The sequence below is a fragment of the Microcystis sp. M144S2 genome (assembly GCF_020246065.1).
Taxonomy (GTDB): domain Bacteria; phylum Cyanobacteriota; class Cyanobacteriia; order Cyanobacteriales; family Microcystaceae; genus Microcystis; species Microcystis ichthyoblabe_A.
Window position 1 is genome coordinate 1 of record NZ_JADBTR010000063.1, and the last position, 57,671, is coordinate 57,671.

Sequence of the window (57,671 nt, forward strand, 5' to 3'; positions counted from 1 at the left end):
CCTTATCCTGACTTGATTTCAGTTTTTTCTTTGTCAGTAAGGGTGTCAACAAGGAATATTACAAATTGTTAACCGAGTCTTGAAAGCCTTGTGCTACAAAGGTTTGAAATGTTAAGAAAGATGTGACTAAAGGACAGCTTGATAAGGGGGGTGCCGATCCCCCCTTAGTCCCCCCTTTAATCCCCCCTTAATAAGGGGGACATCTGAAAGTTTTTAATACCTACCTACTTATCCTTTCCTAGAAGTGATAGCAAAATATCCCGGGCAGCTCTTCTGAAAATCAGAAAAATTTCTATATTTTTGCATCCGATTCTAGGTTTTCAATTAACCTTAAATCAAAAGCCTAGGGCTTAGATAGAAGCCATTCAAAGGATATTTATGAAAGCCAAAATCGCGATCGCTTGTCAGGGAGGCGGCAGTCAAACTGCTTTTACTGCCGGTGCATTAAAAGCATTATTTGACAATAAAGTACAAGATTACTTTAATATTGTCAGTCTCAGTGGTACTTCTGGAGGTGCTATCTGTGCCTTTTTCACTTGGTACGCTCTCAAAAAAGGTGATAGCGTCGTTTGGAAAAGAATGATTGATTTTTGGGAAGATAATAGCGCTCGAACTCCCCAAGAACAACTATTTAATGACTCAGCTATTAAAGCTCTAGAATTGGCCAGCAAAGGATTAATTCCCCAGTATAATCTCAGTCCTTCCTCTCCGATTACTAAAACCTTATTTTCTATAGCTACCTACGGTTTACGCAGTCGCTTTACCAACTTTGATCAGTTACTAAGAGCGCATATTGACTTTTCGGAATTAGCCACTTGGGGAGCTAAACCAGAACCCCCAGTTTTATTAATTGGGGCCTGTAATATCCTGACAGGAAAGTTAAGTAAATTTAACTCGCGCCAGGAAGCAGTTAAAATTGAACATATCCTAGCTTCTGCTTGTGTTCCTAACATTTTTCCTGCTGTCACCATTGAAACTATGGCCTACTGGGATGGACTATTTTCTGATAATCCCCCCATCCGTTCTTTAATTCGCCGTGAATTTGTCGGAGTCGAAAATATTCCCGATGAAATTTGGGTAATTAAAATTAATCCCACCTCTAGAGATAAGATACCCGTGCAATCCGATGATATTGCCGATCGCCGCAATGAATTAGAAGGCAATGTTTCCCTATTTCAAAGTCTCGATCAGATTGACTTTCTCAATCAATTATTTCTCAAAGGAGCCTTTAAAGAGGAATTTTTGCGCGAGATCGAATTAAAAGAACCATTTAAAATTCCTAAATCTTTCCCGGAAGATCCCGATCAAGATTACCATATTCCGATGATCGAAATGTCTGCGGAATTAGCCAATAGTCTCAACTATGAAAGTAAACTTGATCGCTCTCCTGCCAATATCCAGCGTCTGATTGCTGACGGGGAAAAACAGGGAAAACAATTTCTAGAACATCGACTAAAAGCTATGGGTTTAAGATAATTTTTGAGGGTTCAAAAACGGCAAAAATAAGGATTAAATGGCATAAAATCTGTCAATAGACTATTTAATTGATTATTATTTATTCTCCTGACTACTGACTACTGGCTACTGACTCCTAACCCTAACAACAATTTTTGATTTTTATAAGAGGTCTAATGATCACTGATTTTCATTGACTAATACCCGTCCAGATAGATCGTAAATCATAATATCCCATTGCCCATTTTTTGCCGCTTCAAAAGCCACTTTAGAACCATCGGCACTGATGATCGGATTGCGTACTTCCGCGAGCAGATCGGGAGCAATTTCCCTTCTCTGTTGAGTTTGTCGATCGTACAGATAAATAGCCGTTTTTCCCTGACGACTAGCAGTAAAAACGATATAACGACCATCTTCACTAATGGAAGGACTAGAAGCGATCTGATCGAGAGAATTTAGGCCAGGTAAAGACAGTAAACGGCGATCAATAGCATCAAAAAGATAGATAGCTTGGGAACCATTGCGATCGGAAGCAAAAACGAGATAGCGAGAGGCAAGATAGGGAGTTAATTCACTAGCAGCACTATTTAAACTTCTCCCCCCTCGATCGAAAGGAAAAGACAATAAACTGGGATAACCCGCACATCCAGTTAACAAACTAATTACAGCAACAAGACTAATAAAAAAATGACGTTTCACGGTTTGGGACTTTCAACGGGACTGCCATCGGCAATATCTAACTCGATATTCGGACCGCGATCAAGAACCTCCACATCCCATTGTCCCCGACGAGCGGATTCAAAGACAAGATAACGACCATCGGGACTAAGACGGGGATTTCGCAACCAACCGCGATAATTTTGACTCAATAACTCAGAGCGATCGGTAATGCGATCATATAAAGCGATGACGGGACGACCCTCAATAATCACCACATAAGCCAGATAACGCCCCGTTTGGCTTAAACTGGGGCTATCGGTAATTTCTTGACCCGTATATAATCCCCCTAGGGTCTGGTATTGTTTTGTCTGCAAATCATACAGCAGTATCTGATTACTACCGCGACGATTAGACAGCAAAGCAAGCCAACGACCATCACCACTCAGGGCAGGTTTTTCGTCATTATAGCGACTATTGAGGGTTCCTGTAGAGAAACCGGGGTTATTGAGATTACAACCGCCTATAACCCCTAAAAACAAGCAGATAAACAGGAAAAAGGGAGCTTTGGTCATCGGACCTACTCCTTAATAATCAAACCTAGTCGGATGATCATTACTCGACTCCCGTTCACTATTATCCGGTCTCTCCCAATCTTCTTGATCGCTCGTATCCCTAGGATCGATCGGTTGATAATCGACGTATTCACCTTTAAATGGCGGATCGTCCTCAATTATTGGGCGAGGACGACGTTTTTGTCCAGTGCGGGGCGGTTTACTGCTCGTTTCTTCACTAGCGGGACGACGACGGGGACGGGGACTGGTTTCTTCCCAATCATCACCGCTACGGCGCTGATCATAAACATCTCGATCGCTAGTGGGGGAACTATTGCGGGGACGACGATTAGCCGTTTTGCGACTGCTAGTATCGGCCGGCCGACGGGTGCGGGTGCTGCGGGGTTCCTCGTCCTGATAACTAGAAGTGCGGGAAGAGCGGGGCTCCTCGTAACCGCGTAAACGGGGATTATCTTCGTAACGTTCCTCTGGTTCGTAGGTGTCGAGGGGTTCCAATTCGGCCCGATATTCCCGACTCACAGGACGTTCATCCACAAAAGAGGTGCCGCGGCGGGCCTGTTCCGTGGTTAAACCCCGCAATTTTACCGTCTCGAAGGCAAAAAACACCGCTGCCCCAGTCAGCAAAAATTGTCCGAATTGCAAAATCGGATCCAGTCGCCACCCTTGAAAAAGTAAAATTAAACCGCACAGTAACCCAACGGCGGCAAAAAATATATCATGATCCCTGGAAAGTTCCGGCCGCACCGAGCGCAGGAAGTATAACCCGGCTCCGGCTACTGCCAGAAAAATTCCTAAGATACTGGCCGAATTCAGCCCAAAATTGACCATCTTTATCTCCCTTCTCGGTGCTTAAATTTAAGAATCGAGTCTTTATCTCTAGCCCTCAGCTTTCAGAAGCAATCCTGCTGTTTTTAACTCAAGGAGTCGATCTATATCCTAACCCCCAAGTCTAGCACTATATCTATCATCCTCGATTCTAACTTACTCGATCGAGCCTAGCTCACACAACTATTGTTGAGGAAGTGGGGAAGTGGGGAGACCACTTCGTGCGCGTTGCGGGGGGAAGTGGGGAAGTGGGGAGATTTTATCAGTGAACAGTGAACAGTAAACAGTGAACTGAAAACTCACATCTGATAACTGATAACTGATCACTGAAAAGGCTGAGATTTTAACAAAATCTTTAGGAATTACCCATTGACAGGATTGACAAAATGTGTGCTAGGGGTTTCGGGCATTTGAACCTGATTTCTTGATCACCTTTGAGCGATCGCTTCTGAAACGACCAATTTTCATCGATGCACATCATGGTTAATTTGTCAAGGGCGTAAGTCCTAATTTTAATAAGATCAGACAGAAATTTTTCTGTCATATCATAAAATTAACTTAACCCAGCCAAGAGGGAATTAGCATAGAATGTGAGTATAATTCAGGCTAAGCAAATAGTCTGCTTGTATCCATAGTTCATTCAATCCATAGAATAAGGTGTGAGGATTGACCCATGTCAAAACTAATCAAGAATTTAACAAAGGTAACTCCTTTAGTATTGGGTGCTTCCCTGGCCGCCGCAGGTGGTGCCGTAGCTCAAACTGTTTCCGGTACACCTCAACTCAAAGTTGATCCGGTAGCACAACAACAACTCGATCGCATTCAACGCGCCCAAAATAGTCAGCAGATTAATACGGGTGTTTATCAGGGTTCCATGTCCCAGGTGACTAGCGTTAACCAACTGCGGGACGTATCTCCCACCGCTTGGGCCTACGAGGCATTAAGAAGCCTTGTGGAGCGTTACGGTTGTATCGTTGGTTATCCCGACCGTACCTTCCGTGGTGATCGCGCCACCACTCGTTGGGAATTTGCCGCAGGTTTAAACGCTTGTTTAAACGTCATGGAACGCTTAATTCAAGATGGTGTCGCTGTACTCAGAGAAGATATCGATAAATTAAAACGTCTTGTTCAAGAATTTGAAACCGAACTAGCGGCTTTAGGGGCTAGAGTAGATAACCTGGAACAGCGGGTTTCTTTCCTGGAAAATAATCAATTTTCTACCACCACCAAACTCAGAGGTGAGGTAATTTTCAGTATCGCCGATAGCTGGGGTGGTCGAGCTTCCATTACAGAGATTGACGGTACGAGGGAGGATAATGGCAGCAATCAAGATGAAAGTCAAACAGTATTTAATAATCGGGTTCGACTCAACTTTGAAACCAGCTTCACCGGTAAAGATTTGTTGAGAACCCGTTTACAAGCGGGTAACTTTAACACCACCTTCAACCAAAGTGGTCCGACGAGAACCAACATGACCCGTCTGGCATACGATGACGGTCGTGACAACGATGTAACCATCGATGATTTGTTCTACCGCACTCCCATCGGCACTCCCTTCGGTGACATCACCGTTTGGGTTGGTGCTAACCAGTTAAACCTTGATGACGTTTTCATCACTGCTAACCCCTTCCTCGCCGATAGCGGCACGGGTGCTTTATCTCGCGGTCAACGCTACAATAACATCGTCTTCCGTGGTCCTTCTGGCATAGGTGCAGGGGTTCGATTCAATGTCGGCGATGTTTTCCAAGTTACAGGGGCTTATCTGGCCGGCAGTGGTGCCTCCAATCCTGAACCGGGTAACGGTTTGTTCAATGGTTCCTACAGTGCTGGCGCGCAGGTAGGTTTCTCCTTCATCAAATTTGCCGATATTAACTTCGTTTACGTTCACAGTTATCAAACCGCTGATGATATTGCTAATCCTCGTTCTGGTGGTTTATTCGGTCGCATCAGCAGCCCTCTGACGGAAACTCCCTTCGGTGACGTTGGTACTACTGCTAACCGTTTCGGTTTACAGGGTAGCGCTCAAGTTATCCCTGGAGTCTTAAATATAGGGGCATGGGCTGGTTATGCCGATGCCTCGGCCACAGGAGTTAATGAGGCGATCGGAGATAATAGCACTGGTATCTGGTCTTGGAACCTTAACTTCTCGGTTCTCGATCTCTTTGCCGAAGGTGCAGCCCTTTCTTTGGGAGGCGGTCAAGTACCCCGTTCCGACAAGGAAGATAGCACTTCCTACATGGTGGAAGCTCAGTATAAGTTCCCAGTCACCAAAAATATCCTGATTACCCCAGGCGTTTATGCGGTCTTCAATGCCAACAACTCACACAACAGCATTGTTGTCGGTGTCATCCGGACAACTTTCCGCTTCTAAGCTAAGTTGATTGATTAAACAATCTAAAACGGTGGGATTTATAGATCTCACCGTTTTTTTACTTTTAACTTTTCACTGGATATAACCATTTATGAGAAGATGATCGGAGCGTCCCAAACGCCGCTATACTTACTTCGCCTATTTAGTTGCTTATCTATGCACTCTCCGTCTTTCCCCCGTCGCACTAAAATTGTGGCCACGATTGGCCCAGCCTCGCAAAATAAGGAAACATTACGTCAGATGATCAAGGCGGGGGCGACGACATTTAGATTAAACTTTTCCCATGGCGATCACGATTACCATCGTCACAGCATTAACCTGATCCGTCAGTTAGCCTTTGAACTCAATCAACCGATTGGCATCCTTCAGGATCTGCAGGGACCAAAAATTCGTTTAGGTAAATTTGCCTGTGGGTCGATTACCCTGAAACCGGGGGAACCCTTTATCCTTACTTCTAGGGATGTGGAATGTAATCAGGAAATAAGTTCCATTAGCTATCCCTCTCTAGCCCAGGAAGTCCCAGAAGGTTCGAGAATTCTCCTTGATGATGGTAAAGTCGAAATGCGGGTGGAATCAGTGGATCGTCTGAAAGGTGATCTTTCCTGTCGCGTGGTGGTTGGGGGTGTCTTATCCAGTAATAAAGGGGTAAATTTTCCCAACGTTTATCTGTCGGTAAAAGCTCTAACCGATAAGGACAAAAAAGATTTAATGTTCGGACTGCTGTGGGATGTGGATTGGATCGCCCTCAGTTTTGTGCGTAATCCCCAAGATATTCTCGAAATTAAAGAATTAATCGCCAGTGCGGGTAAATCTATCCCCGTGATCGCTAAAATTGAAAAACACGAAGCGATCGAGGAAATGGAGGCAATTTTATCCCTCTGTGATGGTGTGATGGTGGCCAGGGGAGATTTAGGAGTAGAATTACCAGCCGAAGACGTGCCAATCCTGCAAAAACGCCTGATTAATACTGCTAATCAGCTAGGCATCCCGATTATTACCGCCACTCAAATGCTTGACAGTATGGCCAGTAATCCTCGTCCCACCCGTGCCGAGGTTTCGGACGTGGCTAATGCGATTTTAGATGGCACTGATGCGGTCATGCTTTCCAATGAAACGGCTGTGGGTCATTATCCCATCGAAGCAGTGGCAACCATGGCCCGCATTGCCGAAAGGATCGAACGGGAACAGATCAATAGTGCCGCTCGCTCTAACAATAAACAATCGATTCCTAACGCTATTTCCTCGGCAGTTAGTCAAATTGCCGAACAATTGGGGGCAGCGGCAATTATTACCCTGACAAAAACCGGCTCTACTGCCCGTAACGTCTCCCGATTTCGCCCCAAAACCCCGATTTTAGCCGTTACTCCCCATCGAGAAGTGGCACAGCAGTTACAGCTAGTTTGGGGCGTAAAACCGATGTTATTGCTCGATTTACCCTCCACCAGCCAAACTTTTCAAGTGGCGATGAATCTCGCCCAGGAAAATAACCTCCTCGCAGATGGTGATTTAGTGGTGATGACGGCGGGAACTCTGCAAGGGGTGGCTGGTTCCACGGATTTAATTAAGGTGGAAGTGGTAAAATCCCTTTTGGGCAAAGGTACGGGTATCGGCCAGGGTGTGGCTAGTGGCCGGGCGCGAGTGGCCCATAATGCCCGAGAAGTGGGTAGTTTTAGTAGTGGGGAGATTTTAGTCGTTCCCACCACCAGCGCCGAATATGTGGATATGATGCGGAAAGCTGGCGGAATTATCACCGAGGATACCGCGATGAATAATCACGCCGCTACTATCGGTTTAAAATTGGGTATTCCTGTTATTGTCGGGGTTAAAAATGCCACGAAAATTATCCGCGAAGGGGTGATCATTAGTCTCGATGCTCAACGGGGTTTGATTTATTCTGGTATTGGCAAGGGTGCGGCGACTATGAAAAACTGAGTCAGGAGTCAGTTTTTTCCCAGTTAGGAGACAGGAGACAGGAGGCAGCTTTTATTTATTATCCCCACTTCCCCACTTCCCCATACCCCACACCCCAACACACTAAAACCCCACACCCCACACCCATTTTCACTTGTCTATGAGCGATTCTTACTCTCCTCCCGTCGATAATCCAGCCTATACTGTTGAACAAGCGATCGCTAATATCCAGCAAAGAGAAGACCTAGGAGCGCGTTATTATGCCGCTTGGTGGTTGGGTAGATTTCGTGTTCGTCAACCGGAGGCGATTTCGGCGTTAATTGCCGCTTTAGAGGACGAAAGCGATCGCACTCCCGATGGCGGTTATCCCCTGCGACGCAATGCCGCCAGCGCTTTAGGGAAATTAGATGATCTCAGTTGTCTTCCCGCTTTGATTGCCTGTCTCGACTGCGAAGATTATTATGTGCGCGAATCGGCTGCCCAGGCATTGGAAATGCTTCAGGATCGAAGCGCGATCGCACCTTTAAAGAAACTATTAGAGGGTGGCATCGAAGTGGCTGTTTTAGTGGCGGGAAAACCCCATTTAGTCCAACCCTACGAAGCGATTATCGAGGCCTTGGGAACCCTGCAAGCGACGGAAGCGATTCCCCTCATCGAACCGTTTTTAAAGCATTTCGTCGAAAAAGTGCGTTATGCGGCTGCTCGCGCCCTCTATCAACTCACGACTAACCCCCACTATGGCGATATTCTGATTAATGCCTTGCAAGGGGAAGAATTACAGCTGCGCCGTTCTGCTTTAATGGATTTGGGCGCTACGGGTTATCTGCCGGCTGCTCCTGCGATCGCTAATACTTTGGCGGAAAATAGTCTGAAACTGGTTGCTCTCAAGGAACTTTTAGAAAACCATCTAAAAACTAATTCTAGGGGCGAAAATATCTCGGAAATTCTCACTTTAATGGATAGTTTATTGTAATCAATAATTGGTTAGTTTTTATCTAAATTCAAACTCATAAAATCCAGAGGTTTTATGCTAATTCAAACTGATTATGCTGGCTGGCTAAACGAAACAATCACTCTGTTAAAACAAAAAAACTTTGATAAAGTTGACTGGGAAAACTTGATCGAGGAGATAGAAAGTTTGGGCAGAAGTCAAAAACGTGAACTCCGCAACCGGTTAACCACCATCTTAGAACACTGCCTCAAACTCTGCTATACTGACTACGTTGAGGATTATCGAGGTTGGCAAGAAACTATCGGGCGCAGTCAACGGGAACTAGAAGAACTTTTGACCGATTGTCCTAGTTTAAAAACCTACTGGGAGCAAGTATTTTTAGATTGCTATGCCACGGCTTTAAAAAGCTTGCGAGATAACCCCGATTATCAATCCTTTAACTTTCCCAATGATTGTCCTTTTCCCCAAGAAATTAGTCAGATTTTACAGAAAAAAGTTTGGCGATAAAATTATCTTTAAAAGTTTGTTGGTGGGGTTAGGAGATAGGAGTTAGCAGTCAGTAGCCGGTCGTCAGGAGTCGGGAGACAGGAGATTATTTTATTTATTCTCCCCACACCCCACACCCGTTCGGCTGAGCTCACGGCCGAAGCCCACACCCCACACCCCACTCCCCCACTTCCCCACACCCCCACACCCCACACCCCAACCCCTCATCCCCTCCAATGATAACCAATGCTTCCCACCGTTGAGACTTTAATTATTGCCGTCGAAAAAGCCGACTCAGCTAATGAGTTACTAACAGCCGTGGAAAACTTAGCCGCCGCCAAAAGTGAAGCGGCAATACCCACCCTCACCGATGTGCTGAGATATAATAACCCCGGTGCCTCCGTGGCAGCAGTGGATGGTTTAATCGCCATCGGCAAAGCGGCGGTTCCCTATTTACTGGCCAACCTAGACGGTTATAATTATGGGGCGAGAGCTTGGGCAACCCGCGCCCTAGCAGGAATTGGCGATGTGCGAGGATTGGACTTATTGCTTGAGGCGGCGGTGAGTGATTTTTCCTTTAGCGTGCGGCGAGGGGCGGCTAGAGGCTTAGGAAATATAATTTGGTCTGATTTGGAGGAAAGTCGGGTTTCTGAGGCTCATAAGGCTGTTTTTACGGCACTGGAGAAACTTTCGCAAGGGGATGCAGAGTGGGTGGTTAGATATGCGGCGATCGTCGGATTGGAGGGGTTAGGAACTGCGGCGGCGGCATTTCGCGGGGCGATTCGGGAACTTTTAGGACAGATTCGGGAGACGGAAGCGGAAATAGTGGTAAGATTGCGCGCCGATCAAGCTCTGGAACACTTACAATAAGCCTAAGTCGAAAGTAGAAAAACTTATTTCTCTACAGGGAGAAACAATTACACTAACATTCTATGAAATATTGGCAGGAAATTTTAGCGATCGCTCAACGAATTTTAGTAGAATTAATCCGGCGCGGGCGTAGCTTAATCCTCTGGGGCATTTTCCCGATCCTTGTCCTGCTCTTAAATGGCTATATTATGGCAGAAAAAGGCAAAATTGAGCTTGACGAGGCGATGGCTCTGGCTACTCCTCCCACCCTCGTCGGGGCGGCACTTTTCTTTAGTTGTTTGGGGGGAACCGTGGCGACGGTAGTGGCAGAAAGGGAGCAACAAACGATTAAACGGTTATTTTTATCGCCTTTAAGCGGTGTTTCCTATTTTATCGGCATTTTTCTCGCCCATTGTGCGATTGCCGCCTGTCAGACAGTTTTAGTTTATTCTATTGCTAAACAGTATGGAGCCACTTTTAAAGGCTCAATTCCTCTAGAATTATTAATTATTTTTCTTAGTATCACCGCCTATGTGGGTTTAGGATTTATCCTCGGTACTCAACTGGCGAAAAGAACAGAAGATGTTAATGCTTTGGTGGGAACTTTTGGGGTTCCTTTATTAATTTTAGGCGGCGTTTTTCTCCCAACTGCTTTATTCCCCGACAATATTCTATCTCTGGCTAAATATAACCCGATCTACCACATGAATGAAGCTTTAATTGCTGTTTGGGCAAAGGGCGAAAATCTACAAGATATTAACTCTCATTTTCGCTTTCTCTGTCTTTTTGCTCTAGCTATGGTAGCAGGTGGTTGGCTTACCTATCGACAAATGTTAAACCTTGAACGCCGACTGTAAATCAGTTATCAGTTATCAGTTAGAAAAGGCAAGAGTATTCATTAATTTGTCTTCCCATATCTTCCACTCCCTAATCCTGTCCCCTGACTCCTGACTATCCTTGTTACTTTATTAAAAATGCTGACTATTAATAATATCAAAAAAAATTACGGAAGACGCTTAGTATTAGATCAATTAAACTTTCATATTGAAGCGGGGGAAATTTACGGTTTACTCGGTCCCAATGGTGCGGGAAAAACCACCACTATTAACTTAATTTGTAATTTATTAAAACCCTCATCGGGAGAAATTACCTTTAATTATTTGCCAATTTCCAGAGTTACTAAAGAATTAATTGGGGTTGCCCCGCAAGAAAATTTGTTGTACAAATCCCTTACTTGTGAGGAAAATCTCAACTTTTTTGCTCAGATTTATGGACTCGATCGCCACCAGCGTCGTCATCGGATTAAAACCAGTTTATCCGCAGTAAATTTGCTTGATCGCGCCCGTAGTCCAGTGGAAACTTTAAGCGGTGGAATGCAGCGCCGGATGAATATTGCCGTGGCTATTGTTCATCAGCCAAAATTATTAATTCTCGATGAACCAACCACCGGTTTAGACATCGAATCTCGCTATGAAATTTGGGATTTAATCGGAGAATTACGGCGACAGGGAATGACAATTTTATTAACTACCCACCTCCTCGATGAAGCACAGCGTCTCTGTCAACGTATCGGGATTTTAAAACAAGGTCGTATTATTGCCGAAGGTAATTTAAATCAGCTGCGTCAGCATATTCCTGCGAAAGAAATTATTATCATGGATACCCAGGATCAAGAAGCGGCAATAAATCGAGGTAAACAATTAGGATTTACTCCCAAATTTTACGGAAAAGATTTAGCTTTTTGGTTACATGAACATCTAGAATTAAGCGAGATTATTCAGGCATTCGATGGCATTAATATTGATTCTCTCGCCCGTCAGACGGTACAGTTAGAACATATTTATATGGAAATTATGAATCAATTTTAACCCCATTTTTGAAAATTCAGGTTGATGATCGGCATTTTTTTTCAGTAATTGGCCTCAATTAAGATAAATCGCCGTTTTTTTTACCGTCATGATCATCTATAATTTTTGGATAGGTTCTATTAATTGGAGACAGAATCAATAATGAAATTAAACTCTATCACTGGGTTATTGAGTCTATCGGCGGTATTATTAAGCTCACAGCTACCGGCAGCGGCGCAAAATTGTCGGCCACTTTCTTTATTGGGGGGTGAGGGTAGTGAAATTACCAAAACCGTCTCGCAACCCACTATTCCGGGGCCTTTCGGTGTCACGATAACTCGTAATAATTGGAATACCGATTGGGCAGTTCCGGGGGGTAGAAGTTTTCAGAGGTTTATCGTTACGGTTTCTGTTCCTAGGGCTGCCTCCTTTGATATTCGGCTGTTTCTCAAGTATAGCGATCAAACTAATGAGGAATTTTTTAATACTAATGGAGTACGAATCGAACCCGATAAACCCTTAACAATTACTGCCACAGTACGCGCAAATGATCAACCTTTTCTAGTCAATCTTTTTGTCAATGGTATTCAGCACATTGGTAATACCTACACCGCTTCTGTTGTCGGTTGTGAACGATAAAATATATAGGGTGTGCTGAACAAGTTTTTTCTGGGGGCAGGGTGTGGGGTTTTAAGCTAAGAGGCATTTTAATCGCCTATCCGATTAGCTGAATCTCTCCCAATCCCTTTACTGTTGCCTCTTGTTTCATCTCAACAGGCAATTTCACAATGCACGGGCAGCCCCGGACTTTACTCTCTACCCCGATTGACCTTCAGTGGGAAAATTAGATCAATGCACAATTAAGGATTTTTGTCAAGAAAATAATATTAAACTTATTATTGATGTCTGCCATGCCCACGCCCAAATTATCTGGCAATTAGCGATTAATTGCGCTACCCTAACTAATATCCCCCCATTTGCCTCGATTTAGAACTGGCTTTTATCTGTCCCCACCTCAATCATCGATTTTTTTCCAGAATCTTATGTCTGAAACTATCACTCCCGCCATTAGCGATCGCATCTGTAAACACATGAATAAAGATCACGGTGATGCCGTGCTTTTCTACGCTCAAGTTTACGGCAATATTACCGATGCAGAAACCGCTCAAATGCTCTCCATCGATCCCGAAGGCATGGATTTAGCCATAGAAAAATTAGGGGAGAGTCAAACAATTAGAATACCTTTTGAGCGCACCCTAGAATCAGCCAAGGATGCCCATAATATTCTGGTTGAGATGCTAAAAGTTAATCAAACCACCCCTTGACAAAGCTCGATTTTGCGCCATAAATCTAACAACCTTGTTGGATAAAACTTTTAGACTTTTTCGCCATTAAAAAGTGTCAGCCATGGGGGTAATCCGGGGGAAATTGAGCTACTTTTTCCCTGAAAATATGTAAAACCCCACACCCTACCCCCCGGAAAAACTTTTTCAGCAGACCCTAGTTATAGCTTGAATTGCTTTTCTATCAAAGACACGATCCAACTTCTGGGTAAAAAACGGGGCAGATTGACGATAATTTTATTAGCCAATTTACCGGCTACCACGTTGGGGCGTTTGTTTGCCAAGGCAGTTAAAGCCTCTTGTACCACCACTTCCGCCGAATCTAACCGGCCGTTTTTGCCCATAAAGGCACTGGGAAATCGGGCCACCTCAAAAAAATTCGATTCCGTCGGACCGGGGCAAAGAGCGAGGATTTCAACGCCTTTGTCCTTATTTTCTGCCCAGAGAGACTCGCTAAAACTGAGGACAAAGGCTTTTGTCGCCGCATAAACGGAAAGATAGGGGAGCGGTTGAAACCCAGCAATGGAAGCAACATTGATAATTGCCCCCCCAGCACCAGCAAGCATCGGACGGAGAAAATAGTGGCTTAATTCCACCAATACCAGATTATTTAACTGGATCATTTCTAACTGTCGGGCTAAATCCTGCTCGCTAAAAGCACCATAACCACCAAAACCGGCATTATTTACCAGTAAATCAACGTTGATTCCTTTTTGGTTCACCGTATCATATACTAGCTTTCCCGCCCCAGCAACGGTCAGATCTTGGACGATAACCGTCACTTTTACCCCGTATTGTTCCTCTAATTCCGCCGCTAATTGTTCTAGTTTATTCCTAGATCTAGCGACTAAAATTAGCTCCATTTGCCGTTGGGCAAGTTGACGGGCAAAGACGACACCGATACCAGTGGAAGCACCGGTAATGAGGGCTGTTTTCATAGAAGATCAATCAAAAATAGCTTTTTTGCTGGAATTGTACCACAATTACCCTTCCATTTACAGTTCTTAACTTGGCGGGGAAGGCATTTTTTCAACTCAGAATATATGTTAGGCTAGAAATAGAACAAAGGTCGAGGGAGGTGCAGAAATGACAGTTATAAGCTTCACTGATCAAGATATTGCCAAGTATACCGCCGCTGATATGGCTTCTTTAGCCGAACGACTAGAAAAAGATGAGTATAGTAACCCCTTCGAGGCTTTGCGGGATTGGCATCTGTTGCGGGCGATCGCTTTTCAAAGGCAGGAATTAGCCGAACCTTATCTTTATCTGTTGGATGTAGAAGCCTACGATGAGGCTTAAAGTGGCTTAGTTAAATAAAACTTAACACAAATTACCCGGTGTGTGAGACTAGCACACCGATAATTTTTGTTTATAATATTCTCCGGCTGAAAAAAGCCCCTAGCTTTTTGCCCCTTATTTCCCTACTATCAATAACAAAGTATTTTTAGGCGATCGACTAAATTATGGGCAAACAATACAACGTTTATGGGATCGGTAACGCGCTTGTCGATATGGAATTTCAAGTCTCCCCTGAATTACTGCAAGAATTAGGCATCGATAAAGGAGTGATGACGCTGGTGGACGAAAATCGTCAAACCCAGTTGATGGAAAAATTGGCTCTTGATTGTAAACGCAGCGGTGGCGGATCGGCGGCGAATACCCTAGTAGCGATCGCTCAGTTGGGAGGTAGAGGTTTCTATTCCTGTAAAGTGGGTAATGACGAATTAGGTAAGTTTTATCTGCAAGATCTGCGGGCCTGTGGTTTGCATACCAATGAACACGGCGGCGAAAAAGAGGTGGGAATCACGGGAAAATGTCTAGTTTTTGTGACTCCCGATGCCGATCGCACCATGAATACTTTTCTCGGCATCACCGGGGAAATTTCCGAACGGGAATTAGTCCCTTCAGCGATCGTTAATGCCGATTATCTCTATCTCGAAGGTTATCTCGTCACCTCTCCCACTGCCAAAGCTGCCGCTATTAAAGGGCGAGAAATTGCTCAGGCGGCTGGAGTCAAAACCGCTTTATCCCTGTCGGATCCCAATATGGCGATCTTCTTCCGGGAGGGATTACTGGAAATGATCGGAACGGGGTTAGATTTCGTTTTCGCTAATGAGTCGGAAGCTTTGACTATTTCCGGCAGCGAGGAAATCGAGTCAGCGATCGCCTATTTTAAAACCATTGCCAAAGGATTCGCTATCACCCGGGGTGCCAGTGGTTCTTTGATCTATGATGGCGAAAATCTCCTGGAAATTGACTCCCATCCCGTACAGGCGATCGATACCGTCGGCGCGGGGGATATGTACGCAGGTGCGTTTCTCTACGGCATTACCCACGGTATGGGTTACAAAGGGGCGGGAAATCTCGCTTCTCTAGCGGCTGCCCGGGTAGTTTCTACTTTTGGGGCGCGTTTACAAACCGAGGAAATTCAATCCCTGCGCGATTTGATCGTTTTGGGATAGGTTTTGTCAGTGATCAGCTTTTAGTCAGTAGTCAGGTTTTTTCTCCCTGCTCCCTGCTCATAGTCTTAACGAGTAATTTAGATAGGGTTTGCTGAATAAATTTGAAATGTAGGCAAAGTAAGGGTTTTGGGGCTTTTCTCGCGAAACAGGTGCAAGATTTTGAGAGAATCGTCGTTCAAAACCTTGCGTCTTCATCGGCCCGCGTCCTGTAGGGGCGAAGCATTCGGACAATAACCTATCGGTGAAAACGTAGATTTTCTATCCGAATGCTTCGCCCGTACTTATTGAGCAAACCCTAGATAGTCATACTAAATCCTGTTTAAAAGGTATGGAAGAGTGGGAAGAAGGGAGCGGGTTTTTCAAGTTGGATTGGGGGTTAATCATGCTATTAAAAACCGATTCAGTATAACGGTAAAGTTAGACCGTCTTCACCGATAACTTTGGCTGAGTCATAGCGCCTCAATTGTAACGCGCCCACCTTCCACTGCCTCAATCTGAAGTTTAAAGCCATACAAAAGACCCATCCCCACACATCATACGGGCTTTCTCTGGCTGCGACTGCCAAAACGGAAGACGGCTCTATGTCCAATCCGAATCAGCCAAGGTTGAGCATCAGGGACACGCTCATAGAGATGATCGGTAGCAGTAATCGTATCGTCGGCAAGCTCAAACGCTCCAGTTTCGATGTTGATCGCCACAATTCTCCCCTGATTTCCCTCCTCCACTTGAGAACGTACCTGAGATTCATAAATCTCATTACCACGTCGAGCGAATTCTTCTTTGCTGTAGCGGGGTTGACGAACTGTCATTGGCTTGACCCTGGGGCAACTTTTGCCCTCTATTTTAACCTAAACATCGGGAATCTTCGCTAACATTCCCCAACTGGTCCCACAAGAGCGGCATCGCACTTAAACCCACAGCTTTAATCAATGGACATGGTGCGTTCCCCAAAATCGATCGCTGGAGCAGTAGAAGTTGCATTAGGGAACGCATTCTACAAGATCGGCGATCGCACTAAAGGGCTTTGCTACTCGATAAGTCTTTGGGTCAGTCCGCTGCACTAACTTGTTCGACTGCGCTTCAGACAAGAAGATGTTATGCAGACAAAGCTAGGTAAGCTAAGAATAGACCAATAAGAAACACTACAAGGGGTAATATAACCCAGAAAAAATGAGTGCCAGCGAATTTTCTCACCAGATCAAATCCCATGACTTGATTATTCAATTTATCAGCCTCATCTCTCAGTATTTTGATGCCAATTCCATCGTCAGTTGGGAAAAACATCTTATCTAACTGATCCCTAATTTTTGATGAACGCAACCTATGACGATTGTATCGTTCGGTATAGGATACTGAAAACAATGCTCCAAGAAAGCCTAAAAGGGCAATAATGAGTGACAAAGGTAGATCTGATCGATCAATTTTGTCGTTAAACGTAACCAGTGTAATTAGTGCTGATGAGATCAGCATTACGTAGTTGTTTATATTTGATCGTAATGTCTCAGCGTGTCTGGCATGATTTCGGTATTCCTGGTATAAGCCCCATAAAAGGTCTTTCTGGATTTCCTTGCGATCATCAACATTAATTGATCCACTCATTGAGATGCTCCTCAAACTTCAATCCATACCAAGTGTTATTTGTTTTAAGCAATTTTGTATTGCTGATCGCGCTAGTGAAATAGAAGTCTAAGCAGTCGAACGCTCATCATCACCCGCCTGTAGGGGGCCAAGCCGATGACCAGTTCTATTTCGCAGGGTCGGGTGCATGAAGATGTTAGACACTAGATATTGCCAAAAACCTTGTTTAACTAAATCTCTGACAATTAGGCTCATTCTAGCGATGATTCCTATGTCTGACCGCACCCCTTGACAAAAACTTACAATTATTAGACCTTTAGCGATCGCTATCGGGAGATAGTTGTTTTTTGTTACAGCAGTGGGGAGAAGGGATCGGGTTTTTCAAGTTGGATTGGGAGTTAATCATGCTATTAAAAACCGATTCAGTATAAAGACCCCGTTATGCCGTGTCCCTATAGATAGACTTCAACGGCTCTAGCATTCGGCGCGTCACGGAATGAAAATGCGTCTTGCGCCTTGATAATCTTCAATATTAAGGGACTTGCGCTTTGATAATGTACCATTTAGGGCTGGTCTTATTCTTCTAGAGAGCGATTTTCTGGCTGGGATATTATTCCCACGCAAGTCCCTAACTACTGGTTTAAGGTAAATCCGTCGCCCCCATCAAAAAGCGATCGCATTCCCTGGCGGCCCCGCGACCTTCATTAATCGCCCAAACCACCAAACTTTGACCACGACGACAATCTCCCGCTGCAAAGACTTTCGGTAAGCTAGTGGCAAATTGACCATGTTCGGCCTTGATATTGCTGCGGCCATCCTTTTCTAGTCCCAAATCATCGAGTAAAGGCTGTTCTGGTCCCAAAAATCCCATGGCCAATAGAACCAATTGCGTCGGGATGAATTTTTCGGTTCCTGCCACCGGTTGGGGGATAAACTGCCCTTTTTCGTTGCGTTGCCATTCCACCTGTACCGTGTGAATCCCTGTGACGTTACCCTCGCTATCCCCCTCGAATTTAGTCGCTGTGGTGGTATAAACCCGGGGGTCATCGCCAAAACGCGCGGCTGCTTCCTCTTGTCCATAGTCCAGACGGTAGATTTTTGGCCATTCGGGCCAGGGATTATCGGCGGCCCGTTCCCGGGGCGGTTGCGGCATAATCTCTAATTGGGTGACGCTACGGCAGTTATGACGCAGGGAAGTCCCCACACAGTCGGTTCCCGTGTCGCCACCGCCGATAATTACTACGTCTTTACCCGCAGCCGAGATAAAATCCTCCCCGGTCTGTCCGTCTAGTAGTGCTTTTGTATTAGCAGTGAGAAATTCCATGGCGAAGTGAATGCCCTTTAATTGGCGACCTTCGATGTTCAAATCCCGGGGTTTGGTAGCTCCGGTACAGATAACTACGGCATCATATTCGTTTAATAGGTCTTGGCTGCTGATATCCTTGCCCACTTCCGTGTTACAGACCATTTTTACCCCTTCCTGTTCGAGCATCTGAAGACGACGCAGAACCACTTCTTCTTTATCTAACTTCATGTTGGGGATGCCGTACATCAACAGGCCTCCGGGTCGGTCGGCCCGTTCGTAAACTGTCACCCAGTGACCGGCTTTATTTAACTGGTCGGCGGCTGCTAATCCAGCAGGTCCAGAACCGATCACGGCCACTTTTTTGCCGGTACGGATTGCGGGGGGATTAGCAGTAATCCAACCGGATTCCCAACCTTTGTCGATAATCGAACATTCAATATTTTTGATCGTAACGGGGGGATTATGAATGCCGAGAACGCAGGAACCCTCACAGGGAGCGGGGCAGACTCTACCGGTAAATTCGGGGAAATTATTGGTTTTATGGAGGCGATCGAGGGCTTCTCGCCACAATCCTCGATAGATTAAATCATTCCATTCGGGAATCAGGTTATTAATCGGGCAACCACTGGCCATGCCACTAATTAGGGTTCCCGTGTGACAAAATGGTGTACCACAATCCATACAACGGGCGGCCTGATTGCGGAGTTTATCTTCTGGCATGGGAAGATGAAACTCATCCCAATTATGAAGGCGATCGAGGGGGGTAAGTTCGGAAGGAAGTTCACGCAGGAATTCGATAAAGCCAGTCGGTTTGCCCATAGTCTTTTTTATCTCTGTCGTTTATTCCCTATCTTCCTTCAGGGTTCGATCGATCCCCGCAACTTTACCGATTTCTTTAATCTTATCGGCAACTCAGTGGACTAACAGGCGGTAATTTTGACAAATTCGGGAATTAACTAGGGTCTGCTGAATAAATCTAAAAACCTTGCTGGATAAGACTTTTAGCCTTTTTTGAAATCCAAAAGTACCAGATATGGGAGTGATCAGGGGGAAATTCAGCTACTTTTTCCCTGAAAATTAGGTAATTGACCCCCTCAAAATCGGTAAAACCCCACACCCCACACCCTACACCCTACACCCTGCCCCTAGGAAAAACTTTTTCAGCAGACCCTAACTATTGAGTTAAAAACAGGCTATTTCAAGAGGAAGGGGGCAATTCTAACGGGATAGCCCCGATTATTCCCTTACGAAAATCATTGAGTAACTGCATGGCTGCCCTTTCTTTATCTTCTTGATATTTGAGATTGGCCAATTTTTCGATAAAATCTTCCCCGGTCATGTCTAGAGTATTCAACCCATAACGAGATTGTAAAAGACCTTCATAGTGTAATTCTATTAATAAATCGACAAAAGCCGCCGCTATCCTTTGGTTATCATAACCAGCATCCCCAATATCCTCACAGATAGCTAATTTCACCGCATCCCTTTGATTATCTAAACGGGAAGGGATCACCCCTGGCGCGTCTAATAATTCCAAGGTGTCGGAAATTCGTACCCATTGTAATTGTCGCGTTACTCCGGCCCTGCGGGCGCTGGCAACGACTTTTCGCCCTAATAAACGGTTAATCAGGGCAGATTTACCCACATTGGGAAACCCAATCACCACGGCGCGCACTGGACGGGGTAACATTCCTCTTAGTTGGCGTTTTTGGTTAATTTCATCGCCAATTTTTTCCGCCGCTTTGATAATTGCTTTAACTCTTTCTCCCTGTTTAGCGTTAGTAAAATAGACGGTTTCTCCTTGACTTTTAAACCATGTTACCCATTGTTGCTGGGCAGATTCGGGAATCATATCGAGACGATTTAAGATTAACAAGCGCGGTTTATTGCCAATCCAATCGTCCACCTGGGGATGATGGGAGGCTAAAGGAATGCGAGCATCGCGCACTTCTAGGACCACATCCACGAGTTTAAGATGTTCCTTGAGTTTTCTTTCCGCTTTGGCAATATGACCGGGATACCATTGAATTAACGACATGGGAGATGGGAGTATAAAATTAAATCTTATCAGAAATAGTCCCTAGATAGCTAAGTAGGTAGGTTTTAAAAATTGTCAGATTCCCCCTTATTAAGCTATCCATTAGTTACATCTTTCTTAACATAAAATTTGACAAAAAGAAAAAAGTGTGCCTGATGGCTCAAGGGAGTTCTATGGCCGAACTAATTTGATCAGATAGTTTGCAAGTCTGGCTGATATCATCTAACCTTCGCGGTTCCAAGCAAATAGTTTCAACGCTGATCTCACGGCCGAAGCCTGAGAGAAGCCGAGGGGTCGCCTTTTCTACCTAAAAAAACCCAAGAGAAGCAATTATTAAGTCTAAACTGGTTGTGTCTTGAACTGCCAAAACTATTGGATGTTCTTTGATTCTTTCTACTGTACTTTTAGCTTGGGCGGCAATTAGATCTGAGGGGTGAAAATAGGGTGAATTCCAAAAGTCGGATGTGGCACTGGCGGCGGCTAGATTTCCCGAGGCTTGTGGCACACTTATACTAGGTTGGCTGGCGAAGTTTTCCACGATACTGATTAATCCTTTCTTTCTTCTCGTGTCCCCTAGATCTGCATACTGTAATTCTTGGGCTGCCCATTTCTCCATTTTTTTGCTCACCTCGACCTTGATACTAAATCCGTTGAGTATAGGCTACATATCAAGACAGGCAAAAGGCAAGGGGCAAGAGGCAACAGGAAGAATAAATAATCAGTCTTTAACAACTGGATTTGGTATGATTCCTTCTTTCAAAACTATGCCTATCAATCGTTTCCCTTTTTTTTATTTTCTTATCTTTTTGTTAAGAAAAATCTGACTAATCGATAGCTTAATAAGGGGGGTTTGACAATTTTTAACACCTAACTACTTATTTTCTGCCTCTTGCCTGACTGGGAGTCGCAAGTCTAAGCTAAGGATAGCCGGCCAACCCGTACCGACCACCGGATAACTGATAGAATGAATGATTCTCACGCTAATTCTCCTGATCAATCCTCAGAAGAGACAATAGATGAAACCAATTGGGTAGATCTGGGGGAAGAGGAGAAACCCTTAGATAAACCCACTGCCAAACCTATGCAACCATCTCCTCTCAAGTCTATCGCTACCCTGATCACGGTGGAGACGGCTTTTTTGGCCAGTGCTACCAGTTTAATCTGGTTAATTGATTATTATTTTCCCCTCGGACCGTTATTAAGGGTTTTCTTCCCGATTCCTATCGCTTTAGCCTATTTACGTTGGGGCGCTCGTTGTGCTTGGATGACAGCATTAGTTTCTAGTTTACTTTTGTCGGTGTTAATGGGACCGACTCGCAGTATCGTCTTTTTGATTCCCCACGGCCTGATGGGGTTACAATTGGGGCTATGCTGGCGCCGGGGTGCGCGCTGGGAATTTTCTATCTTGACTGGGGGACTGTTGGGGGCTTTTGGTTTATTCTTTCGTTTTTGGCTGTTTTCAATTCTTTTAGGCGAAAATCTCTGGTTATATGTGATTACCCAAGCGACTAATTTTATTGATTGGATTTTCACCCAGTTAGGGATTCTCGCTAAACCGACGCTGCTGCAAGTGCAATCGTTAGCAGTTGTGGGTATATTTGTCAATAGTTTATTATACTTATTTGCCGTGCATTTAGTGGCGTTATTAGTTCTTGATCGCCTCGGTAATCCGATTCCTCGTCCGCCCAAATGGGTACAGGTCATACTAGATTATGAGTAATTATTTAGGGACTTGCGCTTTGATAATCTACCTTTTGGGCGAACGCAGTTCGCCCCTACATTGTGGACAAAATCCGTTACTGTAGGGGCGCAATGCTTGCGCCCTCCGAGCGTTCAGGTTTGCTGATCACTCTAAGTAGGGGGAGAGCCTTCGAGCGCCTCCGCAGCTAAGGGACTTGCGCTTTGATAATATGCCATCTGGCCGGTCTGATTCTTCTACAGAGCGATTTTCTGGCTGGGATATTATTCCCACGCAAGTCCCTTAGTGCTTTATGGTCAGTATCTCCAGTCAACTGTTAATCGATCATTTTTCCCCGATTATCGTCTTGTCAGAGAGTGACCGAGTGAGTTATAGTCGTCTATAAGACTCGATTAAAGCATTTCTTAAAAGAATCGTGGTTTTTGGAAAATCGAAAAGTGCGCTATTTTCCCTTCCACAGAAACCTGTTGCCGAGGGGAGTAACTCAAAAACTCCTTTTTTCCTAGATTCTGATAGACAGAACCGGCGGAAACGGATAAAAAATGCTGTTATCGAGCAAGACTCAGGGATTAATTGAAAATCTCGTCTCCTGGCTGTGCTTGTCCAATTGTGGGTCAAGCCGGCACTTGCCAAACAGACTTAACAACTGAAACCAAGACTCAGTTCCCACGTCTGGGGGGCAGATGAATATCAAGATGAGGCTTTAACGATGCGGACTCATCTTCTTAGAACTTTCTTAACAAGACCAGATTTCCGGAAGTAGCCTCAAAGCATAGACAAATAGCCCATGGTCCGTCGCTTTTGAAACCGAAAGATTGAGGAAATTGAATGCCAAAACAAATAATCATAGCCGAACAACACCATATAGCGGCTGTTTTTTGGGAAGATCAAATTCAGGAATTAGTTGTAGCCACAGGTAATCAGCAGGTGGCCGACATCTATCTAGGATTAGTAGAAAACGTCATTCCTGGGATAGATGCAGCCTTCGTCAATATTGGCGATGCGGAACGCAATGGCTTTATCCATGTCACCGACCTAGGCCCCTTAAGACTGAAAAAAACCGCCGGTGCTATCACGGAATTACTGGCCCCCCAGCAAAAAGTGCTGGTACAGGTAATGAAAGAACCCACCGGCAATAAAGGACCGCGACTAACGGGAAATGTCACTCTCCCCGGTCGTTATCTGGTATTGATGCCCAATGGTCGTGGGGTGAATCTTTCCCGTCGCATCCGCAGTGAAGACGAGCGCTCCCGTTTACGAGCCTTAGCGATTTTGGTCAAACCAGCGGGGATGGGGTTGCTGGTACGCACCGAGGCCGAAGGCAAAGCGGAAGAGGCGATTATCGAGGATTTGGAATTTCTGCAAAAACAGTGGGAGAGCATCCAACAGATGGCCGTCAGCACCCGGGCCCCGGCCTTGCTGAACCGCGATGATGACTTTATTCAAAGGGTTTTGCGGGATATGTACAGTGCCGATGTCAATCGCATTGTTGTGGATAACCCGATGGCGGTAAAACGAGTTAAACAGCAATTGACGAACTGGGGCGGCGGCAAAGCTCTCGAAGGGGTTTATATCGACTCCCATCGGGAAACCCAGCCAATTCTCGACTATTTCCGGGTTAACGCCGCCATTCGCGAGGCCCTGAAACCCCGGGTTGATTTACCCTCCGGCGGCTACATTATCATCGAACCGACGGAAGCTTTAACGGTAATTGATGTTAACTCTGGTTCCTTTACCCGTTCGGCCACGGCCCGGGAAACCGTACTCTGGACTAATAGCGAGGCCGCCACAGAAATCGCTCGACAACTGCGCTTGAGAAATATCGGCGGTGTGGTGGTGGTGGACTTCATCGATATGGATTCCCGTCGCGACCAGTTGAAACTGTTGGAATTGTTTAATAAGTCCCTGAAAAGCGATAAAGCCCGGCCCCAGATTGCCCAATTATCGGAATTGGGGTTAGTGGAATTAACTCGTAAGCGTCAGGGGAAAAACATTTATGAATTATTCGGCAAAACCTGTGACCATTGCGGCGGACTAGGCCATTTAGCCCATCTACCCGGAGAAGGCAACGCCATCGCCCTAGAAACCCCCACCCTTAGCCGCGCGGAAAAAGAAACCCTTGTCGTTGCCCCGATTAATACAAAAGTTCTACCAGATAAGAGCGCTCCTAGCGTTGCCGCTGCCGAACCCTATCTAGAAGTTTTCTCCGAATTTGAGGCCGAAGAAAACGCCCAAGAGATAGATCTTTCCTTCCATCCCAACTATCAAGAACAGGTTAATAATTCTCGTCGTCGCCGTCGTCGTCGTCCCTCGGAACTGTTACTCAAAGAGGAACGGAGCGAAAAAGCCTCTACTAACGGTGTTAACAACGAAATCGAGCCAGAATCAGAACCCCAACGCCTTGAGGAAAAACGAGAACGCCCCGCCCGTCTCTCGAAACGAGGAGAAGATGCCAGCACCGCCAAAAATATCCCCGTCGCCGAACGGGAAAGGGTTTCCGTGGAAATGACCCCGGTAGAACAGGAAGTTTATTCTTTAATGGGCATTTCTCCCCTGATTTTGGTGGATAAGGAGTTTAAAGACCCGAAATCGGTGATTGTTTCCGTGAAACTGCCAGGGGAAAGAGAAGCGGAAAACCCAGAAACGCCTGCTGCCACTCCTGAAATATCCTTGACTCCTACCCTAGAAGCCGAGGACACAGCCGCCACCGCCCCAGTAGAGGCGACGGAAGCTGGCGAGGAAGCCGAAAATCGTCCCTTAGTGCGCCGTCGTCGTCGTCCCACCACTAGCGAAGTTAGTCAGGAAATCAACCAAGAAGCTAGTGCGCCAGTGACTTTTACGCCCGAACCGATTGCGCCCGAAACTCCAGTTTTTCTCGGCGAAGTCATTCCTTTAGAAACTCCGGTGAGCGCCGAGGTGAAGGAGGAGCCACAAGTAGAGGCCGAAACCACGGTGCTGCGTCGTCGTCGCCGTCGTTCCTCCGCCACTGCCGATGAGTCATGAGCGCAGAACCCTTAATTGCTGGTGTCGATGAAGTGGGGCGCGGGGCTTTATTTGGCCCCGTGGTGGCGGCCGTAGTGGTCACTGTCCCCTCTGGTTTTCCGCAGCTGTGGGAGTTGGGGGTGAAGGATAGTAAGCAACTTAGCCCCCAAAAACGGCAAAAATTGAGCCAGCAAATACAACGGGATTTTGTTTGTCGCATCGGTTATGCTACGGTGAAAGAGATCGATCGCTTGAATATTCTTCATGCCTCCCTACTGGCAATGAGCAGAGCTATCGGGAAATTACCTCTTTCCCCCAGTCTCTGTTTGATCGATGGCAAGCACATTATTAAAGATTTGTCAATCCCCCAAAAGGCGGTAATTCAGGGAGACCAACAATCGCCAGTAATTGCGGCGGCTAGTATCGTGGCCAAAGTCTGGCGCGATGACTTAATTGCTCGTTGGCACGGACGCTATCCCGATTATGGACTCCCTCGTCACAAGGGTTATGGCACTGCTCAACACCTAGAAGCGATTGGCAACCATGGACTTACTTCTCAGCACCGGCTCTCTTTTAGTCCCTGTCAACAAATCCGCGTCAGTCCCCACTCAAGGGCAGAGTGGGGTGGGGATGGCGATTGAGGGGTTTACTCACTGATAACTGATGCCAGGGCCTGACGGGCAATTTTTGTGACGTAGAGGGTGACGGCAACAGTAGCGATAAAACCGATAAGACGAATAGTCCATGATAAAACTGGGTTAGTGGCTGGTGCCGAGGTCCCGATAGTGGCAAGACTGCCCGCTAAAGAGCCAATATAGACATACATTATCGTCCCCGGAATCATGCCCGCGCAACCTAGTAGATAATCTTTCAGAGAAACCCCGGTGACACCATAGGCATAATTGAGCAGAGTAAAGGGAAATATGGGAGATAAACGGGTTAAAAGCACTATTTTTAGGCCTTCTTTCCCCACAGCTTCATCGATAGCTTGAAATTTATTATTACCTTGAATTTTTTCCGCCACCCAACCCCTAGCCAGATAACGTCCCACCAGAAAAGCGGCAGTAGCGCCGATATTCGCCCCGATAAAGACGTAAAAAGAGCCTAAAACCACGCCAAAAACCACACCAGCCCCTAAAGTCAGGATTGAACCTGGAAAAAAGGCCACAGTAGCTAGAATATAGATAATTATAAACGCGATCGCTCCCACGGCTCCCAAACTATCCACCCAAGTTAAGGCATTAAAAAGAATAGTTTGAGGATTAAAACCGGTGGAGGCACTGGATTCGAGGGCAAAAGCAGGGGGAGTAGTCAGGAAAAAAACAAGGCTAAATGTAGTTAATAACAGTAAATGCCTGATAATCACAGTTTTTCCTAAGGGCAAAAACTTGGAAATAATCATAAAAAGTCCCTATAAGGAATGAAAAAAAAGAGATTGAACCATAGAAGCGAATTAAATAGAACTGGGGCTATTCTACCCCGATTATCATTGTTTAGACCAGAAAGCCAATCCTGAAAATTCCCAGAAAATCCCTCTCTCTCCTGGAAGATAAGACAAGCAACAGCCCGGTAATTTTTGCTGTTTACTTGATAAGCTAGGACGCATCTTAACCGCCTATCCTTAGATTAGCTGAATCTCCCCTAATCCCTTTACTGTTGCCTCTTGCCTCTTGCCTGTTGCCTCTTGCCTCATCTCAATAAGCAATTTAAATGCGCGGGCAGCTTATTACACCTTGCCGTCTCTGGGTAAAAAATGTCACAATTAGAAATAATTAGCATTGGATATAGCAATCAATCTATGAAAATCCTCCCCGAAGTCAAAGTCCCCACCTTCGTGCAAATGGCACAATGGATCATTAATCCCGTAGCTTTTATGGAAAATTCCGCCCGCAAGCATGGCGATATTTTTAGCACAAAAGTGGGTTTAACTGTAGATAATTTTATCTTTGTCAGTAGTCCTTCAGCCCTACAACAGGTTTTAACTAATGACCGTAAAAAATTTTCGGCACCGGGGGAAGCCAATCGGATTATTGCCCCGATTATTGGTGATTATTCCGTCGTCATGTTAGACGGAGATATCCACAAAAAACGTCGTCAGCTTTTATTGCCACCTTTTCACGGGGAAAGAATGCGTTTCTACGGCGATTTAATCCGGGATATTACCCTAAGAGTAATGGCAGAATTGCCACAAAATCAACCTTTTAAGGCCCGTTCAGCGACCACAGCAATCGCTTTACAAGTAATTATGGAGGCAGTTTTTGGAATTAGTCAAGGGGAACGTTATCAAACCTTGAAAAAAATTCTGGCTGAAATGCTCGATATTTTTAACTCTCCGGTGATGGTTTCTTTGTTATTTTTCCCAATTTTGCAGGCTGATTTGGGTGCTTGGAGTCCCTGGGGAAAATACCAGCGTTACCAAGCAAAAATTGATGATATTGTCTACACAGAAATTGCCGAAAGAAAAGCTAATCCTAACCCCAATCGTAGCGATATTTTATCACTACTGATGTCGGCCCGGGATGAAGAAGGCAACCCGATGAGCGATAAGGAATTGCGCGATGAATTAATGACCTTATTATTCGCAGGTCATGAAACCACAGCCACTGCTATGTCTTGGGCGCTCTACTGGACTCATCGCTATCCAGAAATTAAAGAAAAAATTCTCCAAGAAATAGCCACTTTAGGAGATAATCCTAACCCCATTGATATAACTAGATTACCCTATCTTTCGGCGGTTTGTTCGGAAACTTTACGCATTCATCCCGTGGGAATGTTAACTTTTCCGCGAGTAGTGGAAGAACCGGTAGAACTAGATGGTTATCCTTTAGAAAAAGGGACAATTCTTATGGGTTGTATTTATCTAGCTCACCACCGTGAGCAAACTTTCCCCGATTCCCATACTTTTAAACCAGAACGCTTTTTAGAAAAACAATTCACCCCCTACGAATATATGCCTTTTGGTGGTGGGGCGCGTCGTTGTATCGGGGAAGTTTTAGCTATCTACGAGATGAAAATCGCTATCGCCACAATTTTGGCCAATTATCAGTTAACTCTAGTTAATAATACCCCCGAAAAACCCAGTCGCCGCGGTGTCACCCTTGCTCCCTCGCGAGGAGTTCCCATGGTCTTAAAAGGACGACGGGAACCTCTGGTGACTGCCCCGATGCTCGCCGAAATTTCTTAAAAAAACTGACAAACTATTGTACAATCAGAGTTGTGGTATCCCATATCATAACTCTGCTTTTTTGTCAATAAAATTGGGGATAATTATGGTCTTAATTCGTTTAGCTAAATCCTGGCAAATTTCCGAAAATGAAGTTACTTCCGAAAGTGTTTATTTTAACCGTCGTCGCTTTTTACAGGGGTTAATCGGGACAGGAATTGCGGGGAGTTCCCTATTATTAACTGCTTGTGGTAAATCCTCCTCCTCGGAAGCTTTAGAAAAAAGTTTGCAATTACCTAAAATTGAAGGGTTCAGCAAAAATCCGCAGTTTTTAACGGTAAATCGCCCCATAGCTGCCGAAACTGTAGCGGGGAGATATAACAATTTTTATGAGTTCGGAGGGGGGAAAAATATCTGGTTAAAAGCGCAGAAACTACCGACGAATCCCTGGATGGTAGAAGTGGGAGGATTGGTAAAAAATCCCCAGACTTATGATATAGACACTATTAAAAAAACCTTTCCTCTCGAAGAAAGAATCTATCGTTTTCGTTGTGTGGAAGCTTGGTCAATGGTGTTACCTTGGCTAGGTTTTCCCATGAGTGCTTTAATTGCGGCAGTGGAACCAAAACCGGAAGCAAAATTCGTCCGTTTTACCTCCTTTTATGAACCGGAAATTACCCAGGGGCCAGGATTACATTTAGGAGCCTTACCCTGGCCCTATGCAGAAGGTTTAAGAATTGAAGAAATGGCCAACGAATTAGCTTTCTTTGCTGTGGGAATTTTCGGACATGATTTACCAAAACAACACGGCGCACCCTTGCGAATGGTTATTCCTTGGAAATACGGTTTTAAAGGGGCAAAATCGATAGTAAAAATTGAATTTACCGCCAAACAACCCGCCACCTACTGGAACACAATTGACGCTCACGAATACGATTTTGAGGCTAATGTCAACCCCAGTAAACCCCATCCCCGTTGGTCGCAAGCAACGGAGAAATTTATCGGCAGTAGAAGTGATTTATCTTGGGAAATTATCGAAACTCTGCCCTATAATGGCTACGGTGAATATGTGGCTAGTTTGTATAGTTGATTTTGATGATTACCCTCGTTTTATTCAGTTTAACTAAGTATCTATGGACAATAAAACTCTGTACGAACAAGACTTTTATCTCTGGATTAGAACTACTATTAATCAACTGCAAGCCAGACAGTTTGAGCGGGTAGATTTAGAGAATTTACTGGAGGAGTTAGCAAGTATGGGAAGGAGTGAAAAACGCAAAATTGAAAATCTTTTGATTCAATTGCTGGTACATTTGCTGAAATTAACCTACTGGACAGGAGAAAAATCTAGAAATGAGGGTCACTGGAAAGGGGAAATTATCAACTTTCGCAGACAAATAATCGAAGAAATTAAAGATAGCCCTAGTTTGAAACCCTATATTCTGGAAATCTTTGAGGAATGCTATCAATTTGCTAGAAAAGAGGCTCAAGTTAGAACTCAATTACCTCTTGATACTTTCCCCCCTATTCCCATTGGTTCCCTTGAACAAATTCTCGATGAAGATTGGTTTCCTACTAATGACCACGAGTAATATATAGAGGTAAATTATGGATAATAAAACCATGTACGAAGAAGACTTTTATCTCTGGATTAGAACTACTATTAATCAACTGCAAGCCAGACAGTTTGAGCGGGTAGATTTAGAGAATTTACTGGAGGAATTAGCAAGTATGGGAAGGAGTGAAAAGCGCACAATTAAAAGTCTGTTAACCCGATTATTAGAACATTTACTTAAGCTCAAATATTGGGCGGCAGAAAGAGAGAGAAACGAAGGTCACTGGAAGGGAGAGATTAGAACTTTTCGTCTCGATATATTAGATGAACTTAAAGATAGTCCTAGTCTGAAACCCTATCTTTTAGAAATTTTCGATGAATGTTATCTTTCGGCCCGAAAAAATGCCAGTGATCGCTCTCAATTACCCCTCGATACTTTCCCCGCTATTCCCATTGGTTCCCTTGAACAAATTCTCGATGAAGATTGGTTTCCTGCGGGCGATAATCTGGAAATATAGCCATCAGTTAGACTGCTCCATACTGCTGTAACAAAAAACAACTATCCCCCGATAGCGATCGCTAAAAGTCGAATAATTGTCAGTTTTTGTCAAGGGGCGCGGTCAGATCGAAGAATCATTGCTAGAATGAGCCTAATTGTCAGGAATTTAGTTAAACAAGGTTTTTGGCAATATGCTAATCTGGCTAACACGCTTTTGGGCGTGATATAGGGAAAAGTTCTGGCAATCGCGCCTAAATAGAGTGTTATACAGAAAGTTTCCGCATATTGTTACTTTCAAGAGTGTTATACGGAAAGTTTCTGTATAATCTCTAGTTATGCGGCTTGGGTTATGGGTAATGGAAGTAAGTCTTGTTCATTATTGGGGAAATCTATTACTATTAGGTAATGTGTCAAAATTCCTGTAATTGAGTTATGCAAAATCTTTATACCCTAATTGACAGTAATACCTCTCATCCGCATTACGGGCGGTTACTACAGCATCGCGATCATAGTGACCCTAGTATTTTTCATTACTCAGTACAACTCAATGATTTGGAGTCTCTAGCGTGGGAGCCTGTTCAGGCTGGGAGTGAAAAGGACACTGGGCGAATAGCAGTTTGGTCTATCGATTGGAATCACTTTCAACCTGATCAATCACGTTGTTTGGAGAGAGCGCAGATTAATAAGGCTTTGCACGTCTCTGTGAAAGAATTTCACGAAAAATGGCATTATGAGCTGTATCGCTTCAATTGTGAACATTGGGCACGGCTAGTATCAACAGGAGATTGTAGATGCTACCAAATCGCCGAGTTCAAAAAGTTGGAACAAATTCCTGTTTTAGGTTTTTTTATTGTGGGGGTTGCTGGGGCGGTAACGGGCGCGTGGGAGCATAACGGATATGCTCAGGAAGTAATTGAAAAGGCTTGTATGAAGCTTGGTTGCAGAATATCCGAAATAGACAATCCAAGTCATTCAGATATTACTCTATCTCATCATAATGCTAGTTTGGAAGTAGCTCAGGAGCCAATTACATTAAATTTAATTAATGAAGTTCAAAATGAACTAGATGAATTAGACTTAGCTTTTTTAGGAAGCTTAGCGTCTTATTTTGAGAAAATGCCTGATGATATCCGTCAGTATCATCGAGATCATCATGCTTCAAAAGAAGAAGCATATGTAATAGCAAATTATTACAATAAGACTGCTAAAGTTATCAGAAGTGTTCGGACATTAGAAGACTTAAATGAATTATTAAAACTCTTGGAAAACCTTAAGAAAAAGATTAGTCGATACCAGCATAATGAAGATAAATATCGATGGTCTACATGTTTAGATAAAGAAGTGCTGACAAAGCTAAAGAAATTTATTGATACCCTCTAGAATTATTTTAGAGAGTTTGTGCCGCAGCATAACACTTCGTTGGAGCGGAACGGAAGCTTACGTGATCGGTTATGATTGAAAGTGCGATCGCCGATCTTGTAGGGTGCGTTCCCTAATGTGACTCCCACTGCTCCAGCGATCGATTTTGGGGAACGCACCATGCCCATTGATTGAAGCTGTGGTCTAAATTTGATCGCCGATCTTGTAGTACGGGGCCTGGTGATACTGAATTGCCAGATATTGGAGTTCACTACTGGCTAGATGCAGGAACGAGGCTGAAATACATTTTGAAAGTCTGGGTTGAGGATTAAAGAGCTTGCGAATTAGTAGTCAGGGTGGGCGTTTGCTCACCTTACTTTTTCATGCGGTAATATGGAATGAGATGGTGAAAGACTGAGACTATAGCTATGACGCTCGCATCAAATAAACAAACCGCTATCATTCGTACAGAGCGAGGACTGACAATCGCAGGAACCCGCATCACCCTCTACGATGTGATGGATTATGTGACTGCTCAATATCCACCTAAGTTCATTCAGGGATTATTTGATCTGACGGAAGAGCAAATTAACGCTGCCCTGGCTTATATTGAGGCTCATCGTGCGGATGTAGAAGCTGAGTACCAGCAAGTTCTCAAAGAAGCTGAAGAACTCCGACAATATTATGAAGAGCAAAATCGTGAGCGAGTTGCCCGTATTGCTGCGCAACCACCTAAGCCAGGCTCCGAGGCTGCTTGGGAAAAGCTTCGAGTGGCTAAGGCAAAGCGTGAGTCGAAAGTATGATTTTTTTGATTGATCACAATCTCAAAGGTCATGCCTTGGTTTTCTTTGGTGCGATCGCAACTCAGGGCTGGCTTGATATCGTCCCGATGCAGTTCGTCACCTTTGCAGAGATGGATTTGTCGATCAACAGTGATGACAGGACGGTTTGGCGACTTGCTCAAGAGAATCAGATGATTTTGCTTACCGCTAATCGCAGTATGGAAGGGAAAGATTCCCTAGAGCAGGTCCTGCGTGAAGAAAATACCTCAGAGTCATTGCCTGTGATCACCGTTAGCAATGCTGATCGGCTTTTGAATGATTCCGAATATCGAGGTCGGTGTGTTGAAAGTCTTGTTGAAATCGTGCTTGATATTGATACCTATCGAGGTGCAAGACGCATTTTTATTCCGTGACGCGCCGAATGCTAGAGCCGTTGAAGTCTATCTGTAGGGACACGGCATAACGGGGTCTTTATACTAAATCGGTTTTTAATAGCATGATTAACTGCCAATCCAACTTGAAAAACCCGCTCCCTTCTCCCCACTGCTGTGACAAAAAACAACTATCTCCCGATAGCGATCGCTAAAGGTCTAATAATTATAAATTTTTGTCAAGGGGTGCGGTCAGACAGAGGAATCATCGCTAGAATAAGCCTAATTGTCAGAAATTTAGTTAAACAAGGTTTTTGGCAATATGCTAATCTGGCTAACAGGCTTTTGGGCGTGATATAGGGAAAAGTTCTGGCGATTGCGCCTAAATGGAGTGATATACGGAAAGTTTCCACATATTGTTACTTTCAAGAGTGTTATACGGAAAGTTGACCTATAATATGTAGTTGGGCTGCTTCGTTTTTTGGTTGTGGCTGTCCTTGAAGGTGATTTGTTAGAATCACAAAGTTTTCGTTATTGAGATTTTTTATGCAATCCGGTCTCCGCAGTGGAAAGCTTACAAAATGGAAAGATGAGCGTGGATTTGGTTTTATTCAACCCGTTGATGGGAGTCAGGAAGTTTTTTTGCATATTTCTGAAATTAAAGATGCAACCCGTCGTCCACAAGAAAACGACACGATTTATTACCACTGCATAGTTGACTCAGATGGCAAAGTTCGAGCTTACAACGCATTTATTCTGGGAGCAAGAAACAAGTCAGAACCTTCAAGTAGTCGAACTAAACCCTCTGATGCCATCATTTCAAGCTTTCCGATAGTTGAGTTAGTTCTGTTGTCGCTTCTGCCTTTGTTTGGAGCTATTCGTTTTACATGGACGACACGCAATCCCATTCCACTGATTCTTTATCCCGTAATGAGCTTAGTGACTTACGCTCTATACGCAGATGATAAATCTCGTGCTAAACGAAAGGATTGGCGAACTTCTGAACAAACGCTACATCTGTGTGAACTTGCAGGTGGATGGTTGGGCGGGTTTATTGCCCAGCGAATATTGCGCCATAAAGGTCAGAAAAAGTCTTATCAAGTCACTTTTTGGGCGATCGTGATCATTCATTATGTTGTATGGCTGTTTTGGCTGTTTTCGGGAGGAACGCTATGACGTATTGCGATTCTAAAAGCAGCAGTGCGATGCCGAAGGCACTGCGTAGCAGTACGCCAATCTTGTAGGGTGCGTTCCCTAATGTGACTCCCACTGCTCCAGCGATCGATTTTGGGGAACGCACCATGCCCATGGATTGAAGCTGTGGGTTTAAGTGCGGTGTGGGCTAATCTGGCTAACACGCTTTTGGGCGTGATATAAAGATAGTATGGGTGATGGTTTATCTGATGACAAAGAATGGATATGTGGGGGATGTCTTTCAGGCATTGCTTACGGCGTTGTCAGATCAGAATATGAAGAATGAATTGCGACACAACGAGAGCCTTACTGTTAAAGCGTTTTCAAGTCTGCTCTGATGCGCCATCATCTTCAAACTTGACAACGCCTGGCAAGCATTCAAGCCTGGATGTCTGTCATAGATTTAGAAATTTGGTATCAAGGGGGGAATTCTGGTTTTTTCCTATTTTGTCAAGACCTCGGTAGTTAGGGTATTTTCCGAAAAATAGGGCAGTTTTCAGGCTACCCTAACCAGAAAATTAATCGCCAAAATGGGAGATAATCGCGTCGGCAAATTCGGAACATTTCAGGGGAGGATTAACGGGGGGTTCCATCAGACGCGCTAAATCGTAGGTAACTTGTCGATTAGCGATCGCCGCCGCAATGCCTTTTTTAATCAAATCGGCCGCTTCTTGCCATCCCATGTATTCCAACATCATCACCCCGGAAAGAATCACCGAACCGGGGTTAATTCGGTCTAAACCGGCGTGTTTAGGGGCTGTGCCGTGGGTTGCCTCAAAAATAGCGCAAGTATCGCCAATATTCGCCCCGGGTCCCATCCCTAAACCACCGACGATCGCCGCTGCTGCGTCGGAGAGATAATCGCCATTCAGGTTCATAGTAGCGAGGATCGAGTATTCATCGGGACGGGTTTGGATCTGTTGGAAGATACTATCGGCAATGCGATCGTTAACCATAATTTTATCTTTCCATTGCCCATTGCCGTGGGTTTCCCAGATAGCATCGAGAACACTGGTCACTTCTTGGCAGATTTTGGCTTTTTTCTCGTCCGTAAGGGCATCATAACCCGGTTCTACCATGCGGGCGTTATCTTCGATGGTCAGATCAGGGTTTTTCTCCTTATTACTCAGGATCCATGATTCCATCTCGGTAACGCACACATCCCGGAATTCACTCTTAGCTAATTCATAACCCCAATCCCGGAACGCCCCTTCCGTATATTTCATAATGTTACCCTTGTGGACGAGAGTAACTTGATTTTTCGGTTTCGGTAAAGTCAGCGCTCGTTCGATCGCCCGGCGGACTAATCTTTGGGAACCCGTCTTACTAATCGGTTTGATCCCGATACCCGCGTCGAGGGGAATTTGTTTTTTACCGTGTTCGGGAGTGGCGGGAATTAGTTCCGTGTTGAGATAATTAATCAGTTTATCGGCGATTTCCGTGCCTTGTTTCCATTCGATGCCGAGATATATATCCTCGGTATTTTCCCGATAGACGATGACATCGAGTTTTTCCGGGGTTTTATGGGGGGAAGGGGTTCCCGCATAGTAACGACAGGGGCGAACACAGGCATAAAGGTCAAAAATTTGCCGCAAAGCCACATTCAGGGAACGAATGCCGCCACCGATGGGAGTGGTCAAGGGACCTTTGATGGCTATACCATATTCTTTAATCGCTGTCAATGTATCTTGGGGTAGATATTGATAAGTCCCGTAGATTTCGCAAGCTTCATCACCAGCATAGACTTTAAACCAATGGATTTTCCTTTGACCACCGTAGGCTGTGGCGATCGCTGCATCGATAACTTTTGCGGTTGCGGGCCAGATATCGCCCCCCGTACCGTCACCGCGAATGAAGGGAATGATGGGATCGTCGGGAACTAGAGGTTTTCCGTCAGAAAAAGTAATTTTCGAGCCTGTTGTCGGTGGGGTAATTTTTTCGTAGCTGACAGTCATGGGCTTCCAGAAACAGTATTTATCTATACGTTGGCAGTCTAGCGCCGTCAATATCTATACTCAGGCATTTTGGCTAATTTCTTAAAGATTCCCTTGCTGGCATCAACTTCGTACCTCACCATTAAGATAACTGCCATAGTTAAGACTCTTTTAAGCTGCCCGCGTATTTAGATTGCTTGTTGAGATGAGGCAAGAGACTTCGCAGGAATTTGATGACACTTTACCTAAAATTGGGCTTTTCTAGGTTCTGTGTGAGCATGGTATAATGGTGACACAGAACAGGAGGTGGGTTATGTGGATAAATTTTGATCAACTCCTCGATTTACCGAATGTAACAGGGGTCAATTATCAAAAAACTGCTCAGACAATTTTCTTAAAGCTCGCTCTTTTAAATGAAACAATTGAATGTCCGAATTGCCATCAAATATATATACTACAAGAGCCGAAACCCCTTATCCATTAATGGATACACTCATTAACTTTTCTTAATGTACCCGTGGAATGGTAGTCATGTATATAATACGAGTCTCAACTTAGTTGGGGTTTAACAACCTTTCTAGATTTTGTTCACAGTTCTCTTTATGGGAGAGCATATTTAATTTTTCAGAAAGATGTAAAGCTCGTTGCCAGTGATTAATAGCTGATTTAAGATCATGGGTTTTTTCTTCAAATTCGGCCAAAATAATTAAAGTCTCTAGTTCTACATATCGTTCTCCAATATCGAGGGCAATATCTAAAGCTTGATTAAGATATTGATAGGCTAGATCATCCTTTCGAGTGATACTATAAATTTCTCCTAATCCAGCGCAAGCATGGGCAACACCTGCCACATCTGAAATAGCTAAAGCTCTTTTCTTTTGTTGTTTAAAGTATTTTTCAGACTCCTGAAAATTTGCTTGTTGCCAATAAATTGCGGCTAAATTTCCCAAAGAAAAAATAATTCCTGCTTCATCGGTTATTTGCTCAGATAAATCAAGACTTCTTTGAGTATAATCGATAGCTGTATTCAAATCATTGATTCGCCGGTGTGCTTCTCCTAAATTTCGTAAAGCCGTTGCTTGATAAATAAGATTTTTAATTTTTTCTGCCCATTTTAAGTATTTTTCTAAACAAGGAATAGTCTGGTCAATTTTTCCCTGATAAACATAACAATTACCCAGATTTGAATGGGCAACATTAATAATCTCAAATTTTTCGTCACAATCGGGAATAATCTCGGCTAGATTTAAAACTTCATTCAGTCCTATTTCAGCGCTTAAATATTCCCCTTTTATTCCATCAATTGTGGCTATATTTCCTTTTCCTCTTGCTTTCCAAAGAGGATTATTTAATTGCTCGGCTAAGGATAAGAGTTTCTCCGCATAATTTTTTGCTTGGTCAAATTGTCCTAATTCTCGATACATATAACCGAGTTCACTTAAACAGATAAAATCGGTTTCATTGTCAAGATTTCCTAATAATTCTTTACACAGTTTTATGCCATCTTCATACCGTCCCCAGATGCGTAATTGTTTGTGCAAAGGTAAAGAAGTTGGATCATGAATTTCTAAGGGTAAAGAAAATAAAGATTTAGCTTCTTTGTACCAACCTAATCGACATAGACAGAGAAATGCTTCCACATAACGACTTGCCCGTTCTTGAATAGAGAGCTGCTGTCCCATTTTATCCTTAATATGGCGTTCATAACCAATTAAATGCCAGATAAATGCGCCAAAATGTGCTTTTTCAAAATGACTTCCTGTCGCCCCTAAAATTTCCCCTTTTTGTTTGACTTGAGCGAGTTCTCCAAAAACAGTAAAATCGATACTTGTGAGACGTTCTTTGACTCTTAATTGAGGAGATTGAAAATCATTCATGATTTGGTTTCCCTTCTTGTCTTTGGGTAGATACTAGACGCTTGAAAGCAACATTGCGAATTAAGCTGTGCTGTTTGATATGTGGTTCATATCCCAGTTGTTTTTGAGTTTCTACTAAATAACGGTTAAACAAGGTAAAAAGAGCTAAGTCTAAATCTTGTTCCTCGTATTCTGAAAATAATTGAAGATTTTCAAACCACGCATTTTTAAATTCAAAAGATGAATAAGTGGAGCAATAGATAAGCAATAAATAAGCAGTTTCAAAAGTTTTTTCAAGTCGCTCTATTGTTCTTTCGACTTCCTCCTCTAGCAGTTGTTTTCGTAATTGTTTGGTCATTAAGTTAACTTTGTAATAATCATCAGGATTGGCTTTTTGAGCTTCATCAATCATTTCTCTTAATCGTCGAAATCGGGATTTATTCTCGTCATAATAAGTGCCGATATTTCCATTCAGTCTATCAATAATATCACCGGAAATTAAGCGGATAGCGAGAGGATGTCCCTCATAAAGTTTTCCGATCTCTTTAAGGTAAGCAAGGTTACGTCCATGAAGAATTAATTCGACTTCTGCTTGTTGAAATAAACGTTCAAATAACTGTAAACTTTCCTGATCCTCTAATCCCATTAATGGCTGAATATGCCAATATTGATCTTGACTAAAAGTTTCAAAATCTTCAGGCTTATCCTGCGAAGTTATCACAATTCGAGTCTGACAATTTTCGGCTTCTAATATCTTTTGAAAAAAGACTCGCCAGAGGGGGTCTTTAAAGCGATTACTGCCATCTTGTTGTTCTCCTTGTAAAAGATTTTCCATTGAATCAAACCAAATCAATCGACGATTATTGCTCAGATGATTAACCAGTTGAGTTAATAATTGTTCTGGGTTTTTTGCTTGTTTTGCCGTAACAGGTTCATCGCCACGATTGAGTAAATCAATAGCTGTGCTGATAAAGTTTTGTGCTTCTGATTGCGACTGTTGATCCTCCCGTTGATTAAACCCATCAAAATCAATAGGCAGTTCAGGAGGAAACCCTTCTTGACACAAAGCTAAGGCTAATTTGTAGGCGAGGGCAGTTTTTCCAATACCTGTTATTCCCGTAATTACGACAATGCGACAATCGCCTCTTAGTTTTTCCAGTAAATCACTTTGAAGAGACTCTCGCCCCACCCAAATAGGCTCGATATCTTGAGTCAGTTTTTGCAAAAGATTATCTAGATCTGCGACTTTTGAAGGGTCGATGTTCAAAGCTCGACAAAAGGCGAAAAAACCTTCCGATTGAATGGTTTTACCCCTCAAAAAATGATCTAAAGTCTCCAGTGAGCAGTTGTCGGCGTAATAAGAGTAATAAGTGTGGGCTGGGTCATTTGAAATTTCCTCCCAATTCCCATCGGGTTTGGAAAATTGACTAGCCTCGGTGCATAAGTATTTTCTAGTCCAGCCTTCTTTTTGTTTTTGCGCCCATCGGGTTTTGACTTGCTCAAGTCCCGCTACGGAGAGTTTTAACTTCATTGCTCTCTATTCAATCTACATAAGTTTATTTCTCTATTGTTGATCAATTATCCCCCGAAATTCTCATTTTTTGAAAAACTTTCTCTCAATGTGACTAAGCACATATCAGCTATTTGCTCAATTATAGGTATAGGAAGCCATTCAAGCTTTCTAATTCTTTCTAATTCCAGCTTCTTTTGCTTTTTGCGCCCAAAAATAATCGTTTTGCTTGCTTCTCCGTAGAAATCTAAGGATTTCTATCGCTTTACTCCCAATGAAGAGAGCCTCATTGCTCGTTGTCCTCTTCCTAAGGGTAGCAAAATGGCTATTTCTCAAATAATCAACCAAACCAATGGTAAACAGTTTATCTCATTATCATCTACATCGGTGCGGCTACTGTCGTCGGATGGAGCTGATGTCAATCACTTATTTAGCGGTCAAATACGAGAGCGTCACTATGAGCAACTTTCTTGTTGGCTTGATTTAAAACCAAACGAGAAAAAGGACTTAACGGCACAAACATTTGCAACGCTAAAGACCACAAATTACACCCAAAAAGATCCCCTATTCACTTTAAGGACTGTCCGAAGAATGTTACAGGATAACGGTCTTCTCTTTGTCTATGATATATCCCAAACCCCCAATATTGAGCAATATGTGAAGATTCTGTTTTCTTGTGCTGGATTTATTGTGTTAAATAACATTGGCAACTGCTGGATTCTTAGCAAAAGAGCCTTACTTTCTTTTGATGTGCCAAAGGTCAAAGGTTATCTGGTCAAGGAAGCGGAAACACCAGCAGAAATTGAATCCTATTTCTTATTTCTCAAGAATCGCTATCCTGACTCACAAAATTATCGCAAAGAAATCGACGATTTATTTACTCACCAATCGGTTATTTTTCTAGCCTATCCTGAACAGAATCCCTCTCAGGTAATCGGTGTTGCACGTTATACCTATTCTCTGCCTGAATATGGCTACTATTTGCCTTGTCAACTGGCAACATTTTGTGAAGGAAAACACACAGGAAAGCATTTGATGTTACCCAAAAATATAACAAGCATCGGAGAAAGTCTCTCTCTCTATGATGAAAAGGGAACTGGCAAAAAAGGAACAAGTTATCTTGTTTATCAGCAATTGATTCGAGCTATCTTGACTTACAAACATGATATTGCTCACACTGAAATTTCCTACACGACTTATCCAAAAGGGGACGAAACCATTGAAGCACTGTATAAAGAACGTTTTGGATTTAAGCACACTCTACACGATAATGAAAAAGTTTGCTTAAAATATGGAACATTTGCCGGTCAATGGTATCTCATTGAACTGGAGCAGTGGATGATTAAGCATCAGTACCACAACGCTGACCAGATTTTTCATAAACACAAGGAAGCGTTTGCGGTGTGAAGTCTAGCTCAATAGGTTGCCGATAAATACTAGATTTTGGGAACTTAAGGTAAATTATCCTGAAAATTGGCTATATCCTTAAGTGTCCCGAAGTCAATCTCAGCTTTAGATGTCATATTCCTTACTCTATAAGGGTTTGAGGCTATTTTAAAATTGATACCAGTTTGGGTAGATTCCCAAATTATTCTCAAGCTATACTGGCATACCAGATGCGGCCTGTTCAGCCGAAACTTAGAAATAAGTGGATGATTGGCTTTTGTTGAGTAGCTGATAGGGTAGAGTTAGCACTTTAACCAAACTAAGGTTAGGGAACAACTTACGTTGCCTTAATATAAAATACCTTTTTTATCTAGGGTAACTTTTCACTTATGTACTCATCAGAATTATTCAAAAAAACATCAAGTAAAGGAGCTTAAGATGCAATTTGACACCCCATTAGGAAAAGATGAGTCAGTTCAGAAGGAGTATGAGTTTAGCTATTCCTTGATACTTTTCTTTCTAAAATCAGGTTTTTGGTTAACTAACAAGAGACTAATCGCCAGAAAACCCAATGTTCTCCTATTTATCCCTATAGGCCAAGATGAAGTAACATATCCATTAAGAAGCATAGCAGGTATTAAAACTAGAACTGAGTTCAAGTTCTTGCCTCTATGTGTTGGCGTAATCCTTCTCTTAGTTGGTTTTAGTGCTATTAGATCATTTGGATTCCCATTACTTCTACTTGGAGTTGCCAATATCATTAGTGCTTTTCAGACCGTCATTGCTGTTGGTTCAACTGGAGGTGGAGTTGTAGCATATTCTCATGTTCCTTGGGAAGGAACAGAAGCAAAGAAAATGATTAATGAATTAAATCAACTTATTGCAGATATTTGATAAACAGTTTGTTGTTTTTTTTCTGATTATGCTAGAGGGGTTAACTGGACTGTTTTAATCCTCCCTAGCATTTAACTATCTGTTATGTAGTCTTGCGAATTTTCTGTGAATCATTGATTCTAGTTTTTAGTATTCACCAAGAATTAGTCAAGCTTAACAGTAAGTAATGTTTTCAGCAATTGACCATCTTGCGAATTGAAAATCATGAAAAAAATTAACTTCATCTTATCTATTTTTATCCTGAGTCAGCTAGGGTTTAGCTTACCACTTAAAGCTCAATCTCGCTGTCAAGCAACCATTAATTCTATTGTCAATGAAATAGAATCTAAAGGAGTTAGAAGGGTGATACTTACAAAAAGGACTGTAACTAATAGGAGAAATCCCACTAATAGAACTAATGAAATCATTTTCGCATTAAGCTCTTATAATGAAAGCTATACATCTCTTGATACAAGAAGTGATAGGATTGTTTCAAACATTATAGCTTCTGGTGTTTTAATGAAAAGTTATGCCGATAGAATCGTATCTAATTGTCAAGATATTGCCGTTGTAATTTTCGGTATTGATCAGACAGAGTCGGGACCAGAGTTTGCTATTCAATCTGATGGCAAAACTCGCCTACGGGATTGTATTCCTTCTGGTAGTAATTTAACTGCTAATTGGAATCAGACGTATTGTCATTAAGCTTCTAAAAGTCTTAATTAACCTCAAATATTTCTTTCATTAATTTAGCAAAAAATATGAAAATTACTCATTTATTTTTTATCACCTGTCTTGTCAGTTTAACCAGCTTAGTCTTACCAGTAAACGCTCAAACATGGCGTCGTCATCAAGAAAATAACTATCGTAATGTGGTAGCTATTGTTAAACCTCATCGGAGTGGATATTGTAGCAATCATTTTATTCGACAAGATGGCAGGGTTTATGACGCAAGGAAGGGGACTCGTGGAAGTTATTTAATTGTTGATCAAGTCGTCTCATTGACAGGTGTTATTAACACCAATAATAGAGGTGATAAAATTTGGCAAGTTTTCTATCAACCCTCACGCACAACCATGTGGTTACATGACTGTGATTTATCTATTCCTCAACTCGTTGATTAATTAACAATAACCCAGAGGTTTAAACATGAAAACAATTCAAAATTCAATTGCTCGTATGATTGCTAATAGAGAGAAAATTTGGCAACAATATGATCGGGCTGATTCTAATCGAAAAGACCTAAGTAAACGCTTTGCTAAATATTATAGTAATACAAGTAAAGTTACTACTATTTCCCCTTTAACTTCTCAACAATTAGCCCCTGCTGAAATTGAAGCTTGTCTCGATAAATTAGAAGAAACAGACCGTAAAATTAACCAAGAACAGTCTAATATAGAATCTCATAAAAATGAGATAAAGTCTTTAAAAATTAAGGCTCGTAACCTAATCATTGGGCTAAGTGTAGGAGGTGCTTTCTTGTTGTTTACTTTATTTGTTTTTATTAAAGGTAACTCCTCTGATGACTCTAATTCTTCTCAACTGTATCAGTTAAATACTCAAAAAAATGTTTTAAAATTATCTAAACAAGGAGAATAATGCTTATGTTTTGGCAACAACAAATTGAAGGGTTAAACCAAAAAATTGAACAAAGTAGTCAACGCATAACCGACTATTTAGGGTTTTGTGCTTCTTTGTTCAATCATGGTAAATTAAACGGCGAACAATTACCTAATTATTTTGGAAAATTTCTCCAAGATAGCTATCTATCGACTCAATCTTATTTAGAACAGCAACCATTAGAAATAATAGGAAGTTGGCAAGATTATCGTTGGGAAAATTGGAACATTAACGATAATTTATTATCCTCATTAGAGCATACAGAATTAATTCGTATTGGTCAATTAGTTGAACAAAGATCGAGTAATAACACTTTTTGTGTTCCCGAATTTGCTCCCTTTATCGGTGGGAATAAGACTATTATTATTCGCTGTAGCAATAATACCCGTAATACGGGACTAGAATTACTGCAATCTCTTGTGATTCGTACCGCTATTTTACTTCCTTATCAAATACGTTATACCTTCTGCGATCCCGTTAATAATGGGGGTGCATTTTTAATGCGTCGTTCCCTTCCTGAGGCTTTGATTAGAGAAAATAGTGGCGAAGTTTATCGAGATTTATTAGAAGTCACCCAAGATATTCGTCGCGTCAAAGAAACCTATTTAGATCCTCAGTCTCCTGCCTTACATTTACTCCCCCCAGATATTCGAGTCAATGAAAGATTTGAGGGGATTTTTGTCGCAGATTTTCCTAAAAGATATGACCGTAGAGATATTGAAGAATTACAAAAAATTGGTAATAGTGGACCAGAAGCTGGAAGATATGTGTTTATTCACTATAATCAAGATATTGATCTCCCTAGAGATATTAATATGAGTGGGTTTGAAAATGCCTTTTATATTGATCTCAGTAAACAGTCAAAGACAGCAACATCTTGTCAACTTCAATTTAAAGCGGATAGTATTCCCGACGCGGATTTACAAAAACAATTACTTGATAAAGTTAAACAAGCTAAACCCCCCGAACGAAAATTAGATTGGGATGATATAGTAGGAATTGATCCGCAAAATTGGTGGAATTATAGCAGTGAAGAATGGATAACCACACCTATCGGTGGAAGAGGAAGTTCTGATCAATTAAATATTTGGTTTGGTAAAGATAGCGAAGGTCATCAATGCGCTCATGGTATGCTAGGAGCAATGACTGGATCAGGAAAATCTACCCTGTATCATGGGCTTATTTTAGGCTTGGCAACTCGTTATAGTCCCTCAGAATTAAGATTTTATCTCATTGATGGCAAATATGGCGTAGAATTAGCCCCCTATCGCAATTTGCCCCATACCGAAGTAGTTTCCTTACATTCCTCCCCTGAATTATCCCGTAGTGTTTTAACTGAATTAATCGCCGAAAAAGAACGACGTAACGCCTTATTTAAAAGATTAGGGGTGTCAGAATTGGCAGGTTATCGCCGACTAGGACAACCAGAGGGCAAAATGCCCCGTATTCTTCTAATTATTGATGAATATCAGGAGTTATTTTTTAACGACAAAGAGGATACTGCTTCCAGTCAACTACTGATTTTAGCCCAACAGGGGCGGAGTGCGGGTATTCATATGTTACTCGCTTCCCAAAGGTTTGGGGCTGAAGGAATGCGGAATCAAACGGGAATTTTGGGTAATATTCACCTGAGAATGGGAATGCAGATGTCAAAAACAGAAATTCAAGCCCTGACAGAATTTGGAAAACGAGGAAAACAATTATTAATGACCTGTGATTTGCCGGGGAAAATTGTTATTAATGACCGTAGCGGCGATGATAACTCTAATTATTTTGGGAAAGTGGCATTTATCGAAAAATCTCGCCGAGATATGATCATTAACGCTTTATCTCAAAAAGCTGATCAACTCTCCCCAGAAGATTACACGGAAACAGTGGTCTTTGATGGAGATTCTCAGCCTAATTTAGCAGATAATCCTCAATTACGCCATATTTTAGATTACGGTAAATGGTTAACCTCAGAAGATTGGGAAAAAATCGCCCGTTTACCTTTCTACAAAGGAGGATTAGGCATTTCTGACTGGTTTAGTGCAGAATACCCGATCTTAACATGGCTAGGACAAGAATTTAGTGTAAGGCAACAGGCAAGGCTGATATTACGCCGTCGTCCAAGTGAAAACGTTCTAGTTATCGGTGGAGACTATAATACAGCCCGTTATGGAATTCTATCGGCTATTTTGACCAGTCTTGCTATTAATGGCAATCTTCAACAATCTCGTTTTGTTGTGGTAGATCGCAGTGTATCTGGTACACAATGGCATTTAGCATTGGAAGAAGTATGTCAGATTATTCTAAAACCTTTGGGCTTTACGACGGCATTTAACCGAGAAAATCGAATTATTACGGCAATTTTGAACAATTTAATTCTTCAACTTGACGAAAGAAACCAACTCAGTGAAACAGACTTGATGACTCAACCTTCTATTTTCGTCATCATGACGGAATTAGATAGAGTAGATGACTTAAGACGGAGCAATGAGCAGTCTTATAGCCCAGAAAGTCACTTAACTACTCAAATTAAGCGATTATTGAAGGAAGGACCGAGTAAAGGTATTCATCTCATCCTCAGTTTTTCAGGGATCAAAGCTTTCTCTAATGTCCTTGATATTCGGCGAAATTTAGCTTATTTTCGCCATAGAGTCGCTTTACAGATGTCAGAAGATGATTCTTTCACCTTTGTTAGTGATCGCCAAGCCTCACGTTTACAAGCAGATGGAGATGTTCCAATTAAAGCCCTTTATCGGGATACGGATAGCGATCGCACTACTCTTTTTAAACCTTATAGTACGGAATCTACACCCGAATTTAAGCAACAAATAGAGAAAATTGCTAATAGTTTAATCAAAAGAGCTTAAAGCTTAATTTAACCATGGATGACTCATTTTTACAACTCAAACACTTTCAACAAACCCTCGAACAATTCCATGATCGCGTTCAATCGGCGTGGCGAGAAGTGGAAACCACCTATGAGGATCTTTCTCCCCATTGGCAAGACCAAAAACGACAAAAACATGACGAAATGTGGCTTGATTTGCAAGAAAAGACTAAGAATTATTATAGTCGCCAAATTCCCAGCTATAATGATTTTTTAAACCATAAATTACAAGTATTAGAGAGGTATTTAAACGGTGGATAATTCCCGAAAAACAGCCCTTTTAGCCTATCAAACTGCACTCAATCAATATTATTTGATTTTAAGCGAAGAATTGGAATTTCTCGATACGGCATGGCGATCGCTTGATGAAGTTTTTCAAGGATCAGCCGCCGAAGAATTTACAGGTTTTTGGACAAGAACCTTGGCAGAAATGGAAGATTCAAGGCTAGAAGTTCAGAAAATCCTCAATTTTCTCCAAGAAATCCCCGATAAATCTTAATCATTATGACCATTCAGGATCCGCGTATTCTTATTACCCTTCTCAATGACTTAATTGAAGAACTTAGATACTGGAAAATAACCGCCCGTGAGACGCTTGATCAAATGTCATGGCATCAAAGGCAAAGTGAAGAAAAAGTCAGTCAAGCTCTGTATCATGCTTCAATTATTCAAGATCAGGCTAAAAATGATCAAAAATTAGTTGATCAGGCTAATGATGAAGTTGCTCAATTGTTGTCTAATTGTTATCAAGTTTTAGAAAAAGCTCAACAAAATTTGGCAGCAGCTCAAAATACCCAAAATCAGGCGCAATCAACCCTAAATGATTGGGAATATCAGTTAGGTATTGCAATTGACTGGTTAAGACGGGCAGAAGCCCGATTAGAACTTGCCATAAACGAAAGAGAGCAAGCAGAATTTATTTTAAGCAGTGCAGAATCTGAATTACAAAGCGCACAATCCGCCCTTACCAGTTGCCAAAATTCAGGCTATACTGACAAGGATGGACAATATCATGCGCCCAATTGTTCTGGTCAGCAAGCTAGGGTTAGTCAAGCCCAAAAAAAGGTTCAGGCTGCGATTGCTCGCTTAAATAAAGCCATTGAAGAAGAAAAAGCAGCAAGAGAAGAAGTCGCACGAGCGCAAGCTAGGGTGAATTGTTGTCGAAATGCCGTCGGATATGCCCAAAAAGCCGTCTATCAGGCGAATATTACTTTAAATTATGCCCATAATGCCCTGAGTTTTGCCGAACGTAGTTTAGAAAATGCGAATGCAGCTAGACGGGAAGTTGATAGAGCGCAATTAGAGGCAAGCAATGAGCAGGAAATGGCAGATTTAATGTCTTTAGCAGTAAATAATGCCCGCAATTTCACCGAAGAAGCCCGAAATGATTTCAAAGGAGCGGAAAAGCAAGGAAACTCCGCTCAATGTTTAGAAATTGGGGTAACAAGAGAAATAGAATATCGAGTAGAAAGTCTGATTGAATTCAACCGTCCTTTTCAATTTTAGTGATTTTTGGAGGATAAAAAATGATGGAAGATATTGTTTGGAAGATGCAGCAGCGATCTCGCACTCTGCAAGACTATCGTAAAGATATTCGAGGCCTATGGCAAGATGAGGCTGCCAAAACTCTTAACCGTCGTTATCTTGACCCCCATGAAGATGACGATCAGAAAATGATAGAATTTTTGCAAAAACAGGTACAAGGCTTAGAAAAAACCAATGAGGAGTTGGTTAAAGCCAAAGATTATGCTTTAGAGGCTGAACGCTATTCCCAACAAGTTGAACATTTCTTAGAACGAGAAAAACAGGAAGTTAAACAAGCTTATTATTCTTATGATCGATCTATCGAATATTACGGCTTAACTCAAGCAGAATTACCTAATATTCACAGATTAATTCAACAAGCTAATCGCAGTTGTAACTAAAAAAGATATTTATATTACGAAATTTTATTAAAATAAATGTTTGATAAATATCTATCTTAGACAGAAAAAAAGATGAATAACTAAGAGAATAAAAACAATGTTAAGTTACCAGAATATCAAAACTATTTTTTCTCAGAAATCATTTTTAGCTATTGCAGCTGAAACCTATGAAAGCTATAAAACAGAAACAGGTGGCATTTTTTTAGGAATTAGAAACCCTAATAAATGGTATATTTTAGAAACCTTAGATTCGGGTCTAAATCCTATCTTTCGCCCCGGCTATTTTGAGTATGATAATGCTTATATCAAACACCTGTCTAACAAAATTGCCAGATTTTATCGAGAACCCATAGAAGTTCTTGGACTATGGCATAGACATCCGGGCAGTTTTGATTACTTTTCCTTAACTGATGATACAATTAATAAAAAATATGCTTCTCAACATTCTGAGGGAGCTATTTCTGCTTTAGTTAATTTTGACCCATTTTTTCGATTGACTATGTATCACGTTTCCCTCCCTTCTCAATCTGATTCACGACCCGAATATACTAAGCTTTCTATAGAAATTGGAGATCAATTAATTCCCAAAAATTTGCTAACTATTAAATCTTTATCTGATTATTTATCAATAGTTAATGATTAATTTTCTTCAATCTAGTTACACAAGTATTAACTTTTTTCATACTTAACTTAATTGACGGTGAATAGATTATCAGGCTATAATCCTAAAAAGTGAAATTTCAGACTATGCCTAATCTCAATACCAGTGCTAACGTCAAAAAAAGAATTCTGATCTTCTTAGAAAGACTATTAACTCATGTTAATAAGGAATCACCAGATCATCAGTATTGGTCGAATCACCTATCTTTCAGGTGGCTTGCAGAAGGTGCATCACATCCTAAGCTAATTATCAATACAACTTTAAAAATATTAACAGATTTTTGTCATGGAATTACTAAGCAAAAGTTAGGGGCTGCCATTACTGTTGAACAGATGAGAAATGACCTTAAGGTTTTACAAGAATGGGAAATACTAACAGATAATAGATACAAACAAGCTAAAGGCGCAGCAAATTTGCACTTTACCCTAAATCTTTGGCATTCATCAACAGAAGAAAATTTGAAAAAATTTGAAGAAGAATGGGATAAGCGTAAATCTCCTAATCTTCAAAACTCATCAATTAAACCAGAAATAAATTATGATAATTTCGGATTAATTCCTGATATTTCTCAGATTTATGGTAGAGAAAAAGAACTAGAATTATTAAAACAAAAGTTTTTTCAAAATAGTCCCCCGTGTAAAATTATCGGAATTTTCGGAATAGCAGGAATCGGAAAAACATCTCTTGTCTGTAAACTGATTGAGCAAATTCAAGAGGAATTTCCCCGTGTTATCTATTGGTCTTTTTTGAATCCTCCTTTACCCCTAGAATTTCTTGAAAATACCAGTAATATTATTTCACAGAATATTAGTTTTAAGACAGAAGATAAATTTAAAATAAAACTGATAAAATTTATCAAGATACTAGCCAAATATCGTTGTTTATTATTTTTAGATAATATTGATGCGATTATTGAGCATGAAAACTATCGAGAATATAGCGAAATTTTACAAGCAATTGGTCAGTCAAAGCACAATAGCTGTTTAATTATAACCAGTCGAAAAATTCCTCAAGAACTTGAATCGTTAGTGGGAAATAAAACTTCAACTTATTTCCGAGAGTTACAAGGACTTGACTATCAAACTGGACGGCAAATTTTGAGAGATATTGACACCTTTCATGGTACAGAGGATGAATGGCAATTTTTAATTCAACAAGTCTGTCACGGCAATCCTTTATTCATCAAATCTATCGCTCATCATATTCAAGAAGTTCATCATAATAACCTCTCGGATTTTCTTTTAAAAGGTAATCTTCTGATAGAAAAAATCGAGTCTATTTTAAATTCTTACTTTCAGCAACTATCTAATTTAGAAAAAGCGATTATTTTTGAGTTAGCGATTAATCGAAATCCAGTTTCTTTGTCGGAACTAGAACATAATATTATCATTGAACCTGACGGTAAAAGTATCCAAGAAGGGATCAGATCATTATCTAGCAAAATTCTGTTAGATAAAAAAGATGACTACTTTACCATACATCCTCTACTGATTGAATATTTCACTCAAAAAATTATTACCATAGCAACCGAAGAAATCAAAACTGAAAAATTCCAATTATTAAGAAGTAACTCCTTGACTAAAACTACTGTTCCTGATTATCTAAGAAAGATTCAAATTAATGTTATTTTACACCCAATAATCAATAACTTAATTCATAATTTTCAAGAAAATAATCTAGAAAGCAAACTAATTGATTGTTTAAAGACATTAAAAAATGAACCTTCTGGACAAATTGGGGGCATTGCTGGCAATATTATTAACTTACTTAATATACTGAAAAATGGTCACTTAATCGGCTACGATTTTTCCCATATCTCCATTCGACAAGTCGATTTTTCAAACATTAGACTCAACCAAGTAGATTTTTCATACTCACAGTTTTTTGACTGTATTTTTCCTCAAACTTGTGGTAGTATTTTATCAATTTCTTGCAGTCAGTTTAATCGCTATTTTCCAAGAGAAGAGCTTTTAGCAACTGGTGACAGTCATGGGATGATTTACCTCTGGAAAGTCAAACAAGATGGAAAATTAGAATTAAGCAAAAGTTTTCCTGCTCACGGAAGTTGGGTGTGGTCAGTAGCCTTAAATTCTGAGGGACAGTTACTAGCAAGTGGGGGACAAGACGGAATTGTTAAAATTTGGTCTATTACAACAGATATATCTATAAATTGTCATTCTTTGCCCCACCCTTCTCAAAAACATTATGCTCCTATTAGAGCCGTTACTTTTAGTGCTGATAGTCAGTTTTTAGCCACAGGAAGTGAGGACAAAACCATCAAAATATGGTCAGTTGAAACAGGAGAATGTCTCCACACCCTTGAAGGACATCAAGAACGAGTAGGTGGTGTTACCTTTAGTCCAAATGGTCAACTTTTAGCCAGTGGGAGCGCTGATAAAACCATCAAAATATGGTCAGTTGACACGGGAGAATGTCTCCATACTCTTACAGGACACCAAGATTGGGTTTGGCAAGTTGCCTTTAGTTCCGATGGTCAACTTCTAGCCAGTGGAAGTGGCGATAAAACCATTAAAATATGGTCTCTTATAGAAGAAAAATATCAAAATATTGATACTTTAACAGGACACGAAAGCTGGATTTGGTCAGTTGCTTTTAGTCCGGACGGTCAATATATAGCCAGTGGGAGTGAAGATTTTACACTGCGATTATGGTCAGTAAAAACCAGAGAATGTCTTCAATGTTTTAGGGGATATGGCAATCGATTATCATCAATTACTTTCAGTCCCGATAGTCAATATATTTTGAGTGGTTCTATAGATCGATCGATCCGATTATGGTCTATCAAAAACCATAAATGTCTTCAACAGATTAATGGTCATACTGACTGGATCTGTTCAGTAGCTTTTAGTCCCGATGGAAAAACATTGATAAGTGGAAGTGGAGATCAAACGATTAGATTATGGTCAGGGGAAAGTGGCAAAGTAATTAAAATTTTACAAGAAAAAGATTATTGGGTTTTATTGCATCAAGTCGCAGTTAGTGCGAATGGTCAACTGATTGCTAGTACCAGTCACGATAACACCATCAAACTTTGGGATATTAGGACAGATGAAAAGTACACTTTTTCCCCAGAACATCAAAAGCGCGTATGGTCGATCGCTTTTAGTCCTAATAGTCAAATGCTGGTAAGTGGTAGTGGAGATAATTCTGTTAAGCTTTGGTCAGTTCCGAGAGGATTTTGTCTTAAAACTTTTGAGGAACATCAGGCCTGGGTATTATCAGTAAATTTTAGTCTTGATGGAAAATTAATAGCAACTGGTAGTGAAGATCGAACTATAAAACTCTGGTCTATTGAAGATGATATGACTCAATCTTTGCGGACTTTTAAAGGTCATCAAGGAAGAATTTGGTCTGTTGTCTTTAGCTCTGACGGTCAGCGATTAGCCAGTTCAAGTGATGATCAAACGGTCAAAGTTTGGCAAGTCAAAGATGGTAGATTAATTAATAGTTTTGAAGGTCATAAGTCTTGGGTATGGTCAGTAGCTTTTAGTCCCGATGGGAAGTTACTAGCAAGTGGGGGGGATGACGCAACAATCCGAATTTGGGATGTTGAAACAGGTGAACTTCATCAACTCCTGTGTGAACATACTAAAAGTGTCAGGTCAGTCTGTTTTAGTCCCAACGGTAAGACATTGGCCAGCGCAGGTGAAGACGAGACGATTAAACTTTGGAACCTAAAAACAGGAGAGTGTCAGAACACTTTACGCTCTCCTAGACTTTATGAACAAACAAATATTAAGGGAGTAGAAGGGTTGAATTATGAAACGAGCAACACCATGAAAATTTTAGGAGCTTTTCTGTCACGTTGAAGAGAGGATAGAAGTTAGTCAAGGGAGTCTCAATGAGAGGTAATCCCGATCTGAAAATCCCTAAAACCCCACATCCCACTTCATAATTCATCATTCATAATTCATCATTCCCATGTAGTCTTAACGGGTTACTCCATCCACCACCGGACGGACATCGCTGCCCTCAAAATAGCCGGGGTTGCCTGTCCAGTTGAAATCCGACACGCGGATGTTGAGTATTCCCAACTGCAGCACTGGGTTATAGCGCAAAATTAAACTATAGGTGCGACGACTCCATTCGAGAAAATATTCTGTACTGATTTCCTTAGCTTGATCGATACTATAAATACTCTGGAAACCCACGCGGATCGGACCATATACCTGTTGAGTTATACCATAGGACATTGTTTGTTGATCAACAAAGCGATCAAAGAAAAAGGGTGATTGTCCGTTAACTAAACCCTGACTAAAACTAATATTAAACCCGGTATAGTCGAAAAAATTGCGGGAAAAACGCCCAAACTGTCCTAATAATCCCACGGTTCCCGTGACGGAATTTTGCGTCTCTCCATTGGTGTAATAACCGGTGACACCAGTGACACCAGTGACAATAGCAATATAGGGTTGAACGGGAAGAGGAGAAAATCTTAACCCTTGGTCGGGGGTCGGTGGTAAAGTAAGGGCAGACCAGAGTAAAAAACTGCGATTGAGGGAGACAGCACCCTGAAAACGGCTTAAATTAGTCACATTATCCGTTGCATTGGCAGCTAAGAGATCACTGCGATCAGTGGGTGCGTTAACATTCTGAACAGAAGCTTGATAACTGAGTCTAATATCCGTATTCGGGACGACAATCACCGGTGAGGTCAAAATTGCCCCAAAACTGCTATTAACCGTCTGAAAACCTAAAGAACCGTTAAAGAGACGCTCGCGATAATTGTACTCCACATTGAGCAGATAGGGATCCTGCAACTGTCCGATCGTCTGTTGAAAGCGAATTTTAGAACGAACACTATTTTCGATCTGTTCCAAATCTAAATTAGAAAAAGAAGCTGTCGCTTGCAAAAACGAGCGCTCACCGAAATTAGTGGCAAAATTGCCCAATAAACCAAAAGCTTTCGGACTAAGGGGCGAAACTTCGCCACCTCCGGGGTTAGCTGAGGGAAAAGCATCGGGATTAAGGACTTTTTGAATTAAATATTGCGGTGTCAACTCAAAAAGAGTCTTCGGTGTCTCCACTAAAGTCAGGGGACTTTCTACGAAAAATCCGCCCCGATCCTCCCCATCATAGCCCGGAGCAATTAAAAAAGGACGACGACGACGGCGATCGAACGTAAGACTATTAATAAAAGTGGGTGCCACTAACCGTTGATCGAAAACCAACTGGGAATTACTCATCCGTAACTCATCGGTAAAGGGGCCGGTACTGCGAAAAGTGGCGGAATTAGCCCGAACTTCCAACTCAGGGGGGGAAAAAGGGTCATTCGTCAGACGCACATTAGTGGCATTCCACACCTTACCATCAAAATTCAAGCGTTCGGCCTGAAAACGGACACGATTAATCGTTCCCCCCGACGGACTACTAATATTCTGTCGATCGCGCCGACTGGGATCCTGTCCCCCGACGACAAATTGAAAACCCTCTCCCGTGGTGATTCTCTGCAAGGGTTGATTTAATGCCAAACGATCGGTTAGGGTTCCAAAAGAACTACCGGCCCCCACATCCGTGGGCAGCGTTTGTCCTAAATCCCTAGCGGTGCTGGGTTGAAAAATCTCCCCATTAGCATTAAATACCACACCGCTATCCTGGACGAAATAATACTCAAAGCGATCGCCGCGCAGGATTTGATCTCCCCGGGTTAGGATCACCTGGCCCTCCGCTACCGCTAACTTTTCGGGAAGATTAATCTGTAAGCGATCGGCCGTTAGTACACTTTGGGCAAAACGCAGGGTGACATTACCTCTAGCGGTGATAATCTGCCGATTTTGGTCAAATTCCTGCTCATCGGCCACTAATTCTAGGGGTCTTTCCCCTTCTGGATTAACTGCATCGGTCTGAGCTAGGCTGTTATTGAGGGAAATCAAGTATTCTTGGCTGGTTTTTTCGCCTTTTTTCCGCACTAATAGCCGAGTCGAGCCATTTTTCTGGTTAAGAGCTTTTTGATTTAATCCTGAAACTATCTCGGTTTCGGGATGAATGGTGACACCAACGGCTGCAGGAGGTGGAGAATTCTGGACAGAAAGGGGTTTTCCTAAAGCTGCCGCATCACCCCCACTGCTAGGTAAAGGTTCTAAGGGAATACCCTGATCGGGAACCAAGGGTTTTACCTCGACGGTTTCCGGGGGTGGAGTGACGGTGAGGGGAATAGAAACGCTCTCTTCTGAAGGCTTTTTTGCCTCTAGAGGTGCTGGGGTGACAGGGAGGGGAACTACAGACGTGGGAATATTTTCAGCAACTTGGCGCTCCTCCGTTTCCGGTTCGGCTACAGTATTAATCAGGGCAGGTGGTTCAACAGCTAAGAAAAAAAAAGACATGACTGCACGAGTCGGCGATCAAAATAGAGGACGAGCGAACCTCAATGATACTACCATGATCATTATTTCTAGGGAGACAGGGAAAGTTTAATAACTTGTTCCCTGTGCCTCTACCCTAGAACCAGTTTGTTAATTGTCTTCTACTCAAAGTCTTTGCGTCCGGGGTTACGGGTAGGATCGCCGGAAAGGAAGCCAAAGATAAAAAGTAAGACAAAGAAGGAAACAACGATATAAACGGCGATTTTTAGGGTTAACATTACTAAGACGTTCTCCTTAGACTAGATTAATTCAATAACAGGGGTGAGCATACCTTGACCTACTTTACCCTATTTGAGTGATCCCTGAACAGAGAAAAGCGATCGGTTCTCAGTTATCAGTGAGCAGATGTGAATTTTTAGTTTACTGATCACTTAAAATACAACTAAATAGCCTATTTTTAGCCAATTTATGAATAATATCGGTAAATTATATGTGGTGGGAACGCCGATCGGCAATTTAGACGATCTGACTTTCCGATCCCTGGCAACTCTCAAAAAAGTTGCTCTAATTGCTGCCGAAGATACCAGACACACCGGCAAATTATTACAGCATTTTGATATTCCAACCCCTCAAATTAGTTACCACGAACATAATCGCCTTTCCCGTCTCGATCAGTTCTTACATATTCTCAGCCAAGGTCAGGATATCGCTTTGGTTACTGATGCGGGAATGCCGGGGATTTCTGACCCGGGTTATGAGTTAATTAAAGCTTGTATAGAAGCTCAGATCGAAGTGGTTCCCATCCCCGGAGTAACTGCGGTAATTACCGCTTTAGCGGTGTCGGGATTACCCACGGAAAGATTCTGTTTTGAAGGATTTCTTCCGGGTAAGGAAAAGCTGAGACAAGAGCGCTTAGAGGGTTTAAAAACTGAAACGAGAACGATGGTTTTTTATGAAGCACCCCACAAACTTATTAAGACTTTGGAGGATTTACGCGAAACTTTCGGATCAACGAGAAAGATAGTTTTAGGTCGGGAATTAACCAAGCTTTACGAAGAAATTTGGCGAGGAACTATCGCCGAGGCGATTAATTTATATCGGGAGAAAAAAACTCCTAAAGGGGAATTTACAATCGTAGTTATGGGCAAAGATCAGTCCGATAATATCCAATTATCCGAGGAGGAATTAAAACGGGAATTAAAACAAATTATAGAACGGGGAGTTAGTCGATCGCAAGCCAGCAGACAATTAGCACAGGTTACTAATTTATCCCGCAGTCGTTTATACAAATTGGCCCTAGAAATTTGATGATTATCAATTTTTATTCCCACCGCTAACCCTTGATTATTTAGCCGATTGAATTAACAAAATTCCCCCAGCAGTTAATCCTAAAATATTGGGCAACCAAGCGGCCATCAAGGGGGTTAAAACTCCGCCAATGCCTAAGGAACTGGTGACAAAAGATAGGAGATAATAGGAGAAAATTAGGACAATACAAATACCGAAACTGGTGGCTTTATTAGAATTTTGGGGACGTAATCCCAAGGCTGCCCCAATCATCCCAAAAACTAAACAAACAAAGGGTAAAGATATTTTCTGCTCGATTTGAACCTGTAATTTTCTAATTTTGGTGGGATTGCCGCTTAATTGCAGTATTTTTAGGTATTCCTGCGCTTGTCTCAGGGTCATTTCCGAACCATCTCGCGCCCGAAAAGCTAAATCTAAAGGGGTACGCGGTAGGGCTAATTGTTGATGTTGAAAGCGGACAATATTACGATAGGAACCCTTAGGATCAATTAGATAAATTGTGCCGTTATAAAAATCCCAGATATTTTTTTCAATATTCCAAGAAGCTGATTCTGAGGTAATAATTTGATTAACTTCCGGTTGGGTGCGATCGAGAATGGTTAAACCTAACATTTCTTGACCGTTAAATCTTTCGGCATAAAATAACCTTCTTAATACCGTTTGGGGTTCCCCTCCATTCGGTGGCCGCACTTTGCCGTATTCAGGATAAATAATATTATCTTCAATAAAAGATTTGCGATTTGGTCGTAGGGCTTTGGTCATGGTAGCATTAGCTTCATAACTGGCAGCTGGAGCCACATAATCGTTAAAAACGTAGGTTAATCCCGTCACTATTAAACTTAGCACAATGGCCGGAATTATTAGGCGATAAACACTAATTCCAATACTTTTCAAAGCAATTAATTCGCTATCACTGGCTAAACGACTGTAGGCCATTAAAGCCGCTAAAAGTATCGACATGGGAAAGGCTAAAACGATAAACTCTGGCATTTTTAATAAGAGAATTTTTAGGGCCAAAGTAAAAGGTAAACCCGATTCGGTAATCCGTCGCACTAAATCAAATAAAGTGCCGATCGCCACTCCCAAAGAAGTGAATAAACCCATACCAAATAGAAAGGGTAATAATAACTCGACAAAAATA

The 57,671-nt window shown here is 42.3% G+C and carries 52 protein-coding genes and 2 pseudogenes (1 of these 54 running past the window's edge); 38 read left to right on the plus strand and 16 right to left on the minus strand.

Annotated features, from left to right (window positions below; genetic code table 11):
- Nucleotides 1-378: 378 nt before the first annotated feature.
- Nucleotides 379-1,476, plus strand: a complete 1,098-nt coding sequence (locus IM462_RS08285; RefSeq protein WP_287699731.1) for a patatin-like phospholipase family protein — start codon at nt 379-381, stop codon at nt 1,474-1,476.
- Between the two features lie 159 nt (nt 1,477-1,635).
- On the opposite strand, the gene IM462_RS08290 is transcribed toward IM462_RS08285, so the two are convergent.
- From IM462_RS08290 to IM462_RS08300, 3 genes are read right to left on the minus strand one after another with little or no spacing between them, the layout of a single operon-like run.
- Nucleotides 1,636-2,154 carry a TolB family protein gene (locus tag IM462_RS08290; protein WP_002741428.1) on the minus strand — a complete coding sequence of 173 codons (519 nt, stop codon included), beginning with the start codon at nt 2,152-2,154 and terminating at the stop codon, nt 1,636-1,638.
- The gene (locus IM462_RS08295; RefSeq protein ID WP_194017393.1) at nt 2,151-2,687 is read right to left on the minus strand and encodes a TolB family protein; all 537 of its coding nucleotides are present in this window, start codon (nt 2,685-2,687) and stop codon (nt 2,151-2,153) included. The genes IM462_RS08290 and IM462_RS08295 overlap by 4 nt, the downstream gene beginning before the upstream one ends.
- Nucleotides 2,688-2,699: 12 nt before the next feature.
- Nucleotides 2,700-3,515 carry a Ycf66 family protein gene (locus tag IM462_RS08300; RefSeq protein ID WP_287699732.1) on the minus strand — a complete coding sequence of 272 codons (816 nt, stop codon included), beginning with the start codon at nt 3,513-3,515 and terminating at the stop codon, nt 2,700-2,702.
- Nucleotides 3,516-4,185: 670 nt separating this feature from the next.
- On the opposite strand from IM462_RS08300, the gene IM462_RS08305 reads away from it, so the two are divergent.
- From IM462_RS08305 to IM462_RS08350, 10 genes are all read left to right on the plus strand, one after another.
- Nucleotides 4,186-5,883, plus strand: a complete 1,698-nt coding sequence (locus tag IM462_RS08305) for an iron uptake porin (protein ID WP_287699733.1) — start codon at nt 4,186-4,188, stop codon at nt 5,881-5,883.
- 156 nt (nt 5,884-6,039) lie between these two features.
- Entirely contained in the window at nt 6,040-7,815 is a 1,776-nt protein-coding gene (pyk, locus tag IM462_RS08310; protein ID WP_149973234.1) for a pyruvate kinase, read from the plus strand.
- Nucleotides 7,816-7,954: 139 nt separating this feature from the next.
- On the plus strand, nt 7,955-8,767 hold the full coding sequence (cpcE, locus tag IM462_RS08315) for a C-phycocyanin alpha-cysteine-84 phycocyanobilin lyase subunit CpcE (RefSeq protein ID WP_287699734.1): 813 nt from the start codon (nt 7,955-7,957) through the stop codon (nt 8,765-8,767).
- A gap of 54 nt (nt 8,768-8,821) precedes the next feature.
- Nucleotides 8,822-9,253 (plus strand): DUF29 domain-containing protein, encoded by a 432-nt coding sequence (locus IM462_RS08320; protein ID WP_287699735.1) that lies wholly within the window; start codon nt 8,822-8,824, stop codon nt 9,251-9,253.
- A gap of 225 nt (nt 9,254-9,478) precedes the next feature.
- Nucleotides 9,479-10,102 (plus strand): C-phycocyanin alpha-cysteine-84 phycocyanobilin lyase subunit CpcF, encoded by a 624-nt coding sequence (gene cpcF / locus IM462_RS08325; RefSeq protein ID WP_287699736.1) that lies wholly within the window; start codon nt 9,479-9,481, stop codon nt 10,100-10,102.
- A 62-nt stretch (nt 10,103-10,164) separates the two neighbouring features.
- Nucleotides 10,165-10,938, plus strand: a complete 774-nt coding sequence (locus IM462_RS08330) for an ABC transporter permease (protein ID WP_079208561.1) — start codon at nt 10,165-10,167, stop codon at nt 10,936-10,938.
- Nucleotides 10,939-11,055: 117 nt separating this feature from the next.
- A complete protein-coding gene (locus tag IM462_RS08335) occupies nt 11,056-11,949 on the plus strand; it encodes an ABC transporter ATP-binding protein (RefSeq protein WP_147069380.1) in 894 nt (297 codons plus the stop codon).
- Between the two features lie 141 nt (nt 11,950-12,090).
- On the plus strand, nt 12,091-12,567 hold the full coding sequence (locus IM462_RS08340; protein ID WP_287699737.1) for a hypothetical protein: 477 nt from the start codon (nt 12,091-12,093) through the stop codon (nt 12,565-12,567).
- A gap of 196 nt (nt 12,568-12,763) precedes the next feature.
- Nucleotides 12,764-12,919, plus strand: a complete 156-nt coding sequence (locus tag IM462_RS08345) for a precorrin-6A/cobalt-precorrin-6A reductase (protein ID WP_287699738.1) — start codon at nt 12,764-12,766, stop codon at nt 12,917-12,919.
- Nucleotides 12,920-12,971: 52 nt separating this feature from the next.
- Nucleotides 12,972-13,253: a DUF2470 domain-containing protein gene (locus IM462_RS08350; RefSeq protein ID WP_002732965.1), complete on the plus strand. Its 282-nt coding sequence runs from the start codon at nt 12,972-12,974 to the stop codon at nt 13,251-13,253.
- Nucleotides 13,254-13,432: 179 nt separating this feature from the next.
- On the opposite strand, the gene IM462_RS08355 is transcribed toward IM462_RS08350, so the two are convergent.
- A complete protein-coding gene (locus tag IM462_RS08355) occupies nt 13,433-14,209 on the minus strand; it encodes an SDR family NAD(P)-dependent oxidoreductase (protein ID WP_287699739.1) in 777 nt (258 codons plus the stop codon).
- Between the two features lie 148 nt (nt 14,210-14,357).
- On the opposite strand from IM462_RS08355, the gene isiD reads away from it, so the two are divergent.
- Both isiD and IM462_RS08365 read left to right on the plus strand, forming a co-directional pair.
- Entirely contained in the window at nt 14,358-14,570 is a 213-nt protein-coding gene (gene isiD, locus IM462_RS08360; protein WP_287699740.1) for a protein IsiD, read from the plus strand.
- Between the two features lie 164 nt (nt 14,571-14,734).
- Nucleotides 14,735-15,733: an adenosine kinase gene (locus IM462_RS08365; protein WP_287699741.1), complete on the plus strand. Its 999-nt coding sequence runs from the start codon at nt 14,735-14,737 to the stop codon at nt 15,731-15,733.
- A 533-nt stretch (nt 15,734-16,266) separates the two neighbouring features.
- Here the strand turns inward: IM462_RS08365 and IM462_RS08370 are convergent.
- From IM462_RS08370 to IM462_RS08390, 5 genes and pseudogenes are all read right to left on the minus strand, one after another.
- Nucleotides 16,267-16,542 (minus strand): hypothetical protein, encoded by a 276-nt coding sequence (locus IM462_RS08370; RefSeq protein WP_287699742.1) that lies wholly within the window; start codon nt 16,540-16,542, stop codon nt 16,267-16,269.
- A 286-nt stretch (nt 16,543-16,828) separates the two neighbouring features.
- Complete coding sequence (locus IM462_RS08375) at nt 16,829-17,332, minus strand: hypothetical protein (protein WP_287699743.1); 504 nt, start codon at nt 17,330-17,332, stop codon at nt 16,829-16,831.
- Nucleotides 17,333-17,951: 619 nt separating this feature from the next.
- Nucleotides 17,952-19,436, minus strand: coding sequence for a glutamate synthase subunit beta (locus IM462_RS08380; protein ID WP_287699744.1), 1,485 nt, complete (start codon nt 19,434-19,436; stop codon nt 17,952-17,954).
- Nucleotides 19,437-19,815: 379 nt separating this feature from the next.
- Entirely contained in the window at nt 19,816-20,655 is an 840-nt protein-coding gene (ylqF, locus tag IM462_RS08385) for a ribosome biogenesis GTPase YlqF (RefSeq protein WP_287699745.1), read from the minus strand.
- A 337-nt stretch (nt 20,656-20,992) separates the two neighbouring features.
- A pseudogene (locus IM462_RS08390) lies at nt 20,993-21,271 on the minus strand (transposase); the annotation flags it as partial.
- 348 nt (nt 21,272-21,619) lie between these two features.
- Between IM462_RS08390 and IM462_RS08395 the strand changes: the two are divergent.
- From IM462_RS08395 to IM462_RS08405, 3 genes are all read left to right on the plus strand, one after another.
- A complete protein-coding gene (locus tag IM462_RS08395) occupies nt 21,620-22,375 on the plus strand; it encodes a DUF2232 domain-containing protein (RefSeq protein WP_287699747.1) in 756 nt (251 codons plus the stop codon).
- A gap of 807 nt (nt 22,376-23,182) precedes the next feature.
- Entirely contained in the window at nt 23,183-25,357 is a 2,175-nt protein-coding gene (gene rne, locus IM462_RS08400; protein ID WP_287699748.1) for a ribonuclease E, read from the plus strand.
- Nucleotides 25,354-25,977, plus strand: a complete 624-nt coding sequence (locus tag IM462_RS08405; protein WP_287699749.1) for a ribonuclease HII — start codon at nt 25,354-25,356, stop codon at nt 25,975-25,977. Before rne ends, IM462_RS08405 begins: the two co-directional genes overlap by 4 nt.
- A 5-nt stretch (nt 25,978-25,982) precedes the next feature.
- Here IM462_RS08405 and IM462_RS08410 read toward each other — a convergent pair whose 3' ends face one another.
- Nucleotides 25,983-26,738, minus strand: coding sequence for a TVP38/TMEM64 family protein (locus IM462_RS08410; RefSeq protein WP_287699750.1), 756 nt, complete (start codon nt 26,736-26,738; stop codon nt 25,983-25,985).
- Between the two features lie 396 nt (nt 26,739-27,134).
- Between IM462_RS08410 and IM462_RS08415 the strand changes: the two genes are divergently transcribed.
- From IM462_RS08415 to IM462_RS08450, 8 genes are all read left to right on the plus strand, one after another.
- Nucleotides 27,135-28,520, plus strand: a complete 1,386-nt coding sequence (locus tag IM462_RS08415; protein WP_287699768.1) for a cytochrome P450 — start codon at nt 27,135-27,137, stop codon at nt 28,518-28,520.
- A gap of 85 nt (nt 28,521-28,605) precedes the next feature.
- On the plus strand, nt 28,606-29,589 hold the full coding sequence (gene msrP, locus IM462_RS08420; protein WP_287699751.1) for a protein-methionine-sulfoxide reductase catalytic subunit MsrP: 984 nt from the start codon (nt 28,606-28,608) through the stop codon (nt 29,587-29,589).
- 43 nt (nt 29,590-29,632) lie between these two features.
- Nucleotides 29,633-30,091: a DUF29 domain-containing protein gene (locus IM462_RS08425; RefSeq protein WP_104395919.1), complete on the plus strand. Its 459-nt coding sequence runs from the start codon at nt 29,633-29,635 to the stop codon at nt 30,089-30,091.
- A 16-nt stretch (nt 30,092-30,107) separates the two neighbouring features.
- A complete protein-coding gene (locus IM462_RS08430) occupies nt 30,108-30,572 on the plus strand; it encodes a DUF29 domain-containing protein (RefSeq protein ID WP_002793864.1) in 465 nt (154 codons plus the stop codon).
- 413 nt (nt 30,573-30,985) lie between these two features.
- The gene (locus IM462_RS08435; protein WP_216643794.1) at nt 30,986-31,933 is read left to right on the plus strand and encodes a hypothetical protein; all 948 of its coding nucleotides are present in this window, start codon (nt 30,986-30,988) and stop codon (nt 31,931-31,933) included.
- 407 nt (nt 31,934-32,340) lie between these two features.
- Entirely contained in the window at nt 32,341-32,715 is a 375-nt protein-coding gene (locus tag IM462_RS08440) for a DUF433 domain-containing protein (protein WP_002741484.1), read from the plus strand.
- Nucleotides 32,712-33,107 carry a hypothetical protein gene (locus IM462_RS08445; RefSeq protein ID WP_002758341.1) on the plus strand — a complete coding sequence of 132 codons (396 nt, stop codon included), beginning with the start codon at nt 32,712-32,714 and terminating at the stop codon, nt 33,105-33,107. The genes IM462_RS08440 and IM462_RS08445 overlap by 4 nt, the downstream gene beginning before the upstream one ends.
- A gap of 504 nt (nt 33,108-33,611) precedes the next feature.
- On the plus strand, nt 33,612-34,241 hold the full coding sequence (locus IM462_RS08450; protein WP_002731896.1) for a DUF1294 domain-containing protein: 630 nt from the start codon (nt 33,612-33,614) through the stop codon (nt 34,239-34,241).
- 536 nt (nt 34,242-34,777) lie between these two features.
- Here IM462_RS08450 and IM462_RS08455 read toward each other — a convergent pair.
- A complete protein-coding gene (locus tag IM462_RS08455) occupies nt 34,778-36,214 on the minus strand; it encodes an NADP-dependent isocitrate dehydrogenase (RefSeq protein ID WP_287699752.1) in 1,437 nt (478 codons plus the stop codon).
- A 292-nt stretch (nt 36,215-36,506) separates the two neighbouring features.
- Here IM462_RS08455 and IM462_RS08460 point away from each other — a divergent pair.
- Nucleotides 36,507-36,638: pseudogene (locus IM462_RS08460) on the plus strand (ISL3 family transposase); the annotation flags it as partial.
- Between the two features lie 109 nt (nt 36,639-36,747).
- Here IM462_RS08460 and IM462_RS08465 read toward each other — a convergent pair.
- Entirely contained in the window at nt 36,748-38,070 is a 1,323-nt protein-coding gene (locus IM462_RS08465) for a tetratricopeptide repeat protein (protein WP_287699753.1), read from the minus strand.
- Entirely contained in the window at nt 38,063-39,580 is a 1,518-nt protein-coding gene (locus IM462_RS08470; RefSeq protein WP_287699754.1) for an nSTAND3 domain-containing NTPase, read from the minus strand. Before IM462_RS08470 ends, IM462_RS08465 begins: the two co-directional genes overlap by 8 nt.
- Before the next feature lie 300 nt (nt 39,581-39,880).
- Here IM462_RS08470 and IM462_RS08475 point away from each other — a divergent pair, with 300 nt between their 5' ends.
- From IM462_RS08475 to IM462_RS08530, 12 genes are all read left to right on the plus strand, one after another.
- On the plus strand, nt 39,881-40,966 hold the full coding sequence (locus IM462_RS08475; protein WP_287699755.1) for a hypothetical protein: 1,086 nt from the start codon (nt 39,881-39,883) through the stop codon (nt 40,964-40,966).
- A gap of 417 nt (nt 40,967-41,383) precedes the next feature.
- Nucleotides 41,384-41,839, plus strand: coding sequence for an archaeosortase/exosortase family protein (locus IM462_RS08480; RefSeq protein WP_002741496.1), 456 nt, complete (start codon nt 41,384-41,386; stop codon nt 41,837-41,839).
- Nucleotides 41,840-42,043: 204 nt separating this feature from the next.
- On the plus strand, nt 42,044-42,523 hold the full coding sequence (locus IM462_RS08485; RefSeq protein WP_287699756.1) for a hypothetical protein: 480 nt from the start codon (nt 42,044-42,046) through the stop codon (nt 42,521-42,523).
- 56 nt (nt 42,524-42,579) lie between these two features.
- Nucleotides 42,580-42,942, plus strand: a complete 363-nt coding sequence (locus tag IM462_RS08490) for a hypothetical protein (RefSeq protein ID WP_002779156.1) — start codon at nt 42,580-42,582, stop codon at nt 42,940-42,942.
- 25 nt (nt 42,943-42,967) lie between these two features.
- The gene (locus tag IM462_RS08495) at nt 42,968-43,417 is read left to right on the plus strand and encodes a hypothetical protein (RefSeq protein WP_002782435.1); all 450 of its coding nucleotides are present in this window, start codon (nt 42,968-42,970) and stop codon (nt 43,415-43,417) included.
- A 5-nt stretch (nt 43,418-43,422) separates the two neighbouring features.
- On the plus strand, nt 43,423-46,293 hold the full coding sequence (locus IM462_RS08500) for an FtsK/SpoIIIE domain-containing protein (RefSeq protein WP_002782437.1): 2,871 nt from the start codon (nt 43,423-43,425) through the stop codon (nt 46,291-46,293).
- Between the two features lie 14 nt (nt 46,294-46,307).
- Nucleotides 46,308-46,574, plus strand: coding sequence for a hypothetical protein (locus IM462_RS08505; protein ID WP_130757985.1), 267 nt, complete (start codon nt 46,308-46,310; stop codon nt 46,572-46,574).
- Nucleotides 46,567-46,812, plus strand: a complete 246-nt coding sequence (locus IM462_RS08510; protein ID WP_130757984.1) for a hypothetical protein — start codon at nt 46,567-46,569, stop codon at nt 46,810-46,812. Before IM462_RS08505 ends, IM462_RS08510 begins: the two co-directional genes overlap by 8 nt.
- 5 nt (nt 46,813-46,817) lie before the next feature.
- Nucleotides 46,818-47,819: a coiled-coil domain-containing protein gene (locus tag IM462_RS08515; protein ID WP_287699757.1), complete on the plus strand. Its 1,002-nt coding sequence runs from the start codon at nt 46,818-46,820 to the stop codon at nt 47,817-47,819.
- Nucleotides 47,820-47,839: 20 nt separating this feature from the next.
- Complete coding sequence (locus IM462_RS08520; RefSeq protein WP_002779140.1) at nt 47,840-48,238, plus strand: hypothetical protein; 399 nt, start codon at nt 47,840-47,842, stop codon at nt 48,236-48,238.
- 97 nt (nt 48,239-48,335) lie between these two features.
- Nucleotides 48,336-48,881, plus strand: coding sequence for a Mov34/MPN/PAD-1 family protein (locus IM462_RS08525; RefSeq protein ID WP_287699758.1), 546 nt, complete (start codon nt 48,336-48,338; stop codon nt 48,879-48,881).
- Between the two features lie 104 nt (nt 48,882-48,985).
- On the plus strand, nt 48,986-52,729 hold the full coding sequence (locus tag IM462_RS08530; RefSeq protein WP_287699759.1) for a WD40 repeat domain-containing protein: 3,744 nt from the start codon (nt 48,986-48,988) through the stop codon (nt 52,727-52,729).
- A gap of 120 nt (nt 52,730-52,849) precedes the next feature.
- Here the strand turns inward: IM462_RS08530 and IM462_RS08535 are convergent, their stop codons facing one another.
- Together IM462_RS08535 and IM462_RS08540 are read right to left on the minus strand one after the other, a co-directional pair.
- The gene (locus IM462_RS08535; protein ID WP_287699760.1) at nt 52,850-55,243 is read right to left on the minus strand and encodes a DUF3769 domain-containing protein; all 2,394 of its coding nucleotides are present in this window, start codon (nt 55,241-55,243) and stop codon (nt 52,850-52,852) included.
- A 140-nt stretch (nt 55,244-55,383) separates the two neighbouring features.
- Entirely contained in the window at nt 55,384-55,500 is a 117-nt protein-coding gene (locus tag IM462_RS08540; protein ID WP_002732356.1) for a photosystem II reaction center protein I, read from the minus strand.
- A gap of 190 nt (nt 55,501-55,690) precedes the next feature.
- Here IM462_RS08540 and rsmI point away from each other — a divergent pair, with 190 nt between their 5' ends.
- Nucleotides 55,691-56,530, plus strand: a complete 840-nt coding sequence (gene rsmI / locus IM462_RS08545) for a 16S rRNA (cytidine(1402)-2'-O)-methyltransferase (RefSeq protein WP_287699761.1) — start codon at nt 55,691-55,693, stop codon at nt 56,528-56,530.
- A gap of 36 nt (nt 56,531-56,566) precedes the next feature.
- Here rsmI and IM462_RS08550 read toward each other — a convergent pair whose 3' ends face one another.
- Nucleotides 56,567-57,671, minus strand: the 3' portion of a protein-coding gene (locus IM462_RS08550; RefSeq protein ID WP_287699762.1) for an LptF/LptG family permease. It continues 65 nt past the right edge of the window; the window shows 1,105 of its 1,170 coding nt (coding positions 66-1,170); the start codon falls outside the window, past its right edge; it ends in the stop codon at nt 56,567-56,569.

Coding starts and splice junctions, on each gene's coding strand:
- IM462_RS08285 (WP_287699731.1), top strand. CDS start 379: ATGAAAGCCAAAATCGCGATCGCTTGTCAGGGAGGCGGCAGTCAAACT.
- IM462_RS08295 (WP_194017393.1), bottom strand. CDS start 2,687: ATGACCAAAGCTCCCTTTTTCCTGTTTATCTGCTTGTTTTTAGGGGTT.
- IM462_RS08300 (WP_287699732.1), bottom strand. CDS start 3,515: ATGGTCAATTTTGGGCTGAATTCGGCCAGTATCTTAGGAATTTTTCTG.
- IM462_RS08305 (WP_287699733.1), top strand. CDS start 4,186: ATGTCAAAACTAATCAAGAATTTAACAAAGGTAACTCCTTTAGTATTG.
- pyk (WP_149973234.1), top strand. CDS start 6,040: ATGCACTCTCCGTCTTTCCCCCGTCGCACTAAAATTGTGGCCACGATT.
- cpcE (WP_287699734.1), top strand. CDS start 7,955: ATGAGCGATTCTTACTCTCCTCCCGTCGATAATCCAGCCTATACTGTT.
- IM462_RS08320 (WP_287699735.1), top strand. CDS start 8,822: ATGCTAATTCAAACTGATTATGCTGGCTGGCTAAACGAAACAATCACT.
- cpcF (WP_287699736.1), top strand. CDS start 9,479: ATGCTTCCCACCGTTGAGACTTTAATTATTGCCGTCGAAAAAGCCGAC.
- IM462_RS08330 (WP_079208561.1), top strand. CDS start 10,165: ATGAAATATTGGCAGGAAATTTTAGCGATCGCTCAACGAATTTTAGTA.
- IM462_RS08335 (WP_147069380.1), top strand. CDS start 11,056: ATGCTGACTATTAATAATATCAAAAAAAATTACGGAAGACGCTTAGTA.
- IM462_RS08340 (WP_287699737.1), top strand. CDS start 12,091: ATGAAATTAAACTCTATCACTGGGTTATTGAGTCTATCGGCGGTATTA.
- IM462_RS08350 (WP_002732965.1), top strand. CDS start 12,972: ATGTCTGAAACTATCACTCCCGCCATTAGCGATCGCATCTGTAAACAC.
- IM462_RS08355 (WP_287699739.1), bottom strand. CDS start 14,209: ATGAAAACAGCCCTCATTACCGGTGCTTCCACTGGTATCGGTGTCGTC.
- isiD (WP_287699740.1), top strand. CDS start 14,358: ATGACAGTTATAAGCTTCACTGATCAAGATATTGCCAAGTATACCGCC.
- IM462_RS08365 (WP_287699741.1), top strand. CDS start 14,735: ATGGGCAAACAATACAACGTTTATGGGATCGGTAACGCGCTTGTCGAT.
- IM462_RS08370 (WP_287699742.1), bottom strand. CDS start 16,542: ATGACAGTTCGTCAACCCCGCTACAGCAAAGAAGAATTCGCTCGACGT.
- IM462_RS08375 (WP_287699743.1), bottom strand. CDS start 17,332: ATGAGTGGATCAATTAATGTTGATGATCGCAAGGAAATCCAGAAAGAC.
- IM462_RS08380 (WP_287699744.1), bottom strand. CDS start 19,436: ATGGGCAAACCGACTGGCTTTATCGAATTCCTGCGTGAACTTCCTTCC.
- ylqF (WP_287699745.1), bottom strand. CDS start 20,655: ATGTCGTTAATTCAATGGTATCCCGGTCATATTGCCAAAGCGGAAAGA.
- IM462_RS08395 (WP_287699747.1), top strand. CDS start 21,620: ATGAATGATTCTCACGCTAATTCTCCTGATCAATCCTCAGAAGAGACA.
- rne (WP_287699748.1), top strand. CDS start 23,183: ATGCCAAAACAAATAATCATAGCCGAACAACACCATATAGCGGCTGTT.
- IM462_RS08405 (WP_287699749.1), top strand. CDS start 25,354: ATGAGCGCAGAACCCTTAATTGCTGGTGTCGATGAAGTGGGGCGCGGG.
- IM462_RS08410 (WP_287699750.1), bottom strand. CDS start 26,738: ATGATTATTTCCAAGTTTTTGCCCTTAGGAAAAACTGTGATTATCAGG.
- IM462_RS08415 (WP_287699768.1), top strand. CDS start 27,135: ATGAAAATCCTCCCCGAAGTCAAAGTCCCCACCTTCGTGCAAATGGCA.
- msrP (WP_287699751.1), top strand. CDS start 28,606: ATGGTCTTAATTCGTTTAGCTAAATCCTGGCAAATTTCCGAAAATGAA.
- IM462_RS08425 (WP_104395919.1), top strand. CDS start 29,633: ATGGACAATAAAACTCTGTACGAACAAGACTTTTATCTCTGGATTAGA.
- IM462_RS08430 (WP_002793864.1), top strand. CDS start 30,108: ATGGATAATAAAACCATGTACGAAGAAGACTTTTATCTCTGGATTAGA.
- IM462_RS08435 (WP_216643794.1), top strand. CDS start 30,986: ATGCAAAATCTTTATACCCTAATTGACAGTAATACCTCTCATCCGCAT.
- IM462_RS08440 (WP_002741484.1), top strand. CDS start 32,341: ATGACGCTCGCATCAAATAAACAAACCGCTATCATTCGTACAGAGCGA.
- IM462_RS08445 (WP_002758341.1), top strand. CDS start 32,712: ATGATTTTTTTGATTGATCACAATCTCAAAGGTCATGCCTTGGTTTTC.
- IM462_RS08450 (WP_002731896.1), top strand. CDS start 33,612: ATGCAATCCGGTCTCCGCAGTGGAAAGCTTACAAAATGGAAAGATGAG.
- IM462_RS08455 (WP_287699752.1), bottom strand. CDS start 36,214: ATGACTGTCAGCTACGAAAAAATTACCCCACCGACAACAGGCTCGAAA.
- IM462_RS08465 (WP_287699753.1), bottom strand. CDS start 38,070: ATGAATGATTTTCAATCTCCTCAATTAAGAGTCAAAGAACGTCTCACA.
- IM462_RS08470 (WP_287699754.1), bottom strand. CDS start 39,580: ATGAAGTTAAAACTCTCCGTAGCGGGACTTGAGCAAGTCAAAACCCGA.
- IM462_RS08475 (WP_287699755.1), top strand. CDS start 39,881: ATGGCTATTTCTCAAATAATCAACCAAACCAATGGTAAACAGTTTATC.
- IM462_RS08480 (WP_002741496.1), top strand. CDS start 41,384: ATGCAATTTGACACCCCATTAGGAAAAGATGAGTCAGTTCAGAAGGAG.
- IM462_RS08485 (WP_287699756.1), top strand. CDS start 42,044: ATGAAAAAAATTAACTTCATCTTATCTATTTTTATCCTGAGTCAGCTA.
- IM462_RS08490 (WP_002779156.1), top strand. CDS start 42,580: ATGAAAATTACTCATTTATTTTTTATCACCTGTCTTGTCAGTTTAACC.
- IM462_RS08495 (WP_002782435.1), top strand. CDS start 42,968: ATGAAAACAATTCAAAATTCAATTGCTCGTATGATTGCTAATAGAGAG.
- IM462_RS08500 (WP_002782437.1), top strand. CDS start 43,423: ATGTTTTGGCAACAACAAATTGAAGGGTTAAACCAAAAAATTGAACAA.
- IM462_RS08505 (WP_130757985.1), top strand. CDS start 46,308: ATGGATGACTCATTTTTACAACTCAAACACTTTCAACAAACCCTCGAA.
- IM462_RS08515 (WP_287699757.1), top strand. CDS start 46,818: ATGACCATTCAGGATCCGCGTATTCTTATTACCCTTCTCAATGACTTA.
- IM462_RS08520 (WP_002779140.1), top strand. CDS start 47,840: ATGATGGAAGATATTGTTTGGAAGATGCAGCAGCGATCTCGCACTCTG.
- IM462_RS08525 (WP_287699758.1), top strand. CDS start 48,336: ATGTTAAGTTACCAGAATATCAAAACTATTTTTTCTCAGAAATCATTT.
- IM462_RS08530 (WP_287699759.1), top strand. CDS start 48,986: ATGCCTAATCTCAATACCAGTGCTAACGTCAAAAAAAGAATTCTGATC.
- IM462_RS08535 (WP_287699760.1), bottom strand. CDS start 55,243: ATGTCTTTTTTTTTCTTAGCTGTTGAACCACCTGCCCTGATTAATACT.
- IM462_RS08540 (WP_002732356.1), bottom strand. CDS start 55,500: ATGTTAACCCTAAAAATCGCCGTTTATATCGTTGTTTCCTTCTTTGTC.
- rsmI (WP_287699761.1), top strand. CDS start 55,691: ATGAATAATATCGGTAAATTATATGTGGTGGGAACGCCGATCGGCAAT.